A 56,659-nucleotide genomic window follows, 5' to 3' on the forward strand; every position below is an offset into this window, starting at 1 on the left:
GCGCCTTCCTTGCTGCTGTAGACGTTCGGGGTCTCCGGCAGGTACTTCTTGCCGAACTCGCCTTCGATATAGGTACGCGCCATCGCCACCGCATCGACCGAAAGGTTGGTGGAGTCGGTACGCATGTAGGTGATGTAGCCGGCTTCGTACAAACGCTGGGCCATCATCATGGTTTTCTTCACACCAAAGCCCAGGCGGTTGCTTGCGGCCTGTTGCAGGGTGGAAGTGATGAACGGTGCCGACGGTTTGCTGCTGGTCGGCTTGTCTTCACGCTTGACGATGCTGTAGCTGGAAGCTTTGAGCTTCTCCAGCGCGGCCATGGCCTGGGTTTCATTGAGCGGCTTGAAGGCTTCGCCTTTCTCGCGAGCCACGTCGAAGCGCACAGTCGCGCCCTTGGCGGTGCCGAGGTCAGCGTGGACTTCCCAGTATTCTTCCGGGTTGAACGCACGGATTTCGCGCTCGCGCTCAACCACCAGTTTTACCGCAACCGACTGCACGCGACCGGCGGAAAGGCCACGGGCGATCTTGGCCCACAGCAGCGGTGAAACCATGTAACCCACGACGCGGTCGAGGAAACGACGCGCCTGCTGGGCGTTGACGCGGTCGATATCCAGCTCGCCCGGCTTTGAGAAGGCTTCCTGAATCGCCTTCTTGGTGATTTCGTTGAACACCACGCGCTTGTAGCGGCTGTCGTCACCACCGATGGCTTCGCGCAGGTGCCAGGCAATGGCTTCCCCCTCGCGGTCCAAGTCGGTTGCGAGATAGATGGTGTCAGCATCTTTGGCGAGCCGGCGCAGCTCTTCGATGACTTTTTCCTTGCCCGGGAGGATCTCGTACTTGGCTTTCCAGCCATGATCCGGATCGACACCCATGCGCGCGACCAGCTGCTTGCGCGCTTTTTCCTTCGGCGACAGTGCCGGCACTTCACCCGCAGCAGCCTTGCCGCGCTTGGCGGCTGGCTCTTTGCTGGCGCTAGCCGAACCGCTGGTGGGCAGGTCTCGGATATGGCCGATACTCGACTTCACCACGTATTCGTTGCCCAAATACTTGTTGATGGTCTTGGCCTTAGCCGGGGATTCCACAATGACCAGCGATTTGCCCATGGATCAGAAAATTCCTGAATTCGAGAAGTGAAAGGCGATTGGCGCCTGACGCGGCACCGCTATATATAGTGGCTACAAGGTGAGGTCAAGCGCAGGGTTCTGCGCGCACTCCCCTTATGGCTGCGGAAAAATGCTCGGTTCGGCCTGCACCAAAGCAAAGCGTGGCACCTGTTCGCCGTCAACCTCGACGGACTCCAGGAACATGCTCAAGGGACGCACCCAAAAGCCGTAATCGCCATACAGGGCTTGATAGAAGACCACTTCTTCTTCGCTTTCCGAATGCCGCGCAACACTGAATACGCGGTACTGCGGACCTTTGTAATGTTGGTAGAGCCCAGGTTGTATCGGCATGCTTTGGCCCTCACTCAAATGTTTTCAAAATAAAAACAAAAATAAATCCGGAAAAACAAAAACCGGGGCACTTGGCCCCGGCTTCCATCAACGAGACGCTTAAACGCGTTCGAAGACGGTGGAGATGCCTTGGCCGAGACCAATGCACATGGTGGCCACCCCGAAGGTGCCGCCATTCTGCTTCATCACATTGAGCAAAGTGCCGGAGATACGCGCACCGGAGCAACCGAACGGGTGGCCCAGGGCGATCGCGCCGCCGTGCAGGTTAACCTTCTCGTTCATCTTGTCGAGCACTTTCAGATCTTTCAGCACTGGCAGGGCCTGTGCGGCGAAAGCTTCGTTGAGCTCGAAGAAGTCGATGTCGGAGATGCCCAGACCTGCGCGCTTCAATGCTTTTTGTGTGGCCGGTACTGGACCATAGCCCATGATTGCCGGATCCACACCTGCCACTGCCATCGAACGAATCACCGCCAGAGGCTGGATACCCAGGTCCTGTGCACGCTGCGCCGACATCACGATCATGCACGAGGCACCATCGGTGATCTGCGACGAGGTACCGGCTGTCACGGTGCCGCCCTTCGGATTGAACGCCGGCTTCAGGGCCGCCAGGCTTTCCAGGGTGGTTTCCGGACGAATGGTTTCGTCGTAGTCGAAGGTTTTCAGGAAACCGTTCTCGTCGTAGCCCTGCATCGGGATGATTTCGTCTTTGAACTTGCCTTCCACGGTCGCCTTGTGGGCGAGTTGGTGGGAGCGCACGCCGAAAGCGTCCTGTTGCTCGCGGGTGATGCCGTGCATTTTGCCCAGCATTTCCGCGGTCAGGCCCATCATGCCCGAGGCTTTCGCCGCGTACAGCGACATGTGCGGGTTCGGATCGACACCGTGCATCATGCTCACATGGCCCATATGCTCGACGCCACCAACCACGAAGACGTCACCATTACCGGTCATGATCGCTTGCGCAGCTGTGTGCAGAGCGCTCATGGACGAGCCACACAGGCGGCTGACGGTCTGGCCGGCCGAGGTGTGCGGGATCTGGGTCATCAGCGACGCCATGCGCGCAATGTTCCAGCCCTGCTCCAGGGTCTGGTTCACACAGCCCCAGATCACGTCTTCGACTTCGCTCGGGTCAACCTTGACGTTGCGTTCCAGCAGTTTGCTGATCAGGTGCGCCGACATGTCTTCGGCGCGGGTGTTGCGGTGCATGCCGCCCTTGGAGCGGCCCATCGGAGTACGACCGAAGTCGACAATCACGACGTCTCTAGGATTCAAGCTCATAAGTTCACTCTCACTCTAGTTGGGGGCGCTTAACCGAAGAAGCTCTGGCCGTTCTTGGCCATTTCGCGCAGCTTCGCGGTCGGGTGGTACAGCGCGCCCAAATCAGCGTACTGGTCAGCCAGGGCAGCGAACTCTGCCACACCGAGCGAGTCGATGTAGCGCAGCGCACCGCCACGGAATGGAGGGAAACCAATACCGTAGACCAGACCCATGTCGGCTTCGGCGGCGGTTTCGACGATGCCGTCTTCCAGGCAACGCACGGTTTCCAGGCACAGCGGGATCATCATCCAGTTGATGATGTCTTCGTCGGTGACTTCGCGTTGCTCGTAAACGATCGGCTTGAGCACTTCCAGTACCGACGGGTCGGCCACTTTCTTCTGCTTGCCTTTCTTGTCGGTCTCGTAGGCGTAGAAGCCCTTGCCGTTCTTCTGGCCCAGGCGCTTGGCTTCGTAGAGCACGTCGACGGCCGAGCGACGGTCGTCCTTCATGCGGTCCGGGAAGCCTTCAGCCATCACGTCACGACCGTGGTGACCGGTGTCGATGCCGACCACGTCCATCAGGTAGGCCGGGCCCATCGGCCAGCCGAACTTTTCCATGATCTTGTCGATACGGACGAAGTCCACACCGGCGCTGACCAGTTTGGCGAAACCGCCGAAGTACGGGAACAGGACGCGGTTGACCAGGAAGCCCGGGCAATCGTTGACGACGATCGGGTTCTTGCCCATTTTCTTGGCGTAGGCAACGGTAGTCGCTACGGCCAGTTCGCTGGACTTCTCGCCACGGATCACTTCCACAAGCGGCATCATGTGCACCGGGTTGAAGAAGTGCATGCCGACGAAGTTTTCCGGACGCTTGAGGGCTTTGGCCAGCAAGGTGATGGAAATGGTCGAGGTGTTGGACGCCAGGATGGTGTCCTCCTTGACCTGGTCTTCAACTTCAGCCAGTACCGCTTGTTTGACCTTCGGGTTCTCGACGACCGCTTCCACCACCAGGTCCACGTGACCGAAGTCGCCGTAAGACAGGGTTGGACGGATGCCGTTGAGCACTTCGGCCATTTTCGCGGCGGTCATACGGCCTTTATCAACGCGGCCAACCAGCAGCTTGGCGGCTTCGGCCAGACCCTGCTCGATACCGTGCTCGTTGATGTCTTTCATCAGGATCGGCGTGCCTTTGGAAGCCGACTGATAGGCGATACCGCCACCCATGATGCCGGCGCCGAGTACAGCGGCCTGCTTCACTTCCTTGGCGATTTCGTCGTAGGCCTTGGCCTTTTTCTTCAGTTCCTGATCGTTCAGGAACAAGCCGATCAAGCTCTGCGCGGCAGAGGTCTTGGCCAGTTTGACGAAACCGGCCGCTTCGATTTCCAGCGCCTTGTCGCGACCGAAGTTCGCGGCTTTCTGGATAGTCTTGATCGCTTCAACCGGCGCCGGGTAGTTCGGGCCAGCCTGGCCGGCCACGAAACCTTTGGCGGTTTCGAAAGCCATCATTTGTTCGATGGCGTTCAGCTTGAGCTTTTCCAGCTTCGGCTGGCGCTTGGCCTTGTAGTCGAACTCGCCGGAGATGGCACGCTTGATCAGTTCCAGCGCGGCATCCTGCAGCTGCTCAGGAGCAACCACTGCGTCGACAGCGCCGACTTTCAGCGCGTCTTCAGGACGGTTTTCCTTGCCGGCGGCAATCCACTCGATGGCGTTGTCGGCACCGATCAGGCGCGGCAGGCGCACGGTACCGCCGAAGCCCGGGTAGATACCCAGCTTGACTTCCGGCAGGCCGATCTTGGCATTGGTGGACATGACGCGGTAGTCCGCCGCCAGGCACATTTCCAGACCGCCACCCAGCGCGATGCCGTTGATTGCGGCGACGGTCGGGACGTTGAGGTCTTCGAAATCGCTGAAAATCCTGTTGGCTTCGAGGTTGCCAGCAACAAGTTCTGCATCCGGCAGCTTGAAGTTGTCGACAAATTCGGTGATGTCGGCGCCGACGATGAACACGTCCTTGCCACTGCTGACGATCACGCCCTTGATCGAAGCATCTGCCTTGATGGTGTCTACGGCCTGACGCAGTTCGTTCAGGGTTAGACGGTTGAACTTGTTGACGGACTCACCCTTGAGATCGAACTTCAGTTCGACGATGCCACTTTCAAGAGCCTTAACCGTGATGGCTTTACCTTCGTAAATCATCAACTGATCTCCACGATATGGAAGCTGAACAGTACACGTCGGACGCAGGCGAATGGCTTGGCAGGGACGTTGATCGTCAATGCTACGCCCATTCCCCCGGCACACCCGCCAACGCGATAGTCGGGATTCTGTAGGAGCGGTCTGAAATACAAACGCTCAATTCATACGCCCGTTTGATTTGGGTACGTCACCTTCACGGAATTTCCGACAATTGTCAATCGCCTGAAAAACGGGTTGAAACGCGACTTTCCGGTCATTTCCGTACTGCGAAGACCTTAAACACGTTTGAGCATGCAAGGTCATTCATAGAATCAATTGTTAGAAAATTCGCCCTAATTCGCTGCAGCCCGTGTTTAACACGCTACGCTGGCGAAACCAGGGGGAAAATTGTGAACGCTTTTGGCGAATGCCCAGCGTAAGATCAGCCAACACCGATTTACCGGCCTGCCTGGCCAACCCGCCCGATGATTTTGTCGGGCTTTTTATTGCCTGCAAAAAGCTTTTCGTAGGAGCTGGCTTGCCAGCGAAGACGGTAGTTCGCTCAACATTTTTGTTGAATGTGAAATAGTCTTCGCTGGCAAGCCAGCTCCTACAGGGGGAGTCGGCTTAAGCGAGGGCTTTGAGGATGGCGTCGATCTGTTGCAACACCTCGGCCTCGCCCTTCTCGCCCCAATACAAGGCGATTATTTGCTTGTCGGCCTCGACCTTGAAGACATTGCCTGGCAATTTTTCGAAATGATCGAGCAGCGCTCGATCTTCACAGACTTCCTGCCACTGATTCACCCAGACACCCGGTGATTTTTGCCAGTAACTCCAGCACGCCGGCTGACTGCCACGTCGCGGGCGATGGTACTGGGCGCAGGGGCTCGGCGGCTCCTGGCTCAGCCAGTGCGGCCATTGCTGGGGCGCCAGTTGCATGGCCAGGCCGATGCGCCGGGCCTCCATCCGCAGGGCGATACGCCCACTCTGGGCGCGCGAGGGGCGCAACCATGCCAGCGGGCTAAGTACCACCAGCAGGATTGACACCACTATCCAGACCGTCATATCTGTACTCCCGAATTTGAATGAGCCCATTGTGTCACTTTGGAACCAATGCGCTTGAAACCAGCCATACTTACCAATATTGCATCCCTCAGGAGGAGCACCTCATGCCCTACAACCATATTCTGGTCGCTGTAGATCTGACCGAAGAGTGCGACCCTGTGATCCACCGCGCTCGCGAACTGTCGGTGAGCAACGGCGCGAAGTTGTCACTGGTGCACATTGTCGAGCCGATGGCCATGGCCTTCGGCGGCGACGTGCCGATGGACCTGTCACAACTGCAACAGCAGCAGTTCGATCAGGCCAAGGAGCGACTGGAGCGCCTCAAGCACAAATACGCCGAACTCGAAGGCGCCAACTGCCACCTGACCTACGGCCAGCCACGCCAGGAAATTCACCAGATGGCCAAGGAGCAAACCTGCGACCTGATCGTGGTGGGCAGCCATGGCCGGCACGGCCTGGCACTGCTGCTGGGCTCCACCGCCAATGACGTGCTGCATGGCGCGCCTTGCGATGTGCTTGCTGTGCGCCTGCAAACCAAAAGCTGACAACACAAAACCCATGCAGGATTGCATTGCATATGAAAAGCCCGGCGTTCATCACTGAGCGCCGGGCTTTTTATTGCGGGATCAATCAGGCATCCAGCTCGGCCCAACGCTCGACCATGATGTCGAGCTCAGCCTGCAACTGCTCCAGCTGAGCAATCACCGCAGCCGTTTCGGCAGCAGGACGCTGATAGAAGCCCGCATCCGCCATCTGTGCTTCAACGGCGGCGATCTGTTGCTCCATGGCTTCGATCTGCCCCGGCAACGCTTCCAGTTCGCGCTGCAACTTGTAGCTGAGCTTTTTCTTCGCCACTGGCGCTTCGACGGCCGCCGCAACCGGCGCAGGCTCGGCCTTCACCACCGCGGAGTTCAGGTCGGCCTTGCCGGATTTGCTTTCGGTCACGCCCAGCAGGCGCGGCGAGCCGCCCTGGCGCAGCCAGTCCTGGTAGCCACCGACGTACTCGCGAACCTTGCCTTCACCTTCGAAGACCAGGGTGCTGGTGACCACGTTGTCGAGGAATGCCCGGTCGTGGCTGACCATCAGTACGGTGCCGTTGAAGGTCAGCAAGACCTCTTCGAGCAATTCGAGGGTTTCGACGTCGAGGTCGTTGGTCGGTTCGTCGAGTACCAGCAGGTTCGCCGGCTTGCTGAACAACTTGGCCAGCAACAGACGGGCACGCTCACCACCGGACAGCGCCTTGACCGGCGTGCGCGCACGCTGCGGGCTGAACAGGAAGTCGCCGAGGTAGCTCAGCACATGGCGGCTCTGACCATCGATATCGATGAAGTCGCGACCTTCGGCCACGTTGTCGATTACGGTTTTTTCCAGATCCAGTTGATGACGCAACTGGTCGAAGTAGGCGACATCGATCCTGGTGCCTTCTTCCACTTTGCCGCTGGTCGGTTGCAGGCCGCTGAGCATCAGCTTCAGCAGCGTGGTCTTGCCGGTACCGTTGGCGCCGAGCAGACCGATACGGTCGCCGCGCTGCAACACCATCGAGAAGTCCTTGATCAGGAACGGGCCGCCCGGGTGAGCGAAGCTGACGTTCTCGAGCACCATCACTTGCTTGCCGGACTTGTCGGCAGTGTCCAGCTGGATATTGGCCTTGCCGGTACGCTCACGACGCTCGCTGCGCTCGACACGCAGAGCCTTGAGGGCACGTACGCGGCCTTCGTTACGGGTGCGACGGGCCTTGATACCCTGACGAATCCACACTTCTTCCTGGGCCAGGCGCTTGTCGAACAACGCATTGGCGGTGGCTTCGGCAGCGAGTTCGGCTTCCTTGTGCACGAGGAAACTGGCGTAGTCGCCGTTCCAGTCGATCAGGCCGCCGCGATCCAGTTCGAGGATGCGGGTGGCCAGGTTCTGCAGGAAAGAACGGTCGTGCGTGATGAACAGCACGGCGCCCTGGAAATCCTTCAATGCTTCTTCAAGCCAGGCGATGGCACCGATGTCCAGGTGGTTGGTCGGTTCGTCGAGCAGCAGCAGGTCCGGCTCGGACACCAGGGCCTGGGCCAGCAGGACGCGACGACGCCAGCCGCCGGACAACTCGGCGAGGGTCTTGTCGGCCGGCAGTTGCAGGCGGCTCAGGGTACTGTCGACTAAAGTCTGCAAACGCCAGCCGTCACGGGCTTCGAGGTCGTGCTGGACGTGCATCAGCTTGTCCAGGTCGGCGTCGGTGACGCAGTTCTGGCTCAGGTGGTGATACTCGGCAAGCAACGCACCGACGCCGTCCAGGCCTTCGGCCACCACATCGAACACGGTCCGCTCGTCGGCCACCGGCAATTCTTGCGGCAATTCGCCGATTTTCAGACCGGGGGCACGCCACACCGAGCCGTCATCGGGCTTCTGGTCGCCCTTGACGAGCTTCATCATGCTGGACTTGCCAGTGCCGTTGCGGCCGATGATGCACACCCGCTCACCACGGGCGATCTGCCAGGACACCTTGTCCAACAACGGCATAGCGCCGAAAGCAAGGGACACATCGCTGAATTTGAGCAGGGTCATGAGCTTCTCCAAAAACCGGGCGCGCATTCTACCTGACTTGAGGCTTCAGAAGGCCGGCAATTTCGCTGTCGTAGCACTCTGCATGACAAATGTTGCGAACTGACGCGGGAAGACCCGCAAAGCTTTCACCGGCTGCTGGCAAAAGGCTAAGCTACAGACAATTCAGCGCGGGTCTGGCCCGCGCTTGTCATGATTTTTCTCTGCCCGGACGTCTCATGCGCAGTCGCCTTTTCAATCTTTTATCTGTTTTTTTACTGTCTGCCGCTGCCGTTCAATCCGTCCAGGCGGTGGACCTGTCCACCCAACGCCAGTATTACGATGAAGCCAAACGCGCCTTGGCCAAGGGCGACAGTGGCCCGTATTTCCGTTACAGCCAGGCCCTCGCCGATTATCCGCTGGAACCCTACCTGGCCTACGACGAGCTGACCGCGCGCCTGAAAACCGCGAGCAACGCCGAAATCGAGAAATTCCTCGCCGAACACGGCGACCTGCCCCAGGCCAACTGGATGAAACTGCGCTGGTTGCGCTGGCTGGCGGATCGGGGCGACTGGGCGACCTTCGTCAAGTACTACGACCCGAAAATGAACTTTACCGAACTGGACTGCCTGAACGCGCAGTACCAGCTCAGCCACGGTCTCAAGGCCGAAGGCAACGCCAACGCGGAAAAGCTCTGGCTGACCGGCAAGTCCCAACCCGACGCCTGTGACACGCTGTTCGGCATGTGGGCCGCCGAAGGCCAGTTGACCGAGCAAAAACGCTGGGAGCGCGCCAAACTCGCCGCCCAGACGCGCAACTACCCGCTGGCCAACAGCCTGGTCAACGGCATGACCGCCCTCGCCCCTCGCGGTCGCTTGCTGGTGGACGTCGCGCAGAAACCGGAACTGCTCAACCAGCCGTCACGCTTCACCCCGGCCGATGAAGCCATGTCCGATGTGGTCAGCCTCGGCCTGCGCCGCCTGGCCCGCCAGGACCCGGACAAGGCCATGGACCTGCTCGACGGTTACGCCAGTAGCATGCACTTCTCCCGGGATGAAAAAGTGGCGATCGCCCGGGAAATCGGCCTGACCCTCGCACGACGTTTCGACAGCCGTGCACTGGACGTCATGACCAAATACGACCCCGAGCTGCGCGACAACACGGTTTCCGAATGGCGCTTGCGCCTGCTCCTGCGCCTGGCGCGCTGGGACGACGCCTATCAGTTGACCCGCCGCCTGCCCCAGGACCTGGCCACCACCAACCGCTGGCGTTACTGGCAGGCCCGCAGCCTGGAACTGGCGCAACCGCAGAATCCGCAAGCGCAGACGCTCTATAAAAGCCTGGCCCGCGAACGCGACTTCTATGGTTTCCTCGCCGCCGATCGCTCCCAGTCGCCCTACTCTTTGCTCAACAAACCGCTGGTGCTCAGCCAAGCCACCATCAACAAGGTGCGTAACACGCCCGGCGTACGCCGCGCCCTGGAGCTGCACGCCCGCGGGCAGATCGTCGATGGCCGTCGCGAGTGGTATTACGTCAGCCGTCACTTCAGCCGCGACGAAATGGTCGCCCAGGCGAAACTGGCCTACGACCTGAAATGGTACTTCCCGGCGATCCGCACCATCAGTCAGGCGCAGTATTGGGATGACCTGGATATCCGCTTCCCGATGGCTCACCGCGAGACCCTGGTCCGTGAAGCGAAAAACCGCGGCCTGCATCCGAGCTGGGCGTTCGCCATTACCCGCCAGGAAAGTGCGTTCATGGACGACGCCCGCTCCGGGGTCGGCGCCTCGGGCCTGATGCAACTGATGCCGGCCACCGCCAAGGAAACCGCACGCAAGTTCAGCATTCCCTATAGCTCGCCACAGCAACTGTTCGATCCGGACAAGAACATCCAGCTCGGTGCCGCCTACCTGAGCCAGGTGCACAGCCAGTTCAACGGCAACCGCGTCCTCGCCTCCGCCGCCTACAACGCCGGCCCCGGCCGCGTACGCCAATGGCTGCGTGGTGCGGACCACCTGAGTTTCGACGTGTGGGTGGAAAGCATCCCGTTCGACGAAACCCGCCAGTACGTGCAAAACGTGTTGTCGTACTCGGTGATCTACGGTCAGAAGCTCAATGCGCCACAGCCGATAGTGGATTGGCATGAGCGGTTTTTCGACGATCAATGATTCAAATCGACCCGCAAAAGCCCGCATCGCAGATGCTAATGTTGTTCAGTTAAGGGAATAGTAGGAGCGAGCTTGCTCCGGGCGGCGTTCCGACGATGGACTCAAGAGCGCCGCGTTTAGCCAGTAAATACGCGTTATCGTTAACGACCATCGCGAGCAAGCTCGCTCCTACAGAGGTGCTCAGTGTTTCTTCGCCGACTTGAGCTGTGCGAAGACCTGTTTTCCGAGCTGGGTCAGGCGATACTTTTGTGCCGGACTACTTGGCGATTCGGGCTGGGTCATCTCTATCCATTCGATCGCTAATGCCGGCCTGAGATAGTTAGCCCGAAACGTCGCCTTGTGCACCAATCCGATGTCAGCCAACAATTCGCTGATCTTTCGTGGGCCGTTAACATTCAGCACAGAAAGCAACTTCTCTACTGGGTCGGTTACCAGGTCGGTTACTGGGTCGGTTACTGGGTCGGTTACTGGGTCGATTTCTGGCTCACCCCGTACCGCCTCCGATAGTGCAAGGCTCATGGCTTGCAACATGAACTCTACGAAAGGCGTTGATTCGGCCAAATGATCGGCCGCCGACAATGCCGCGTAGTACGCCTCCTGCTGATCCCGAATCACCGCCTCAACCGGCAAATAAGATAATACCAGGCGTCATTCATGCCGCTTCATGTCCATCACTGAACTGCAACGCCGCCAACCGCGCATACAACGCATTGCTGGCAATCAGCTCCTGATGCGTGCCCACCGCCACCAGTTTCCCCTGGTCCATCACCGCAATTCGGTCGGCGTTTTTCACCGTGGCCAGGCGATGGGCGATTACCAGGGTGGTACGGTTTTTCATCAGGCTCGGCAGCGCCTGCTGGATCAGGTGTTCACTCTGGGCATCGAGGGCGCTGGTAGCTTCGTCGAGGAGCAGGATCGGGGCGTCCACCAGCAACGCGCGGGCGATGGCCAGACGTTGGCGCTGACCACCGGACAAGCCGAGACCACCGTCCCCCAGATGAGTCTGGTAACCGTTGGCCATGGCTTCGATAAAGTCATGGGCATAAGCGATTTTTGCCGCTTCCTGTACCTCGGCCAAAGTCGCCTTCGGACTGCCGTAGCGAATGTTTTCTTCAATGCTGCCGAAAAACAGTGCCGGGGCTTGCGACACCAGGGCGAAACAGCGACGCAGGTCCAGCGGATCGAGTTGAGTCAACGGCACGCCATCGAGCAGGATCCGTCCCTCGGCCGGGTCGTAAAAACGCAGCAGCAAGTCATACACCGTCGATTTTCCGGCCCCCGATGGCCCGACCAGCGCCAGCGTCTCACCGGCATTTACAGTCAGGCTCAAGCCGTCGACGGCATAACTTTCCGGCCGCGACGGGTAGGAAAAACGCACATTTTGCAGTTGCAGTTGGCCGTCGACCCGGTCCGGCAGTGTCACCGCGCCTGCCACCGGCGGCAGGATGATGTTTTCCGAACGCAGCAACTCGGCAATCCGTTCGGCCGCGCCGGCTGCCCGTTGCAATTCGCCAATCACTTCGCTCAAGGTGCCGAACGCGCTGCCGACGATCAGGCTATAGAACACGAACGCCGCCAGCTCGCCGGCGGAAATTCGCCCGGCGATGACGTCCATGCCACCGACCCAGAGCATCACCCCGACCGCGCCCAATACCAAGACGATCACCAGGGTAATCAGCCAGGCCCGCTGGAAGATGCGCTTGCGTGCGGTGTTGAACGCCTCCTCCACGGTCACGGCAAACCGGCGCTCGTCCTCGGCCTGATGGTTGTAGGCCTGCACGGTCTTGATCTGGCCCAGGGTTTCGGAAACATAGCTGCCGATGTCGGCAATCCGGTCCTGACTCAGGCGCGAGAGGTTACGCACCCGCCGGCCGAAGATCAGGATCGGCGCGATCACCAAAGGCAAGGCCAGCACCACGATGCTGGTGAGCTTGGGGTTGGTGATGAACAGCAAGACGATTCCGCCGATCACCATCAACAGATTGCGCAGGAACAACGACAGCGAAGAACCGATGACCGATTGCAGCAGCGTGGTATCGGCGGTCAGGCGTGACTGGATTTCGGAGCTGCGATTGTCTTCGTAAAACCCCGGGTGCAGGTAAATCAGATGATTGAACACGTTGCGCCGGATATCGGCGACGCAGCGTTCACCGATCCACGACACCAGGTAAAACCGCGCAAACGTACCGATTGCCAGCCCCATGACCAGCAACATGAACAGCGTGATGGATTGATTGAGCAGATGCGGTGACTGGGTCATGAACCCCTGGTCCACCAGCAGGCGAATGCCCTGCCCCATGGACAAGGTGATGCCGGCGGTGGCGATCAGCGCCAGCAAGGCGCCAAAGGCCTGCCAGCGATACGGCGCGATGAAACGACGGGCCAGGCGAACAGCACGGCGGTGACGGGCAGAGAGCATCGCAATCATCCAGGACAAAGCAGTCATTAGGGTCAGCCTACACCGCTCAATGGGGTGGCTCGCTGCAAATCACAATGAGTCAGGTTAATTATGTCCACCAACACTAGAGGCTAGACGCTATTGGTCTAAAGTTCGGCTAGCCACGCGAAGGCATTTCTGGTGGACTGTTTCTGTCCGCCCGGAAAGATCGCAGGGAGTTGTCATAGCCCGGTCACCTGGCGGTTCTACAGTAAGCACACAACCTGATGAGGAGACAGGCCATGTCCTTGCAACACAGCAGCGATGACAAGATTCAAGTGATCCGCACGCAACCAGACCAGTCTCTGGGTTGCTCGATTATTGACGAGCAGGGTCGCGAAGTACCGATCACTGAAAAAATGATCCAGAAAGCTTGCAGCGAACTGGAAAAGCGATTGGTCAAACCTGCCGAACAAGAGTGATATAGCCACCGTCTTCTTGACCCGGCCCATGGTTGGCCGGGTTTTTTATGCCTGCTTAATCCAATCCGGGACTGTGTCGCGCCCTTCACGGGCAAGTCGGTCTTTAAACCAGTGTTGCCCCCAACGCTGCCACAATCCCCAGCAACTCAGGCGATTCACCTTCGATCCGCACCTGCAATCCGTCGATCTCCCGGCGCAACGGGTATTGCTTGCGCAGCATATCGAATGCCGCACGCTGCTCGCTGACACTGCCGACCAGGCTGCGACGGAAATCCGCATCGTCACGACGCGGGTCATATACGCCACGGCACAGCATCGCCAAGGCCCAGGCCGGGTCGCTTTGCGCATTCAGGGTCACGTGCGACAGCCACGGTGCCGGCAGCAAATCGCTCAGGCTGACGCGGGCCGGTTGCCCGAGAAAGTCGCAATACGCCTGATAAATCTGCGCGGTCCCCCGCTGCTTGCCGTCGAGGCTGTAACCGGCAATGTGCGGCGTTGCCAGCACGCACAGCTCGGCCAGCGCCACGTCGACTTCAGGCTCGTTTTCCCACACATCGAGCACCGCTTGCAGGTCTTCGCGCTCCAGCAGCACATCGCGCAGGGCCGTGTTGTTCACCACCGGTCCGCGACTGGCATTGATCAGCCAGGTGCCGGACTTGAGCTGGTTCAGGCGTGTCTCATCGAACAAATGCCAGGTCGATAGCTGTCCCTGCCTGGTCAGCGGCGTGTGCAGGCTGATGACGTCGCACGCTTCGATGATCTGCTCGAGGCTGACGTAGTCACCGCCTTCAGCGGCCTGCCGTGGCGGATCGCACACCAGCACCTTCCAGCCCAGACCCTGCAGGACTTTGACCAATCGCCCGCCCACTTCGCCGGCACCGACTACGCCGTAGGTACGCCGGGTCAGGTCGACGCCTTCGATTTCGGCCAGGGTCAGCAAGCTGCCGAGCACATAGTCGACCACGCCGCGGGCATTGCAGCCCGGTGCGCTGGACCAGGTGATACCGGCCTGCTGAAAGTAATCCAGGTCCAGATGATCGGTGCCGATGGTGCACGTACCGACAAAACGCACCTTGCTGCCTTCGAGCAGCGCGCGATTGACGTTGGTCACCGAACGCACCAACAGCACATCGGCCTGTTCGACCGTGGCACGGTCAATGGAACGACCCGGCACCCGGCGGATTTCACCGAAGCCTTCGAAGAAGGCATCGAGCAGGGGGATATTTTCGTCGGCAACAATCAGCATGGCAGGCTCCTTTGGCGGATCGGCAGTGTAGGCGTAGATGACGCATCGCGCCTAGACGCATCTCTCTGTAGGAGCAAGCTCGCTCCTACAGAGAGTTGATTACAAATCCACAACACGGGTCTTTTCCTGACTGCCGCGTCAACGCGTAGAATGCGCGCCTGTGCATCAACACCTTTTGGACGTTTCGCTATTGAATCCTGTAATCGAGAATACCGCCGCCATTGCGCCTGCGCGGACAACCCCCGTTCGCCTGGAACTCAAAGGCCTGCTCAACCTGGCCCTGCCCATCATGATCGCGCAACTGGCGACCACGGCCATGGGCTTCGTCGATGCGGTGATGGCCGGCCGCGTCAGCCCACGGGACCTGGCCTCGGTGGCCCTGGGCAACTCGATCTGGATTCCCGTCTACCTGTTGATGTCCGGCGTCCTGCTGGCTACCACACCCAAGGTCGCACAACGCTTTGGCGCCGGGCAGTTTGACGAGATCGGCCCGCTGGTTCGCCAGGCGCTGTGGCTCGCGCTGTGTGTCGGGTTGATCGGCAGTGGCCTGCTGCTCGGCGCCGAGCCGATCCTGCACTGGATGAAAGTCGATCCGCAGTTGATCGAGCCGAGCATGGGTTACCTGCACGGGATCGCCTTCGGCTTGCCGGGCATGGCTTTTTATTACGTACTGCGCTGCTACAGCGATGGCATGGGGCGCACCCGTCCGAGCATGGTCATTGGCTTGTGCGGCCTGCTGCTGAACATCCCGCTGAACTATGCGTTGATCTACGGCCACTTCGGCGCACCGGCCCTGGGCGGCGTCGGTTGCGGCTGGGCCAGCGGCATCGTGATGTGGTTCATGGCGTTGAGCATGGCCGGCTGGACGTTCTGGGCGCCCTTCTATTCCCGCACCCGTGTGCTGGTGCGCTTCGACCGTCCGCAATGGGTCGTGATCAAGCGCCTGGTCGGCATTGGCCTGCCGATTGGTATCGCCGTCTTCGCCGAGTCCAGCATCTTCGCGGTCATCGCGCTATTGATCGGTAGTCTCGGCTCTACCGTGGTGGCCGGGCATCAAATCGCCCTGAACATCAGCTCACTGTTGTTCATGATTCCTTACTCGCTGGGCATGGCGGTGACCGTGCGCGTCGGTCAGGCACTGGGGGCCGGCAATCCTTGGCAGGCGCGCTTCGCGGCAAAGGTCGGGCTCGGCGCGGCACTGGTGTTCGCGGCGTTCTCGGCGAGCCTGATCCTGCTGCTGCGCGAGCCCATCGCCTCGATCTACACGCCTGACAGGAACGTGATCCAGATTGCATCGATGCTGATTGTCTATGCTGCGCTGTACCAGTTTTCCGATGCCATCCAGGTGATTTGCGCTGGCGCGTTGCGTGGATACCAGGACACCCGGGTGACGATGATCCTGACCTTGTTCGCCTATTGGGGCATCGGCCTGCCGGTCGGCTACGTGCTGGGACTGACCGACTGGTTCGGTCCGGCCAGCGGCCCAAGCGGGTTGTGGGAAGGGCTGATTGCCGGCTTGAGCTGTGCGGCGCTGATGCTGTCGATCCGCCTGACGCTCAGTGCGCGCCGGCGGATTCGTAACAGTCAGGGCTGATCGCCGTACCCCTTGTAGGAGCGAGCTTGCTCGCGAAAAACGCCAGGACACCGCGGGGCATCAGGTATTACGCGTTATCGTTGACGTCCATCGCGAGCAAGCTCGCTCCTACAGGGGCTTGATGATCAGCCGGATTTCTTGCGAATCCAGTAGAGGTAGGTGCCCGCCTCTTCGTGCTGCGCCACCAGTTCATGGTCGAGAAACACACAGAACTTGGGAATGTCGCGACGGGTCGACGGGTCAGTGGCGATCACCTTGAGCAAGCCGCCAGGCACCAGGTCACGGATATGCTGGTGTAGCATCATCACCGGCTCCGGGCAGTTGAGGCCGGTGGCGTCGAGGGTGCCGTCTACCGGCGTATCAAGCATTTCACTCATGATTCACTCCTGAAACTGGCCGGCATTGTCGCGCATTGCCGGGTGTAACGTCATCTGCGACAGACATCCATCTTTGTAGGAGCTGGCTTGCCAGCGAAGGCGTCCGCAAATTCGGCGCATGACTCAAGGGACCCTTCGCTGGCAAGCCAGCTCCTACAGGGGGTGGTGTGGTTAGCGGGACTTGGGCTTCTTCACATCCAGCCGGCGCAAATGGCAGGTCACTTCCTCGCGGTCGTGGTACAGCTGCTTGCAGCCGATCTCGACCTTGATGCCCCGGGCCTTGAAGCCTTCGGCAATGCGCTCGAGCAAACGCTTCACTTCGGCGTAACGCTGCTTCATCGGCAGCTTGAGGTTAACCACCGCTTCACGACAATGCCCCTCGCCGATCCACTCTTCCAGCATCGCGGCGTTGCGCGCCGGCTTCTCGACGATGTCGCAGACCATCCAGTCCACCGGTTGCTTGGGCTTGAAGGTGAAACCGTCGGCCATCAAGTGCTGCACCAGACCGGTGTCCATCAGGCTTTCGGCCATCGGGCCGTTGTCGATCGCCGTCACCAACATGCCGCGGTTGACCAGTTGCCAGGTCCAGCCACCGGGGGCGGCCCCGAGGTCAACGCCGGTCATGTCGCTGTGCAGGCGCTCGTCCCACTGGTCGCGCGGGATGAAGTGGTGCCAGGCCTCTTCCAGCTTGAGGGTCGAGCGGCTCGGCGCTTCGCGTGGAAACTTCAGGCGCGGAATGCCCATTGGCCACATGGCCGAGTTGTTTGACTCGGCCAGGCCCATGAACACTTCACGCCCACTCTTGAAGGTCAGCAACAGGCGCGGCTTATGCGCGTCTTCCACCAGTTTGCCAGCGGCCATCAGCGCCTTGCGCAGGTGCACTTCGAATTTCTTGCAGAAGTTCGACAGTTCCTTGCCGTCATTGGTGTCGACCATTTCCAGCCACAGGCTGCCGCACAGCGGAAAGTCCGCCATATGCGCGAGGATCACGCTGATGCGGTCGGTTTCCGGCAGATCGATGAAAATCCCCCGAGCCCACTGGCGCGGGAAGATCAGCTCGGCGAAACGCTGCCCGCGCATCAGGCGCTCGGCGCCGTCTTCTTCGGTGCAGACGAATTCGGCGCAGGCAGTTGCAGCTTTGGCCTTGGCATAACCGGCCACATTCAAGCGCGCGGCGAGGTCGGAAATCTCGGAACAGACTTCGCCTTCGAAGCCCGGCCGGCAATGCATAAAGAGGGTGTTCATTCTTACTCCTGGGCAATGGCGAGGAATTTCGGCCACTGCACGATGCCCAGGCTTGCGTTGAAGCAAAGCCTGTCACGAAAACCCGCGCATGATAGCTGACTTCGGAACCTCGGACTTGCCCATAGAATCGAGTTATTAGCCAGCTACTTAAAACAGGGCTAGGTTTAATGTTCTGCCCGTCCCCTCAGTCCGTAGCCGTGCGGACTTTAAGGAGTGATCGCAATGCCGTCCCTCGATAGCCTGAAAACGCTCAAGACCCTGCAAGTCGGCAACAAGACCTACCACTATTTCAGCCTGCCCGATGCCGCCAAAAGCCTGGGCGACCTGGACAAGTTGCCGATGTCCTTGAAAGTCCTGCTGGAAAACCTGCTGCGCTGGGAAGACGAAAAAACCGTCACCGGCGCCGACCTCAAGGCCCTGGCCGCGTGGCTCAAGGAGCGTCGCTCCGACCGCGAAATCCAGTACCGCCCGGCGCGGGTCTTGATGCAAGACTTCACTGGCGTTCCCGCTGTGGTCGACCTGGCCGCGATGCGTGCGGCGATGGCCAAGGCCGGCGGCAATCCACAGCGGATCAACCCGCTGTCGCCGGTAGACCTGGTGATCGACCACTCGGTGATGGTCGACAAGTTCGCCAGCAGCAGCGCCTTCGAGCAAAACGTCGACATTGAAATGCAGCGCAATGGCGAGCGTTATGCGTTCCTGCGCTGGGGCCAGAGTGCCTTTGACAATTTCAGCGTGGTGCCGCCGGGCACCGGGATCTGCCACCAGGTGAATCTTGAATACCTCGGCCGCACGGTCTGGACCAAGGACGAGGACGACCGCACCTATGCCTTCCCCGACACTTTGGTTGGCACCGATTCCCACACCACCATGATCAACGGCCTCGGCGTGCTCGGCTGGGGCGTTGGCGGTATCGAGGCGGAAGCGGCGATGCTCGGGCAACCGGTGTCGATGCTGATTCCCGAAGTCATCGGTTTCAAACTCACCGGCAAGCTCAAGGAAGGCATCACCGCCACCGACCTGGTGCTGACTGTCACCCAGATGCTGCGCAAGAAAGGCGTGGTGGGCAAATTCGTCGAGTTCTACGGCGATGGCCTCGCCGACCTGCCGCTCGCCGACCGCGCGACCATCGCCAACATGGCCCCGGAATACGGCGCCACCTGCGGTTTCTTCCCGGTGGACGACGTCACGCTGGAGTACCTGCGCCTCTCAGGCCGCCCCCTCGAAACGGTGCAACTGGTCGAGGCCTACAGCAAGGCCCAGGGGCTGTGGCGCCTGCCCGGCCAGGAACCGCTGTTCACCGACACCCTGGCGCTGGACATGGGCCGCGTCGAAGCCTGCCTCGCGGGGCCGAAACGCCCGCAGGACCGGGTGTCGCTGCCGAATGTCGCCCAAGCCTTCAGCGACTTCGTCGACCTGCAATTCAAACCCACCAGCAAGGAAGAAGGCCGCCTGGAAAGCGAGGGTGGCGGCGGCGTCGCCGTCGGCAACGCCGATCTGGCCGGCGAAGCGGATTACGACTACGAAGGCCAGACCTATCGCCTGAAAAACGGCGCGGTGGTGATTGCCGCGATCACCTCCTGCACCAACACCTCCAACCCGAGCGTGATGATGGCGGCCGGGCTGGTGGCGAAGAAGGCTGTGGAAAAAGGCCTGAAACGCAAACCCTGGGTGAAGAGTTCGCTGGCCCCCGGCTCGAAAGTGGTCACCGACTACTACAAGGCGGCCGGCCTGACCCGTTACCTCGATGAATTGGGCTTCGCCCTGGTCGGCTATGGCTGCACCACCTGCATCGGCAACTCCGGGCCGCTGTCGGAGCCCATCGAAAAAGCCATCCAGCAAGCCGACCTCACCGTGGCATCGGTGCTCTCAGGCAATCGCAACTTCGAAGGCCGGGTGCATCCACTGGTGAAAACCAACTGGCTGGCCTCCCCGCCACTGGTGGTCGCCTACGCGCTGGCCGGCACGGTGCGCACTGACCTCAGCCGCGAACCGTTGGGCGATGACAAGGACGGCAAACCGGTTTACCTGCGGGATATCTGGCCAAGCAGCAAAGAAATTGCAGACGCGGTGAATCAGGTCAACACCGCGATGTTCCACAAGGAATACGCCGAAGTGTTTGCCGGTGACGCGCAATGGCAGGCGATCAAGGTTCCGCAAGCGGCGACCTATGTCTGGCAGGACGACTCGACCTACATCCAGCATCCGCCGTTTTTCGATGACATCGGCGGGCCGCCGCCGGTGGTCAAGGATATCTGCGCAGCGAACATTCTCGCGTTGCTCGGCGACTCGGTGACCACCGACCACATCTCCCCCGCCGGCAACATCAAGGCCGACAGCCCGGCAGGGCAATACCTGCGCGACAAAGGCGTGGAGCCACGGGACTTCAACTCCTACGGTTCGCGGCGTGGCAACCACCAAGTGATGATGCGCGGCACCTTCGCCAACATCCGCATACGCAACGAAATGCTCGGCGGCGAGGAAGGCGGCAACACCCGCTACATTCCCACCGGGGAAAAAATGCCGATCTACGACGCCGCCATGCGCTATCAGGCTTCGGGCACGCCGCTGGTGGTGATCGCCGGCCAGGAATACGGCACCGGATCGAGCCGCGACTGGGCGGCCAAGGGCACCAATCTGTTGGGGGTGAAAGCGGTCATCGCCGAAAGCTTCGAGCGGATTCACCGCTCCAATCTGGTGGGCATGGGCGTGTTGCCGCTGCAGTTCAAGCTGGACCAGAACCGCAAGAGCCTGAAACTGGGCGGCAGTGAAACCCTGGACATCCTCGGATTGACCGGCGTCGAGCTGACGCCACGGATGAACCTGTCGCTGGTCATCACCCGTGAAGACGGCAGCAAGGAAAAGGTCGAGGTGTTGTGCCGGATCGATACGCTCAATGAAGTGGAATACTTCAAGTCGGGAGGAATTTTGCATTACGTGTTGCGGCAGTTGATTGCCTCATAACGGCTCGCTCCCACAAGTGCAAATCAGGCAAACTCCTCGCGCAGCATCGCCACGAACGCCTCGCGCGCCGGGTGCACCCCGGCGTTTTCGTGCCAGTAAAACAGGTTGTCGACGGCGGTCAGTTCGGGGAATTCAAACCCCGCGCACCCCGCGCCTTTGGCGTATTGGTCGAACACGCCTTTGGGCACCAGTGCCACCCCAGCCCCGGCGCTGACGCAACCGACAATCGCGCCATAACTGGCCAGGCTGACAATCGGCAGTGCCTGCCCCTGTCGCAGCAACCAATGCTCCAGCGCCGCCCGGTACGGACAGCCCTGTGGCCACATGAATACGGTCTGGTCCCGCAAGTCGCTGATGTCCCGCAGCGGCCCCAGGGAGGTCGAGGCAATCAGCAATAAATCCTCGCGGTACATCGGCGTGCGCTTGAGGTGCGAACGCTCGACATCCACCGCCACGATGGCCCCGTCGAGCTTGTGATTGAGTGTGTCGTCAAGCAACTGCCCCCAGGAGCCGGTGGCCAGCTCCAGCGCCACCTGCGGGAAACGCTTGTGGAATTTCGCCAGCAGACGCGGCAAGCGCCCGGTGGCCGACGACTCGATGGCGCCGATGCGCAACGGTCCCGAGGGCTCGGCCGAAGGGTCGACCGCGCGCTTGGCCTCGGCGGTGAGAGCAAGGATTTTCGAAGCGTAGGCCAGGAAGGTTTGCCCCGACGGGCTGATGCGCAGCCCTCGGCCCTCACGCAAAAACAGCGCGACACCCAGTTCGGCCTCAAGGGCCTTGATGCGGGCCGTGATGTTCGACGGCACGCAATGCAACAGCTCGGCCGCGCGGGCGATGCTGCCGACATCGGTCACGGTCTTGAACATGCGAATCTGTGCCAGCTCCATACATCACCCATAGTGAACAGTTTGAGCATTATAAGTCAGTTGTGGCGAACGATACGCTTTCTGATACTCGGTGCATCCACCCACAGGTGCACGACCATGTCGCCGCTCACACCCTCCTCCGTTTCACCCTGGAAAATCATCCTGGCCATGGCGTTTGTCGTGGCGTGCTGGGGGTATTCCCCAACCGGCATCCATATCGGCCTGCAGGCCTACGACCCCGTGCACCTGGCACTCCTGCGCTTCCTGCTGGCCTCCGTGTTCATGGCAGTGATCGCGATACTCAAGGGCATTCGCTTGCCCAGGCTTCGAGACTTGCCGCTGATGTTCGGCCTGGGTTTCTTTGCGGTAAGCCTGCACCACGTGGCGATCAACTTCGGGCAGCAGGGTATCAGCGCCGGGGCTTCGAGCGTCCTGGCCCAGACCACACCGCTGTTCAGCACATTGATTGCGCGCTTCGTGTTCAAGGATCAGGTGAGCCTGTGGCGCTGGGGTTGTGTGCTGCTCGGCTTGTTTGGCGTGCTGATTGTGGTGGCCGGCGATCATGGCCTGGGCAGCCTCGACGCCCACGGCTTGCTGATCCTGTTGGCGGCGGTGTCCTGGAGCCTCTACTTTGCCCTGCAAAAGCATCACACCGGGCGTTACGACGGGCTGACGCTGGTGTGTTACACGGTGTGGTCCGGGACGGTGTTGTTGTTGATTTATCTGCCCGGCCTGATGGATCAAATCGCGATTGCGCCGCTGCATGTGCAGTTCGCCGTGTTAGCACTGGGGATTTTCCCCAGTGCCCTGGCGTACCTGGCCTGGGCCTATGTGCTGGCGCATGTCGATTTGAGCCGGGCGACGATGACGCTGTATTTGACGCCGCCGACGGCGATGGTCATTGCGTCCTATGCGCTTGGCGAGCGGCCGACGTTGATGATCGTGGTCGGCGGGCTGGTGGTGTTGGCGAGTGTGCTGGCGTTGAATCTGGAGCGGCGGGTTGTGGTTGTTCAGGTTGCCAGGGTCTGATCCATGCTTTTTGTTGCCTGGACTGACGCCTTCGCGGGCAAGCCCGCTCCTACAGGGGTACGCATTCCAATGTGGGAGCGAGCCTGCTCGCGATGAACGATGACTCGGTGCAACTGAAAAACAGACAACCTCAGCTAGCCGAAAACCGGTCGCGACTGTTGGTCAGGTGCAGCCACATCGCCGCCCGCGCCGTGTCCGGGTCCTGGCGCTTGATGGCGTTGAGAATCGCCTCGTGCTCAAGGTTGGCCAACTGGCCGAGCTTGCTCAAGTCCACCGCGCCACGCTCGGCGGCATTGACCCGGGTGCGCGGGATCATCGCACTGCCCAGGTGCTGCATGATCTCGGTGAAGCACAGGTTGCCAGTGGCTTCGGCGATCAGCAGATGAAAACGCCGGTCCGCTTCGACACAGCTGTCGTTGTTGGCCAGCAGGCTTTGATAGTCATCCAGTGCTTCACGCATCTGCGCCAGTTGCAGATCGGTGCGGCGAGTTGCCGCCAGCGCCGCCGCCTGGGTTTCCAGGCCCATGCGCAACTCCAGAATGCTGCGCACCCCCAACGCCGTATCGACATTCAGCCGCAGCCCCTGCTCCGGTGCGCGCTCGATCACGAACGTGCCAATGCCATGCCGGGTTTCCACCAGCCCCGAGGCCTGCAGCTTCGAGATCGCCTCGCGCACCACCGTGCGACTGACCCCGTGTTCCTGAACGATGGTGTTTTCCGACGGCAACTTGTCGCCGGGCAACATCTGGCCGAGCAGGATGCGCTGGGTCAATTTTTCGACCAGGTCATGGGCCAGGTTGTGGCTGCGCTTGCGGGCGGGTACTTCGAGGTCTTCTTGCATGGGGGTGTCCGGAAATCGGGGCTATCGAATCGTAGCACCGCGCCGGGTGGGAATCCTGAAAAATCTCGCTCAACTTGTATGACAACACTCAACAACCACTCCATATTGAGTCGTTTCAAAGGCTACCTGCCACCACAAAAAGAATAAAAAATCTCTGTAATCGCTCTATTTCATTGGACAAACGTGGTTGCAAGATCAAAAAACCTAGTTGTATGATGTCTAGCAACAACGCAGCACCCAGCTTCACCCCGCATAAAAATAACGAGTGGGAGAAAACGCAGTGAATACATCCATCTCCGCGATGCACGACGACGCCAATTCAGCGCTGAAGTCCGCCATCGCCAAAGTCAAACGTCACGTCTTGCCGCTGTTCGTCATCATGTTCATCGTCAATTACATTGATCGCGTGAACATCGGTTTCGTCCGCGCCCACATGGAACACGACCTGGGTATTGGCGCGGCCGCCTATGGCCTGGGTGCCGGTCTGTTCTTCATCGGTTATGCGTTGTTCGAAGCGCCCTCCAACATCCTTCTGCAAAAAGTCGGCGCACGTATCTGGCTGACGCGGATCATGCTGACCTGGGGCCTGGTCGCCGCGGGCATGGCGTTCATCCAGAACGAAACCCACTTCTACATCCTGCGTTTTCTGCTGGGCGTGGCCGAAGCCGGGTTCTTTCCCGGGGTGATCTACTACTTCACCCGCTGGTTGCCCGGCGTGGAGCGCGGCAAGGCGATTGCGATTTTCCTCAGCGGCTCGGCGATTGCCTCGCTGATCTCCGGCCCGCTGTCCGGGCTACTTCTGCAAATCAGTGGCCTGGGCCTGCACGGCTGGCAGTGGATGTACTTCATCGAGGGCATGTTTTCGGTGGGGTTGTGCGTGTTCGTCTGGTTCTGGCTGGACTCCAGACCCCATGACGCCAAATGGCTGAGCCGCGAGGAGCAGGACGCGCTGGTCAAGGCCATCGACGACGAACAGCTGGCCCGGGAAGCGGCGACGCCGATCAAGCCGTCACTGGGCAAGTTGCTCAAGGATCGCCAGATCATCCTGTTCTGCCTGATCTACTTCTTTATCCAGCTGACCATCTACGCCGCGACTTTCTGGCTGCCAAGCATCATCAAGAAGATGGGCGACCTGAGCGATGTCCAGGTCGGGCTGTTCAACTCGATTCCGTGGTTGCTGTCGATTGTCGGCATGTACGCCTTCGCCTCCTTGTCGGGCAAGTGGAAACACCAGCAAGCCTGGGTCGCTGCCGCCCTGCTGATCGCCGCGGCCGGGATGTTCATGTCCACCACCGGCGGACCGATCTTCGCCTTTGTCGCCATCTGCTTTGCAGCACTGGGCTTCAAATCCGCCTCGTCGCTGTTCTGGCCGATTCCCCAGGCCTACCTGGATGCGCGCATTGCCGCCGGCGTCATCGCGTTGATCAACTCGGTGGGCAACCTCGGTGGCTTCGTTGCGCCGACCACCTTCGGCCTGCTGGAAGAACGCACCGGTTCCATTCAGGGCGGGCTGTACGGCCTGGCCGCGACCTCGATCATCGCCGCGATCATCGTGTTTGCCGCCCGCAACACACCGAAATCCGCACCCGCCGTGGCGCAGAGCAAAGCTGCACCCAACCACGCCTGAATTCAGCTTTTTAAGGATTGGAAAATGAACCCACAAGACACCGCAAAAGCCCCGGTCATCACCAGCATGCAAGTGGTTCCGGTCGCCGGCCACGATGGCATGCTGCTCAACCTGAGCGGCGCCCATGGGCCGTTCTTCACTCGCAACATCGTGATCCTCAAGGACAACGCCGGCCACACCGGCGTTGGCGAGGTGCCGGGGGGCGAACGTATCCGCCAGACCCTCGAAGACGCACGCAGCCTGGTGGTCGGCAGCCCGATTGGCACTTATCAGAAGATTCTCAATCAGGTGCGCCAGACCTTCGCCGACCGCGATGCCGGTGGGCGCGGTTTGCAGACCTTCGACCTGCGCATCACCATTCACGCCGTCACCGGCCTGGAAGCCGCATTGCTCGACTTGCTCGGCCAGCACCTGGACGTGCCGGTGGCCGCCCTGCTCGGCGAAGGCCAGCAGCGCGATGAAGTGAAGATGCTTGGCTATCTGTTTTATGTCGGTGATCGCAACGAAACCGACCTCGCCTACCGCAGCGAACCGGACGCCGACAACGACTGGTTCCGTGTGCGGCATGAGAAAGCCATGACCGCCGACGCGGTGGTCCGTCTGGCCGAGGCGGCCCATGCCCGTTACGGCTTCAAGGACTTCAAGCTCAAGGGCGGCGTGCTCAGCGGCGACGCCGAAATCGAAGCGGTCACGGCCCTCGCCGAACGCTTCCCCGATGCGCGCATCACCCTCGACCCGAATGGCGCCTGGTCGCTGAAGGAAGCCATCCGCCTGTGCCGCGATCAGCACCACGTGCTGGCCTATGCCGAAGACCCGTGCGGGGCGGAAAACGGGTACTCGGGACGCGAAGTCATGGCTGAGTTCCGCCGGGCCACGGGCCTGAAGACCGCGACCAACATGATCGCCACCGACTGGCGGGAGATGGGCCACGCGATCCAGCTGCAGTCGGTCGACATTCCCCTGGCCGACCCGCACTTCTGGACCCTGCAGGGCTCGGTGCGCGTGGCGCAGATGTGCCACGAATGGGGCCTGACCTGGGGTTCGCACTCCAACAACCACTTCGACATCTCCCTGGCGATGTTCACCCATGTCGCGGCGGCCGCGCCGGGCGAGATCACCGCCATCGACACCCACTGGATCTGGCAGGACGGCCAACGCCTGACCAAGGCCCCGCTGCACATCGTCGACGGCTGCGTGCAGGTGCCGCAGAAACCGGGGCTGGGGGTGGAGCTGGACATGGATCAACTGGCCAAGGCCCATGAACTGTACAAAGGCATGGGCCTGGGGGCGCGGGATGACAGCGTGGCGATGCAGTTTTTGATTCCGGACTGGAAGTTCGATAACAAGCGGCCGTGCCTGGTACGTTGAATCGACGGTGCGCACCTTGTAACAATAAACCCGACCCGCCTGTGGGCGGTCGGATTTAAAAACAGGGTTTTCCCCATAGAATGGCGCGCACCTGAATCAACGACGGATGAAACCAATATGGACAGGCTGAAAACCATCGCCGCTTGCATGGCGATATTCGCCGCGGGCCAGTGCGTGGCACAGGATCAAATCGAGACAGTGGTGAACGCCGCTGTACAACCGGTGATGCAAGCCGAGGGTATTCACGGCATGGCCGTGGCAGTCACCGTCAACGGCCAGGCGCATTACTTCAACTATGGCGTCGCCTCGAAAGAAACCGGCAACCCCGTCACGCAAGACACCCTGTTCGAAATCGGCTCCGTCAGTAAAACGTTCACCGCCACCCTCGCCGCCTACGCCCAGGCCACGAGCAAGCTGTCGCTGTCGGACAAAGCCAGCCAGGTCCTGCCGGCCTTGCGCGGCAGCGCGTTCGACCACATCAGCGTGCTGCAACTGGGCACCTACAGCGCTGGCGGCTTGCCACTGCAATTCCCTGCTGAATCTGATTCGGCCGACAAAATGCTCGGCTACTACCAACAATGGAAACCGCTCTACGCTCCCGGCAGCCACCGACTGTATTCGAACCCCAGCCTTGGCCTGTTCGGCTACCTCGCCGCCCAAAGCATGGGCCAGCCGTTCGATGAGCTGATGGAGAAAACCCTGCTGCCGAAACTGGGCCTCAAGCACACCTATGTGCATGTGCCGCAGGATCAGATGGCGCTGTACGCCCAGGGCTACAACAAGGACGGCAAACCGGTACGGGTCACTCCGGGGGCGCTGGATTCCGAGGCGTACGGGGTGAAAACCAGCGCCGCGGACTTGCTGGGCTATGTCGGCGCGAACATGAAGCCGGCGTCTCTGGAAAAGCCATTGCAGCAAGCCATCGCCTTGACCCATAGCGGTTACTACACCGTAGGCGATATGACCCAGGGCCTGGGCTGGGAGATGTATCGCTACCCGATCACGCTGGATCGCTTGCTGGACGGCAACTCCACGCCGATGGCCATGGAGGCGCACAAGGTCCAATGGCTGAACCCGCCGCAAGCGCAGCCGCAGAGCGTGCTGGTCAACAAGACCGGTTCAACCGGGGGCTTTGGTGCTTACGTGGCATACGTGCCATCGAAGGACATCGGCATTGTGATTCTGGCCAACAAGAATTATCCCAATGAGCAGCGGGTCAGGATTGCCCATCAGATTCTGAGTGCCCTGACTCAATAAACCTTGTCGCCTTCTCCATAGATAAGGGCGACCTCTAGAGGTCGCCTTTTTTACTTTATCGGCACACCTTCGGGCGGGTCGATATTGTCCAGCGCGCGGTTCACCAACAATTCGCCCACGACTGCCAGTTGCTGAATCGAAAGCGCCACGTTGCGGTTGGAGCTTTCCAGCTTGCAGGCCAGGTCCGTGATCAGCACATTCAGGGACGCGAGGGTTTCGCAGGCGTGGCACAGCAGCGTTGGGGTGTCGACGTTTGGGAGGATGGTGAAGATGTGGCTGACCGGGTCGGCGTGTTTGGGGTTGCGCAAGCGAGCGCTGACGGCGGGTTCGGTGATGTCGGAGAGTGGGACATCTGCCTCGGATGGGGATTCCGGGGGATTCGGACTTAGCTTTTTCATGAAGAAGTACCATTGGGGATTGTCGAGAAAACTACCCATCTCACTTCCACATGAGGGTGGCAGCTGTACGCAGGTGTGGAAGTCCAGGTCAATCCACCAAAACCCGGTGCACTCGAAAGTGCTCCCGCGCACAGCCGCCAAAACGCGGCGATGTTGACATAAAAAATGTCGACTGCGCTCTAGGGGCATTGGTAGATGGCTTGAACCAACGGACTTCCACATCCGACCGCTGATTTTGCAGCGGCTGAAGAAGGTTATCGATACGGCCCAATGGGCACCAGTTCACGGGGTGCGCCACGTCATGCAGGAAATTTCCGACGCAACTGAAGTCCTTTGCCTACGCTCGATTTTCTGAGCATCCAGTTACAAATACCTTTTTGCTCATGACCGTTGTGGTGCAGGTGAAACCGTTGTATCTAATGGACCTCTCAAGCCTGCGAACGGCATCGGATCAATCCGTGGCCAGGAATGACATAATGCGCGCTCAACTATTCAAACCGACTGACCCTAAAAGGGCGTTGTAATGGAAATTTTCAGCTTTCAGCTCAAGGATGTCGGTCGCTTCACCGATATGACCATTTACCTGGCCCCCACCCCCAAACACCGCTCAAATGTGACGGTGCTTGTGGGAAACAACGGTGCCGGGAAAACCACCCTTTTAAAATCATTGGCCACCTCATTGAGTTGGCTAGTTGCCAGGATTCGTACTGAGAAAGGTGTTGGCAGTTACCTTACAAATGAAGACATTCGAAACGGCGCTACAGTCGCAGTCGTTTTGACTTCCGTATCAGACAGTTCGCCGGCGCAACCACGTTCCCCCGACGATTATTCAAAACATGATCTCTTTAACTGGGCCATTGCTCGTGGCAGACAAGGGCGAAAGAGTGATGTCCATAGTGAATTAGCGGAAGCCAGCCTCCTTGCAGACCACTATCGCACTCAACTAACCATCGATGAAAAAGCTTCACTCCCTCTGATCGCCTACTACCCGGTTGAGCGCTCGGTTTTGGAAATCCCGCTAAAAATTCGCACCAAACATACCTTCGATCAGCTCGACGGTTACGACAACGCGTTGAATCGTGGAGTGGACTTCCGTCGTTTCTTCGAATGGTTCCGCGAACGCGAAGACAGCGAAAACGAAACCGGTGTATCCGATACTGCGTTATCCGAGATTTCCGCAAAGTTCGGCAATGACAGTGACATCTGGAAAACCCTTTCCCAATTGAAAGCTTCTTCCCGGGATCGTCAGTTGACCGCCGTTCGTTCCGCCATCGCCGCGTTCATGCCCGGCTTCAGCAACCTGCGAGTGCAACGCAAACCGCGCCTGCACATGGCCATCGACAAAAACGGCGTGACGCTTAACGTCTCCCAGCTTTCACAGGGCGAAAAGTCGATGATGGCGCTGGTCGGCGACATCGCACGCCGATTGGCGATGATGAACCAGTCTCTGGACAACCCATTGGAAGGTGACGGCATTGTCCTGATCGACGAGGTCGATTTGCACCTGCACCCCAAATGGCAGCGCAGTTTGATTCGACAGTTGAGCGAAACCTTCCCCAATTGCCAGTTTGTCCTGACCACTCACTCGCCATTGGTCATCAGCGACGCGAAAGACGTGCTGTGCTACGTGCTCAATGACGGGGAACTGCAAGAACAATCAGGCCTGTATGGATTGGATGCCAATCAGGTGCTTCTGGAAGAACGCAACCTGGCACAAAACCTGTGGGAGCGAGCTTGCTCGCGATGACGGCCTGACATTCAACATCGATATCGACTTTTACGACGCCATCGTCGGAACGCCGCCCGGAGCAAGCTCGCTCCCACAGGTTAATTGCTCACCACAAGAATTCAGTGTCGGTTCAATCATCCGGCATTTCAGGCGGTTTGGCGGCCTTCGCCGGTTTGCTGCTTTTCCCGGGCTTGGTGCCTTTGGCCGCCGGCTCGGCCTCAGTGACCGGAGCCGCCACTGTCGCCGTGAATTCTTTCTCGGCCGCCGGCAACTGATCGACAGCGCTGAAAATCTCGTCCAGCTTGATGGCGTCCGATTGTTCGAGTTTCTTTTCGCCGTCCTTGCCGACCAGGATGACCTTGGTCTTGGCGCCGGCGCCCAGCTTGAGCGAGCGGATCAGCGCCGCCGTGTCTTGTGGCCCGAGGTCTTTGCCGTCGCGCTGGCCCATCAGGTTGAGTACGGTGTAGAGCACCATGTTGCGGTCGGTGAACCCCTTGCGATTGGCCGGCTCATCCAGCGACTTTTTCAGGCCGACCCAGGTCGGATCAACCGTGCTCGGAGCGATGACAATCAGTGGCCGGGCCCTGCCCTTGTCCATGTCCAGCGGTGAGTCGCCATCAGCGGCGAACGAAGTGCCGGCAATCGCCAGCAAAGTAGCCAGGGTCAGTGACCTGATGAGCATGCGCATCTCCTTTTGATATCCACGCTCTAATGATTGCGCATTGCGGCGATCGTTCCGGGTGACGTACCGCAAATATGTCTCGCCTTGCCCCAAGCTTAGGTCAGGGCGGTCATTGCGCAACAGGCTGGGCTAATCTGAAGACTCATGACAACCCGCCTGATCCGTCGTGAGGACTTGTGCATGAGCACTCAGTTGAACCACACCATCGTCTGGTGCCGGGACAAGCAGGTTTCGGCGAATTTCCTGGCCAGCCTCCTTGGCCTGCCCGCCCCGCAGCCCTTCGGGCCCATGCTGATCGTCAAACTGGATAACGGCGTGTCACTGGATTTCTACGATAACGACCCGCCGATAGCATCCCAGCACTACGCATTCTTGATGGGCGACGAGGATTTCGATGCAGCCTTCGCACGCCTGCAAGCCAACGGTCAGCCTTGGTGGGCCGACCCGTGCAAGCAGCGACTGAGGGAGATCAATGATTACGCGGGAGGACGGCGGGTGTATTTCGATGACCCGGACGGGCATCTGCTGGAAATATTCACCCGCGAATGAAGCTGGCGTGGCGGTTTGAATCAGAACGCCAATTTGTAGCCGATCAACAACAGCATGGTCGCCAGGCAAGGGCGCAGCAGTTCGTCGGAGATGCGCCCGGTCAGGTGGCTGCCCAGGTAAATCCCCGGCAACGAGCCCACCAGCAAGTAACCCAGGACGTGCCAATCCATGTTGCCCATGCTGGCATGGCCAAGGCCCGCGACCAGGGTCAGCGGCACGGCGTGGGCGATTTCAGTCCCCACCAGGCGGCGGGTCGGCAGCATCGGATAGAGGATGAACAGTGCCACGGTGCCCAGCGCACCGGCGCCGATGGACGTCAGCGCGACCATGGTGCCAAGGACCAGCCCGGTGATGACCGTCATCACATTCAGGCGCAGTCCGCTGGGGTTGTAATGGCCGCCCGCCCGTTTGTGGGCAAAGTCGAGCAGGCGCTTCTTGAACAGGATCGCCAGTGCGGTGGCAAACAACACAAAACCGAGGGCCTGCTTGATGATCGCGTTCATCGCCTCGGGGGCGCTGTGCAGGGTGCTGAGGAACCACAGCGTCAACGCCACAGCGGGCACGCTGCCCAAGGTCAGCCAGCCGGTAATCGCCCAGTCGATGTTGTTGTTCTTGCGGTGAACCAGTACACCGCTGGACTTGGTGATGGCGGCGTACAGCAGGTCGGTACCGACCGCCGTCGCCGGGTTGATGCCGAACCCTAGCAGGATCGGCGTCATGAGCGACCCGCCACCCACGCCAGTCATGCCGACGATGAAGCCGACGACCAGCCCGGCAACGACCAACCCGATGTTCACTAAATCCATGAATACGTCCACAAAGATCGCAAGGGAAATCTGGCCCGCAGCATAGCGATATTTCTTATAACCAGTTATATCGATGCGATCTATCTTTATACCCTGAACTCAATTCCCACAAGGAATATGTGTCGTGCTCACTGCACCGGCAGGAAATTCAGGAACAGCAAGCTCTGGGCATAATTCAGGCCAATGCGCCGGTAGCGTTCGTCGAGCATCTGGGTCAGCAGGTCCAGCCGGGCGACGATCTTGCCGAACTCGACGGCAAAACTCAGGTTGCTGCCCTCCTCCGAGATTTCGTTGGAGAACAGCAAGGGCTCGCCCTCTTTGTTCTGTCGCTGGCTGAGGATCCAGGTGGCGATCTCGATGTTGCGCGCGGCATTGCTGACGAATACCGGGTTGATCGTATCGGTCATGTAGAACTCGAGGCGACTCCCATGGGCGGTCACCAGCATGCTGCCAATGGCATAGATGAACGCCCCGACCCGGTCGCCGAGAAACTCCGGGCTCATGGCAAAGCGCAGGGCCGCCAGATCCTTTTTGCCACCCAGGGTCGGTAACGGCTGCTGCTGTTCGATGGCCATGCGCACTTGCTTGCCGGCGGTGCGGGCATCGAGGAAACCGGACTTTTTCAGCTCATCGGGATTACGCAGGTAGAGCTTGCTCATCAGCAGGTAAAGGCTGTTGAGGTTGTCGCGCATGGTCAGGGTGGCCATGCGGTCGACGCTGGTCTGCAGGAACTCCTGGGGTTTGCCTTCGCGCATCTGGTTGATGATGTCGCCGCCCTGCTGCTGGCTGCAACCGCTGACGAAGAACATCGACAGACCTGCCAGCAGCAGGCAATGACGGCGGATTTTTGAAGTGATTGCGGGTGAAACTCGAGCCATGGGTTCTTGAACTTGGGCATGGGCCGACGGTGGGGATCGCCGCAGGCTGCCATGGATAGAGCCGGACATTGCGAAAAAGTGCAGTTTCGGGCGGTACCAATCGATCACTGGCAGGGGAATGTTCAAAGAAAAAACGGATCAGAAAATCATTAGGTCGGTACACACTCCCTGTAGGAGCTGCCGCAGGCTGCGATCTTTCGATCTTGAACAATCAAAGTCAAAAGATCGCAGCCTGCGGCAGCTCCTACACTTTTCACCGAATACACACAGGAGGTTTGCATGCGCACGCTTGAATTGGCTGGCGCCAGGGTCCCGGTTATCGGCCAGGGGACCTGGCAGATGGGCGAAGACCGTTCACGGCACACGGAAGAAGTCGCGGCCCTGCGCCTGGGTATCGAACTGGGCATGAGCCTGATCGACAGCGCTGAAATGTACGCCGAAGGTGGCGCCGAGGAAGTGGTCCGCGATGCCATCGCCGGCCAGCGCGACAGCGTCTTTCTGGTCAGCAAGGTGTACCCGCACAACGCCAGTCGCCAGGGCATTCCCCTGGCGTGCGAGCGAAGCCTGCGCAGGCTTGGCACCGATTACATCGATCTGTATCTGTTGCATTGGCGTGGCCAGTATCCGCTGGAGGAAACCGTCGAAGCCTTCGAACGCCTGCGCGAAGCCGGCAAGATCGGTCGTTGGGGCGTGTCCAATTTCGACCTCGACGACTTGCTGGAACTGGACGCCCCGGCCTGTGCCACCAATCAGGTGCTCTACAACCTCGAACAACGGGGCATAGAATTTGATTTGCTGCCCTGGAGCCAACAACGGCGGTTGCCGGTCATGGCTTACTGCCCGATTGGCCAAGGCGGTAAAATGCTCGCCAATGCTACGCTCAGGCAAGTGTCCGCCCGTCACGGGGTCACACCGGCACAGGTGGCGCTGGCATGGATACTGCGTCAGGAAGGAGTGATCGCCATCCCCAAAGCGGTCCAACCCGAGCATGTGCGGCTCAATGCCCAGGCCGCAACATTGCAGCTTGAACCCGGGGATCTGGAGGCGCTGGACCAAGCGTTTCACGCGCCACAACGCAAACAGCGGCTGGCCATGGTCTGAACCACCGCAGTCTGTCAGAGAGCTTCGCCATGAGAAGCACCGACCACCTGGACCCGTTCAATCTGCAACGCTTTCTCCAGGCTCAGGACCCGGTATTCGACCGGGTTCAAAACGAGCTGAGCAACGGGCAAAAGCGCAGCCACTGGATGTGGTTCATTTTTCCGCAGTTTGCCGGGCTCGGCGGCAGCGAGATGTCGCGCCGCTTTGCCATCCGCTCGCGGGAGGAAGCCCTGGCCTACCTTGAGCACCCGTTGCTGGGCGCCCGGCTACGCACCTGCACCCAGGAAGTGCTGAATATCCGGGAGCGCTCGGTGGCCGGGATTTTCGGCCCTCCCGACGACCTGAAGTTTCATTCCTCGATGACCCTGTTTGCCCAGGTCGCCGCCGCCGACAGCCTTTTCCAGCAAGCCTTGAACCAGTACTTCCACGGCATCCTGGATGACTGGACCTTGTCGCTGATGGACTCAAAACAGGCCCAGTTGCCCCCCAATCAGGGTTGAGAAGTCGTCGTCGACAAACGGCAGTATCGCGTCCGCCACCGGTTGCAGTTGCCGGGTGATGTAGTGGTCGTAATCGATGGGCGCGCTGCGCACTTCCAGCGGCTCGGGGCCGGCGACGGTGATCACATAGCTGATCCAGCCACCGTTCTGGTATTGCCGAGGACGACCCTGGCGGTCGTTGTATTCGTCGGCCAGGCGCGCCGCGCGCACATGGGGTGGCACGTTACGCTGATAGTCATCGAGGCTGCGGCGCAGGCGCTTGCGGTAGACCAGCCGGTCATCGTATTCACCGGCCAGGGTCTTGCGCACGTAGTCACGCACATAGTCCTGATAGGGCTTGCGCAGGAAGATCCGCGAATACAGCTCCTGCTGGAATTGCCGGGCCAGCAGCGACCAGTCGGTGCGTACGGTTTCCAGGCCTTTGTAGACCATTTCGTCGCTGCCATCGGCACGGGTCACCAGCCCCGCGTAGCGCTTTTTACTGCCTTCTTCGGCGCCGCGAATGGTCGGCATCAAAAAGCGCTTGTAGTGGGTTTCGAACTGCAATTCGAGAACGCTTTGCAAGCCGTATTCCTGCTGCACGTGCTCGCGCCACCACTGATTGACGTGCGCCACCAGCGCGTGGCCGATCTGCGCCGCCTCCTGCTGACCATGGGCGCGACGCAGCCAGACGAAGGTCGAATCGGTGTCGCCATAAATCACTGCATGCCCCTGGGCCTCGATCAACTGGCGGGTACGCAGCATGATCTCGTGCCCGCGCAAGGTGATGGACGAAGCCAGGCGCGTGTCGAAGAAGCGACAACCGCTGGAGCCGAGCACACCGTAGAACGCGTTCATGATGATTTTCAGTGCCTGGGACAGCGGTGCGTTGTGTTCGCGCTTGGCGGTTTCCCGGCCTTCGGCCACCCGGGCGACGATGGATGGCAGGCAATGCCGGGTGCGAGAAAAGCGCGCGCCACGAAAACCCGGTACCGACTCGCTGTCGTCCGGGTGCTCGAGCCCTTCAATCAGCCCCACGGGGTCAATCAGGAAGGTGCGGATGATCGACGGATAGAGGCTTTTGTAGTCGAGCACCAACACCGATTCGTACAGTCCTGGTTGCGAATCCATGACAAAACCGCCGGGGCTGGCTTCGGGTGGCTTGCCACCAAGATTCGGCGCAACGAAACCCTGACGGTGCATCAGCGGCATGTACAGGTGAGTGAACGCCGCCACCGAACCGCCCATGCGATCGGCCGGCAAACCGGTGACGCTGGCCCGCTCCAGCAAGAAGGTGAGCAATTCGGTCCTGGAGAAAATCCGCGTGACCAGTTCGCAGTCTTTGAGGTTGTATGTGGCCAGCGCCGGTTTGTCCTCGGCGAACATGCGATTGATTTCGTCCATGCGCTGGTACGGGTTGTCGATGGACTTGCCCTCGCCGAGCAAGGTTTGCGCGACGTTTTCCAGGCTGAACGAAGGGAAACTCCAGGTCGCCGAACGCAGGGCCTCGATACCATCGATGATCAGGCGGCCAGCGGCTGAAGCGAAGAAATGGTTGCCGCTGCCGTGTTCGCGCCACTGCATTTCCTCACCGCCACGCCCCAGTTTCAACGGCACCGCCAGGCGCCGGGCGTGTTCGTGAAGCACCCGCAAGTCGAACTGCACGACGTTCCAGCCGATGATCGCGTCGGGGTCGAAGCGGGCAAACCAGTCGTTGAGTTTTTTCAGCAGCAAGGTCCGCGAATCGCAGTATTCGAGCTGGAAATCCACCTGGCTGGCGTCGCCATTCGGCGGACCGAGCATGTACACCTGACGTTCGCCGCAACCTTCCAGGGCAATGGAATACAACTCGCCCCGGGCCGTGGTCTCGATGTCCAGGGACACCAGTCTGAGGCTCGGCCGGTAGTCGGGTTCGGGTTTCATCTGCGCGTCGAGCAGCAGGCCCTCGGCATTCGGCGTGCCACTGAAGCGCACCGGCGCGGTGATGAAGCGTTCCATCATGTAGCGTTCCGGCGGGCGCACGTCGGCTTCGAACACCTCGACACCGGCCCGGCGCAGCGCGGTTTCCAGGCGCATCAACTGGCCATGTTGCTGGCAGTAAAGTCCGAGGACCGGGCGATGTTCGAAATCCTGCAGGGCCAGGGGCCTGAGCTCGACGTTCTTCTCGTCATGCAAAACGCCTTCGGCCGCCTGACGCTGCGCAGCAGGGATGAACGCCACCGACGGTTGATGAGGCAGGCGGATGCGCCGGGGACCGCTGTCGGTCGCCAGCCAGAATTCGACTTCCGTGCCAGCCGGGGTGTCGCGCCAATGCCGGGTCAGGACGAAGCCCTGCTGTAGATCCACCACTGCAAACCTCAACGTTGATTCAGAGGGGGATTCTACCCGTCATCGGCCGGGATAGCGCGATTGCCCCCGGTATCAGCGGTAAACATCAACCCTGTAGGAGCAGGCTTGCCTGCGAAGGGGTCAGTACATTCAACATCTTTGTTGGCTGACAGTCCGTCTTCGCTGGCAAGCCAGCTCCTACAAGTAAGGTGCTGGCCGGAAATGAGGGGTTTACCGAAGAAAAACCGTCGAATGACGTTTTTTGCGTGTTATCTGCCGCTTTCGCCCTTGCCCTGAACGCTCGCGTCTACGATTCTTCAAGAACAACGACAACACCCGAGTAACCACCATGAAAACCGTCGCCCAACTGCTCAAGCTCAAAGATCAGAAGAATCAGGAAGTGCACCAGATCAAACCCGATCACATGGTGCTCGAAGCGCTGATGAAGATGGCCGAGAAAAACGTCGGCGCCTTGCTGGTGGTGGAGAATGATGAAGTGCTGGGCATCATCAGCGAACGGGACTATGCACGCAAACTGGTGCTGCACGGCCGCTCTTCGGTGGGCACGCCGGTGCGCGACATCATGGTGTCGCCGGTGATTACCGTCGACACCCATCAAACCGTGGAGACCTGCCTGGGCATCATGTCCGATAGGCGCCTGCGGCACTTGCCGGTGGTGGAAGGCGGCAAATTGATTGGCTTGCTGTCGATCGGCGACCTGGTCAAGGAAGCGATTGCCGAACAGGCGGAGCTGATCAAACAGCTGGAACAGTACATCCGCGGGGAGTAAATCCGCACACGCCGCCCCCCCCTGTAGGAGCGCGCAGGGCTCGCTCCTACAGGGGGTTTACGGTGTTCAGGCCGGCCAATGCCGGGCGAATACCGGCGTTAGCGCCGGGTAGCGGTCGATGCGTTCCAGCCAGGCGAAAAAACCCGGCCGGGCATTACGCAAATGCTCCCGACTGCCCGCCCATCGCGAGATCACCGCCGCCAGCACATCCAGCGCCCCTGGCTTCTCGCTGCCCAGGTACAACTCGCCCGAGAATTGATCGGCGAACACCTCCCAACTCCAGTGCAGGCGCCGGCGGGCGCCCTCCATGAGGTTGTGCCTGGACGACTCATCCGCCTTGGCCAGCCAGCGTTCGGGGTAATCAATGATGCCGATGGCCGCATAGCAATTGCTGACGATGTACGCCATGCCGCGAATGGCCTGCGCCCGCTCGGCCGGGTCTGACGGCAACAACCCCGATGCGGGAAAGGTCAGCCCGAGGTGAATCAGGATCGCCGCGCTCTCGGTCAGGACGCTGCCATCAGGTAGCTGCAAGGTCGGAATCTGTTTGAGCGGGTTGAGTTTCTCCAGCGCCTGGGCCGCCTCCGCGGAGGTCTCGACATCGATGAAGCGATAAGGAACATCACAGAGTTCAAGAGCGGCTTCGACGGCCGCCGCCCCGGAGTTCTGATAACCGTAGAGCTGGTACATAAACGTCTCCTTTCACACCGCGATCTCTGCAGTGCCTCATCATCCGTCCCGGCAGAGGAACGCGCCAGCTATCCAGTGTAGAAGCCGCCAACCGTCACACAGCGGCCATCCGACGATCGCACCATCACGCTCACAAGGGGTATGGCACGGGCCCTATCATTGCCGTCGATGTTCACCATCACCTCAATGAAGTTCTCTTAAAAAATCCCCGGCGTAACATCTGCTCCATACCAACCCATAAGCACCCCGGAGCACACCATCATGAAACGCCAAGTCCTTCTCAGCATCGCTTTCTCGGTTTTCGCAGTTAACGCTTTTGCCGCAACTTCTGCTCAACCTGTGGTCGCTGAAGGCGGCTCGGATCGTCTGATTGAAAGCCGTGTGGCCGAGGGTGGTTCCGATCGCCTGCTGGAAAAACGTGTTGCCGAAGGCGGTTCCGACAAACTGCTGGAAAACCGCGTCGCTGAAGGCGGTTCCGACAAGCTGCTGGAAAACCGCGTCGCTGAAGGCGGTTCCGACAAGCTGCTGGAAAACCGCGTCGCTGAAGGCGGTTCCGACAAGCTGTTGGAAAACCGCGTCGCTGAAGGCGGTTCGGATCGTCTGATCGAAAGCCGCGCTGTCTGAATGCAGTGCTTTACCGCAGGACTCAACGAAAACCCGGCCTCACCCGCCGGGTTTTTTATGCTTTTTTTGCACCGCAATTACTTCCCTGCCCGCGCCATGCAGCGCTGGTAACGTTCATCGACCCGTTTGGCGAACCACGCGGTGGTGAGTTTGCGGGTGATTTTCGGGCTTTGCAGCACGATCCCCGGCAACACCTCACGGGGTAACGGCCGGCCCTCGGCCCGTTCGGCCAGTTCGAAAACCCGCCGATAGAGTTTGCTGTCTTCGAACGCCAGGGTTTTCCCCTCCTCCAGTTGCTCGCGGATCGTCGGATTGCGCATGTCCAGTTGCTTGCCGAGGGTGCGCACGGCCAGTTCCGTGGTGCCGGGCATGATCGAACCGTAGTTCACCAGATCGCCATCCAGCGCCAACGGAATACCGGACGCCCGGCTCACTGCGTTCTGAAACGCGGCGTTGCGGCTGGCGTACCAACCCGCGTTGAAGTCCGCAAAACGGTACAGCGGCTGCGGGTAGCTCACCGGGTACCCAAGCAGATGCGCGATGCCGAAATACATGCCACCGCGCCGGGTGAACACTTCATGGCGAATCGAGCCCTGCACCGGGTACGGATAGCCCTTGGCCTGCTGTTCGGCAAAATCAATGCCGACCTGCATCGGCCCGCCGGTATGCACCGGGTTGAAGCCGCCGAACAGTTTTTTGCCCATCGGTACCATGTCGATGAAGTCGTCGAAAATCGCGCTCAGTTCCTTTTCACTGCGCGCGGCATTCAGGCGGCTGCTGTAGCTTTTGCCATTCGGCGAATCGAGCATTAATGCACCGCTCACCAACAGGCCGGGAATGTGCGCCTTGGCGGCACGGCGGTCGATCTCGTCGCGGGCGATCTTGCCCAGCCCCGGTACGCCCGGATCGACTTGAAAGGTCGATTCCTGTTCGGTCACGGCCAGCACCGAGCACAGGTTTTGCGTGGTCGGCGAGATGTCTTGCGCGGTAAACGCCACCTGGATATCCGTGGCCCAACCCTGGGGATCGGCAGCTTTCGCCGGCAGCAAACGCACAATCTCGGCCTTCACTTCGGCCGGGGTGCGCGTCGTCGGCTCCTGGGTCCGCTGGCTGCCGCAACCGGTCAATACCAGCAACACGCCGACGCTTGTGATCAATCTGATTTGCATGTCGTTCCATCTGATCCATTGGTCCGGGCTAACCATACGACCAATGGCAGGTCAGCGGCTACGGTCGTGGTAGTCCGACGGTTGCCGCCCTCCCCGACTGGACCATACTTGATTCACACAGCGAGGAGGACAGGTTCATGCACCGCAGCGACGTGTTGATCGTCGGCGCCGGCCCGACCGGGCTGGTCCTGGCGTTGTGGCTGAGCAAACTGGGGGTGCGCGTGCGGATCGTCGACAAAACCTCGGCCCCCGGCACCACATCCCGGGCGCTGGCCGTCCAGGCACGGACGCTGGAGTTGTATCGCCAGCTGGGCCTTGCCGATGCCGTGGTGCAACACGGCCATCAAGTAAAGGCCGGCAACTTCTGGGTCAAGGGTGAGCCCGTTGCGCGCCTGCCCCTGTCCCAGATCGGTGAAGGCCTGACGCCCTATTCGTTTCTCGAGATCTTCCCGCAGGACGAACACGAACGGCTGCTGATCGAGCGCCTGGAAGCCTTCGGCATCACGGTGGAACGCAACACTGAACTGGCAGGCTTCGAGCAAACCGCAGATGGCATCACGGCCACACTGCACCTGCCCGACGGCCAGCAGGAAACCTGCCAGGCCTGTTACCTGGCCGGGTGCGACGGTGCCCGGTCGATTGTGCGCAAGACCCTGGATACCGGGTTTCCCGGCGGCACTTACCAGCAGATTTTCTACGTCGCCGACGTGCAGGCCAGCGGCCCGACATTCAACGGCGAACTGCATGTGGATCTCGACGAGGCGGACTTCCTCGCCGTGTTCCCGCTGGGAGACAGTGGTCGTGCCCGTCTGATCGGCACGGTGCGCGACGAGCGCGCCGAACACGCCGAGACCCTGCGTTTCGAAGACGTCAGCAGCCGGGCCATCGAGCATATGAAGGTGAAGATCGAGCAACTGAACTGGTTCTCGACCTACCGCGTACATCACCGGGTGGCGGATCACTTCCGCAACGGCCGGGCGTTTTTGCTGGGCGATGCCGCCCACGTCCACAGCCCGGCGGGCGGCCAGGGCATGAACACCGGGATCGGCGATGCCATCAACCTGGCCTGGAAACTCGCGGCAGTGTTGAGCGGCGGCGCCGAGGCCAGACTGCTCGACACCTATGAAACCGAGCGCATCGCCTTCGCCCGCAAACTGGTGGCCACCACCGACCGGGTCTTCAACTTCGTCACCGCCGACGGGCCAATTGCCGATTTGCTGCGTACGCGCCTGGCTCCGTTCTTGTTACCGAAAATGACCTCGTTCGAAACCTCCCGTCAGTTCCTGTTTCGCACAGTGTCGCAGATCACCCTGAATTATCGTGGAATGCCGCTGAGCACGGGCGTTGCCGGGCGTGTGCATGGCGGTGATCGCCTGCCCTGGGCCCATGACGGTGAGGGGGATAATTTCGAGTCGCTCAAGTGCCTGACCTGGCAGGTGCATGTCTATGGCGACACCAGCGACGAGATGATCGCCTGGTGCCACGAGCACCATTTGCCGCTGCATGTGTTCGACTGGCGACCGGCGTTCGAAGCGGCGGGCCTGGGGCGCAATGGCTTTTATCTGTTGCGGCCCGATACCTATGTGGCGATTGCCGAGACGTGTGCGGACCCGAAAGTGATCGAACGGTACTTCCGTGATCACGGGATCCGGCCGTTTTTTGGCGCTCCCTGATGCAACACAACCCCCTTGTAGGAGCTGGCTTGCCAGCGAAGGCGTAGTGTCAGGCAGCATTGATACTGTCTGACCCACCGCCTTCGCCGGCAAGCCGGCTCCTACAGGGGGTATGCGGTGGTCCTTAGATCCCGGCCAAGGCCAGATCCATCGCAAAGTACGTAAAGATCAGGTCTGCCCCGGCGCGCTTGATCGCTCCAAGGCTCTCGCGCACCACACGGTCCTCATCGATGGCCCCGGCCTGGGCGGCAAACTTGATCATCGCGTACTCACCGCTCACCTGATACGCCGACAGCGGCAGGCGCGAGGCTTCGCGGATGTCGCGGATGATGTCCAGGTACGCACCGGCCGGCTTGACCATCAGCGCATCGGCACCTTCCTGCTCGTCGAGCAACGATTCGCGTATCGCTTCGCGGCGGTTCATCGGGTTCATCTGGTAGCTCTTACGGTCGCCCTTGAGCGCACTGCCGCCCGCCTCGCGGAACGGGCCATAGAGCGCCGAGGCGAATTTGGTCGAATACGCCATGATCGCCGTCTGGGTAAACCCGGCGTCATCGAGGGCCCGGCGAATCGCCTGGACTTGCCCGTCCATCGCCGCCGACGGGGCGATCACGTCGGCACCGGCACGGGCCGCCGCCACCGCTTGCCTGCCGAGATTGATCAGGGTCTGGTCGTTGTCGACTTCATGGTTGTGCAGCACGCCGCAATGGCCGTGGTCGGTGTACTCGCAAAAACAGGTGTCGGACATCACGATCATTTCAGGCACCGCGTCCTTGGCGATACGCGACATGCGCGAGACCAGACCGTCCTCGCGCCAGGTGTCGCTGCCGCTGCTATCCAGGTGATGGGACACGCCGAAGGTCATCACCGACTTGATCCCGGCACGGGCGTAGCGCTCGATCTCGCCGGCCAGTTTCGACTCGGGAATGCGCATCACGCCCGGCATGCTTTTGATCGGCACGAAGTCGTCGATTTCTTCTTCGACGAAAATCGGCAGCACCAGGTCGTTCAGGCTGAACTCGGTCTCCTGGAACAGGCTGCGCAGGCTCGCATTGCGGCGCAGACGGCGTGGGCGTGCTTCGGGGAACTGACTGGACATGGGTATTCCTGGATTTCAGAGGATGAGATGTAGGAGCTGGCTTGCCAGCGAAGGCGTAGTGTCAGGCAGCGATTATATGACTGACCCACCGCTTTCGCTGGCAAGCCAGCTCCTACAGGGGAATGATTTCAACCAGCGACCGGGCTCGGAATCTGCAACCCGCGCACCACCGCCGGCCGCGCCAGGAAACGTTCCAGCACCCGCGTGACGTTAGGGAAGTTCTGGATGCCCACCAGATCGCCGGCCTCATAGAAGCCGATCAGGTTGCGCACCCACGGGAAGGTAGCGATGTCGGCGATGGTGTAGCGCTCGCCCATGATCCAGTCGCGCCCTTGCAGACGGCCGTCCAGCACCTTGAGCAGGCGTCTGCTTTCCTCGACGTAGCGGTCACGGGGACGCTTGTCTTCGTAGTCCTTGCCGGCGAACTTGTTGAAAAATCCGAGCTGGCCGAACATCGGACCGATCCCGCCCATCTGGAACATCAGCCACTGGATCGTTTCGTAGCGCGCTGCCGATTCCTGGGCCAGCAGTTGCCCGCTCTTGTCCGCCAGGTAGATCAGAATCGCCCCCGACTCGAACAGCGCCAACGGCAGGTCGTCCGGACCGTGGGGGTCGAGGATCGCCGGGATCTTGTTGTTGGGGTTGAGGGAAAGAAATTCCGGGGACATCTGGTCGTTGGTGTCGAAGCCTACCCGGTGAGGTTCATACGGCAGGCCGATCTCTTCGAGCATGATCGAGACCTTGACGCCGTTGGGGGTCGGCAAGGAGTACAGCTGAATCCACTCGGGATACTGGGCAGGCCATTTGCGGGTGATGGGGAATGCGGACAAATCGGTCATGGGCGGGATCCACGAATACATTGAGAGTGACGATAATAATGTAGATATCCGCTCAGCGATCCGTTGAAGCCATGAATCTCGCTGATAGGCGAGATCAAAAGAGATCACCACTTTTTCAACACCATCCGGTGTATTGTGTCCACATTTGTGCAACATCCTGTCGATAGCCTTCGCTGAAAACCCTTGAAGGTTAGCGGCACTCGACCGAAATCGAACCAAACGGGTTCAGGGGACTCTGAGCACCACTCCTTTGAAACGGACCGGCTTCAATGACATGGAAACACCCGACGCAGCACAATCGTGGTGTAAATGTTTGTCAGCCTTAACCGAATTGCGCTGAAGATCCTTTTATTCATGAACCTGTTCAATTTTGCCAAACGCTTTAAACATCGCGCTTACCTTTTGTTGCCCGCCCTCTTGGTGGTCAGCGCGTTGTTCCTGTCGCTGGAGCCCGGCGCAAGTCGCGCCCAACCGATGGATGGCACCCAGACGCTGGTCTTCCTGCGCCACGGGGAAAAACCCGCCGCAGGCCTGGGCCAGCTCAATTGCCAGGGACTCAACCGCGCCATCGACCTGGCCACGCTGCTGCCGGAAAAGTTCGGCAAGGCCAACTATGTGTTTGCGGCGAACCCGACCCGTAACGTCGAGGAAGGCGAGTTCGACAATTCCTACAGTTACATCCGCCCCCTGATGACCATCAGCCCCAGCGCCATCAAGCTGGGCCTGCCGGTGAACATCAATTTTTCCGCCAATGACACCGATGACCTGGCCGAAGAACTGCTCCAGGGCAAGTATCACAACTCGGTCATCTACACGGCCTGGTCACACGGCTACCTGCCGGAGCTGATCAACACGGTGGCCGAAGAAGCCACCGGCGAGGATGCGAAGATCATCGACGACTGGGAGTCCAGCGACTACGACTCGCTGTATGTACTGACCCTGACCTGGCACAACGGCAAGGCCAGCTTGCAGAGCCATGTGTACAAGCAAGGTCTGGATAACGGTGCTGAAACCTGCCCGACCTGAGTTGTGCATTGCCTGCTCGCGATGAGGCCGGCACAGGCTACATCACCCTCGCTGGCTGCCCCGCTCGCGCAGATACTCAAGAACCGCCCCACGCTCCCCGGCAAACTCGATCCGTGCGTCTTTCTTCTCCCGCTGGAACGCGTACATCGGATCGTAATACTCGCACAGCAACCCTTCGATCCAGCCCCGGTGCAGATCCACCGCGCCACTGCGGGCCTGCTCAACCAACGCATCCTCCATCAAAACCAGCATGCGCCGATGACGTTCGCCACCCAGGCGCTTCTGCACATTGTTCAGGCTCGCCAGCAGGCGTTCGGAAAACAACGCAAAGCCGTCATCGCCATGCACGCCGATGAATTCGGCGCACAGATCCACCACGTAATCGCGCAGGATCCGCTCGACCCGACCTTCCAGGCTGTCTTCCAGCCACACCATCGGAAACTGCTGCATGCCCTGGTACAGCGGCAACGGCAGCGCACAACTGCCCACCGCGCGGCTTTCGTCTTCCAATACGAACTGCTCGATGCCCCGGGCGCGTTTTTTCAGCACGTCTACCGCCAAGCGGTTTTCGAAGTCGATATTCGAGGGTTGGCCCGTGGCGCGTTTACCGAAACTGGAGCCGCGATGGTTGGCATGACCTTCAAGGTCCACGGCGTTGCCCAGTTGCGTGAGCACCTCGGTTTTGCCGGTGCCGGTCATCCCGCCCAACAGGACGAAATCGCACTGGGTCACGGCTTGATCGAGGGTGTCCAGCAGGAAGGTACGCATGGCCTTGTAGCCGCCGCCCACCCGTGGATAGTCGATGCCGGCCTCGTCCCTGAGCCATTGCTGGACGATCTGCGAGCGCAGGCCGCCGCGAAAGCAATACAGCAGGCCTTCCGGATGCGCCCGGGCAAAATCGGCCCAGGCCTGGATGCGTTCGGCCTTGACCGCGCCCGACACCAGTTGATGCCCCAGCACGATGGCCGCTTGCTGGCCGTGCTGCTTGTAGCAGGTGCCGACCCGCTGGCGTTCATGGTCATTCATCAACGGCAGGTTGATCACGCCGGGAAACGCGCCTTTGCTGAATTCGACGGGCGCGCGGGCGTCCATCATTGGCCGGTCGTTGAGGAAGATGTCGCGGTAATCAGTGCAGTCGACGAACATCAAAACACCTCGACCGCGTTGCTCTGTCGCTCGACCAGTTCACCGATCGGTTCCAGGCTCAAGCCCAGCTCAGCGGCCACAGAAAGGAATTGCTCGTTGCCTTCGGGCGTCACGGCAATCAGCAGGCCGCCGCTGGTCTGCGGGTCGCAGAGCACGCGTTTGTGCAGTTCCTGAAGGCGTCCGAGTTTGCTGGCGTAGCTGTCGAAATTACGCAGAGTCCCGCCCGGTACGCAGCCCTGTTCCAGGTAATACTCGACGCCCGGCAGGCGCGGTATGCGGTCGTATTCAATGCGCGCCGTGAGCTGGCTGCCGTCGGCCATTTCCACCAGGTGCCCGAGCAGGCCGAAACCGGTGACGTCGGTCATCGCGGTCACGCCATCGAGCTTGCCGAAGCGGCTGCCGGGTTTGTTCAGGGTGCACATCCAGTCCCGGGCCAGGCCGATGTCGGCATGACGCAACTTGCCCTTTTTCTCGGCAGTCGTAAGGATGCCGATGCCGAGGGGTTTAGTCAGATAAAGCAGGCAACCGGCCGTGGCGGTGTCGTTGCGCTTCATGTGGCGCTTTTCCACCAGACCGGTGACGGCCAGGCCAAAGATTGGCTCAGGTGCGTCGATGGAGTGCCCGCCGGCCAGCGGGATGCCCGCCTCGTCACATACCGAACGGCCGCCGCGTATCACTTCCCGGGCAATTTCCGGGGCCAGCACGTTCACCGGCCAGCCCAGAATCGCAATTGCCATCAACGGATCGCCGCCCATGGCGTAGATGTCGCTGATGGCATTGGTGGCGGCAATTCGGCCGAAATCGAAGGGATCGTCGACGATCGGCATGAAAAAGTCGGTGGTCGAGACCACGCCGCGTTCTTCGTCGATGGCATACACCGCCGCGTCGTCGCGCGAGGCGTTGCCGACCCAGAGCTTCGGATCGAGGTTCTGCGCCCCGCTGCCGGCCAGGATCACTTCCAGCACCTGGGGGGAGATCTTGCAGCCGCAACCGGCGCCGTGGCTGTATTGGGTCAGGCGAATCGGTTCGCTCATGGGGGCACCTCATTGGGTCAATGGGGCCGATTCTAACAGAGCGAGGCCTGCGCAAGGCATTGCGCGGCCACGGACCCTGTAGGAGCTGGCTTGCCAGCGAAAGCGGTCCGTCAGTTACGTTGATTTTGGATGTACCGCCATCTTCGCTGGCAAGCCAGCTCCTACAGGGGGTTGGGTCATGGCAGCAGAATCACCTTGTCGCCACTGCCCTGATTCACTTCGGCATAACGCTCCAGTCCTTCAGCCAATGGTGATTCGAACAGTCCCTGGGGCAATGGCAACAAGCCTTGATCGAAGAACCGGCCGAACTGCTCGAGCATCGCCGCACACGCCTGTACCCCGTACAGCAACGAGTTGATCCCCACCACTGAGCCACCCTTGCGATACAACGCCAGGGCCGGTAACTGCACGTGACCGTCCACCGGCGCCGCGATGATTGCGATGCGGCCAAACGCGGCCAGGGCAGCCACCGAGGCCGGCAGCCAGAAACCGGTGGTGTCGAAAATCACATCGGCGCCGCCGGCATACACCGCGTTGACCTGTGCGCCCAAATCTTCGGGTTTATCCAGTTGCAGGGTCTGATAGCCCTGGTCTTGCAAGTCCTTGACCTGTTCCGGACGCCGCGCGGCCGCCAGCACCCGGGCGCCACGCACCTTGGCCAGGGCCAGCGCGGCACTGCCGACCGCCCCGCCACCGATGACCAGCAATCGGGTTTCGGCCGTCACCAGGCTGCGTTCCAGTGCATCCCACGCCGTGGTGTATGGCACGCCGAGGCTGGCGGCCTGGGCGAAGCTCAGGTGCGTGGGTTTGAGCGCCACGCCATTGGCCGGCAGCTTGACGAACTGCGCGTGGGATCCGTCGGCGAAAAACCCCAGTTCCCGGCCCGTGCCCCAGACTTCCCGGCCGATCAGCGCCTGTGGGCCGGCCACGACCACCCCGGCAAAATCCCGACCGGGAATTCGCGGCAAGGTGGTGTAGGGAAAACGTCCCAGCACGTTTTTCACATCGCTGGGGTTGAGGCCAGCGGCCTTGATCTCGACCAGCACTTCATCGGCACCGGGCACGGGGGTCGGCACCTCGACGTAGCGCAGGGCCGAGAGATCACCGGTTTTGTCGAATTGCAGAGCTTTCATGGGCGTGTCCATTGAATAAAGGAAGGGGTCAGGAGATCCAGCCAGCCACCAGCTCCCTTCCCATCGGCCAGAGCTTTTCGCCGGCGAGCATGCCGAGCAGGCCTACCAACGCGATGGCCGGGGGTGCGGGGGAACGAAAATCCAGGGCGCCGTACAGCAGACCGACGCCCAGACCGATGGCCAGTGACATGAGGAAGTTCATGACAGACTCCGGGGGCAATTGAGGTATGCGCTGAGTCTAGAGGGCGTAACCTGCGAGCATCGGCCAAGTGCTTCTGAATTTCGGCCAAAGCCTGGCCTCGGCGAACTCAGTCCTGGCGTTGCGCCGCAGGAAACTGCGAGGGGGCGACACCCAGCTCACGACGAAACATGTCACTGAAGCTGCTCGGCGAATAGCCCAGCTCCCGGGCAATCGCACTGACCGGTGCGCCCTGGATCAACCCGGCCACCGCCGTCGCCAGTTGCACCTGACGCCGCCACTCGGCGAAACCCATGCCCAGGCCGTCCTTGAACAGCCGCGCCAGGGTGCGCACGCTGGCTCCGGCGTTATCCGCATGTTGTTCGAAAGGAATGTCCAGTGAAGGCGCGGCCATGACCGCCTGACACAGGTTCATCAGCCGTCGGTCGGAATCGTCCGGCAGCGGGATTTTCAGCAGCGAACGCCTGGCCCGCTTGAGCTCCAGCAGTGCCAGCCCCACCAGCGCGTCGTAATACTCGGGCGGCCCGTCGTTGCCCTGCTCCACCAGACCGACGATCAGCTCGCGCAGCAAACCGCCGACCTCAATGACTTGCACGCTGTCATCCAGGGTCGCCGCCAGGGACGGGCGCAAGTAGATATTGCGCATTTGCAGGTCGGACACCACGCGAATCCCGTGGGGCACGCCGGGCGGCAACCACACCGCCCGCTGCGGCGGCACCACCAGCGCCTCGTGCGGCGTCTCGACCCACATCACACCGCTCATCGCATACAGCAACTGGCCCCAGACGTGCTCATGGGGCTCGATGTACAACCCGCGCGGATAGGTGCGAGCCAGCGGTTGCACGGGCACATCGGTGTCACTCAGGTCAGGCGGTGCGGCGAGGGCCATGGTCTATGTTCATTTGGGGGGGCCGGAAGACCCCATGGTAACGAGGCACCGAACTTGTCGCCAGCAACCGCCGCCGTCCGACAAACCGAGTGAATTTTCCAGATGGCGCGCGATCCTTTTATGTAAGACAGGGAGGAACCGGAGCTTTATGAACAGTGCAAAATTATTCGTCATCGAGTACACCCTCCATGGCGCTCCGAAATCATTCATTATCCGCCTGGAAAAAATGGATAACGCAGAAGCCTGGCATTGGGCGAGCTGCGACGCAGGGGTGGGGCGAATCCCCCGTTTCGGACGCGAGAAGGTGCAAAAGACCAGCAAGCCGATGGCTGAAAAATTCGGCGTGGAAAACGTCAAGTGGCGGCCGGCGAACTAATATCCGGTAACCATCAGGTTCGGGGGAAGGGATATGAGCACAACACCCGTCAACAGCCCTGCGCAGCTGGACTACGGTCTGGACACGCCGACCGGCCGCATCACCAAGAGCGCCGAGTGCCTGATCGGCCTGGAACAGGTCGAAAATGACCCATTCTGCTTCGCCATACGCGTCCCGGCGCCACTGCCGGAAGATCTGGAGCAAGCCAAGACCCTGGTGCTGCGGGTCGAAGGGCGGCGCTTGCAAGGCACCGTGCGCCACAGCGAACGCCTGGAGGATGACAGCCTCAGGCTGGAAGTGGAGCCAGATTAGGCTCCACTTTTCATTCGCGGTTGTCAGCCATGAGCGCACTTGCAACCTTTATGGGTGCATTCCTCGCCGTGTTCATGGTGCTTGGCGCAGGCTTCACAGCAGTAATGCTTGCCGTGACGGGCAATCGGATGTTCACCGAGTTTGCAGGAACATTTCGGACAATCGCAGATACTTTCACGGTCAATCATGGGTCTGACTCCTCTTGTGTGGTCGCCAGTGCTCAGATGCACACCGTAAGTGTAGGAGCTGCCGCAGGCTGCGATCTTTTGACTTTTCAGTGCCTGCGCAGTCACTCGATAAACAACGCAAACAACTCCGACTGCGAACCCACCTCCAGTTTCAAATACAAATTCCTGCGGTTCATACGCACGGTTTCCGGCGAGATGTTCATCTGGCTGGCGGTAGAAATCACCCGTAAGAACTACGTTCAAGACTCCAATTTCAAAAGTGCTGATGCTGGCATCAACACCGTGCCCCAGAGACCAGCCGCAGCCGCTCCGCCACTGAAGATGAATTGTGGCCCGGCACCGCGCCGAATAGCCTGCGCCCCGGCAGCGACGGCTAGCCAAGGCGAAGCGCAGCCTGGATGACCCAGCATTGCATCGAGGTTGCACAATCCCGGCCTATTGACTGACATGGGGACTTCAGACAACACGCCTGCAATGGCGGCAGCCCGTCGCCCATCAATACCCACTTGCCAAACCTGCTCGATTGATGTCGATTCAAGCGGCACCCAATCCAGAGCCTGGCGCGTAGCGTAAAGCAGATCATCGGCGGTGGGCTTGCGCTCCTGCTCCGGACGGTGAAGGTAGGCTATCGGCGGCAATGTGGTTTGCGTCAGACGATTGCCAAACAACAGCCCGACGGCGGCTTCCGCCGTGCCTTCAGGCTGCTGCGGCGCAAACTGCACGGCCAAAACCAACAACAACGCCCGATCACCAATACGCTGGTCAAGCCACTGGTCCAGTGCAGCCAGACCGGTGCCATCCACAGGGGTAACGGGCTGGCGAATACCGGATTCGCGCCATGCCTGTCGCCAAACTCGGCGCCATTGCTTCTCCGGCAAACCGGTATCGACATCCAGCAACAGGGCCAGCGGTTGATCGGCAGGCAACTGCGCCAAAGTGGGCACCATGTCGGCGAGCGTCTGCGCCCATATACTCAGCAATATTGCTTCCGGATTTTCATCTGCATCGTTAGATAAACAACTATGGCGAAGTATTGATCCATCCACCCTGGACGCTTGTGACTTCAGCGCCGTCGTCCCACTCAGCAGAGCGTCAAGCTGTATTTCCGGAACATCCGCAGGTTCTTCAAGAGCAGTCTGCAAGCTCACTCCCAACACCTGTTGCGAGCGACGCCCCTGACGAATCTTGCGGATCAGGTCTTCTTCACGAGCCTCATCCCAACCATCGGCGGCACCTTGTTCGCCGGCGTGCAACAGCACTCGCCCGAAACCCAGCACGCACCAAACCAGGATTGGAATGCTTACGGCCCAGCTCCAGAAATCCGAAGACCGTTGAGGTAATGTTTCGTCGCCGAACAACAGCGTCGCTGCAACACCTAACAAACAAAACAGCAACAACATGGCGAGCCAAAGCAAAAATCGAGGTCGTTGAGGGCGCAGTGCGAGAGGAGGAATTTTATCCAGCCTGATTGGCATGTCTTCACCTAACTCGCCGAAAAGTTTATCGACTTACACTGAGCCCATTTCGTAATCATCTTTATCTTTGCTTGGTAGGAAACCTTGCACCATCCGGCAGTCGAATCCGTCACCAAAACTCTGTCGCCCTCGATTAAATACATCTTAGTTTTACTCTGCTGTTCCGGTTCAGAGCCACCATCAAAAAGAAATGCTTTCTCTAAAATGGTACCTGTGATTTCTTTGTCAGCAATGATGGAGTAAAACAAGGGCGAACCAACTACCGCTTCAACACTTTTTTTGTCTTTGTACGGATATATATACGTTGATCGTCCTTGTTCATCGACAGAATCCCCACCCAGATCAAAAAAACGTGTACGCTTTCGATCAAGAAGTAAAGTTTCGCCCTCCAGCCTAATAACACTTACGTCGTAAATATCACTTACCGGATCCCACGCTCTTGGCGTTTCCATGCGATGGATAACGAACAGCATTTCTTCGCCCATCCCACCAACTGGAAGAAAAAAAGCGTCGGTGATTGCTCCTTCCGTACCCGCGTATGGAAATTCATAAACAAACTTTGGGCTTTCAGATGGAATAACCGAGTAAAGGGATATTTCATCAGGATCACGGGACAACTGCCCCTCGGTTTGCACCTCTGCTTTTGTGTAGACGAAACATGCTTTCACCCCATGTACATCCATATAGCCATAAGCTTCCCGAAGGCCAATAGCGCTGCACCCTTGATCACTCGCTATTGCCGTCGACCCAAGCAGATAACCAAAAATTATAATTAACTTAATCACTTCATTTACACCTACTATCAAAGTGAGCATTGAATTCTTTAGTAATCTCCCGCTTGTATTTTTGGCGATCAGGCAAACCTGCCAATCCGATATTTATGGGGCGAGTCACCGCGGTAACGCCGACGCCCCCATTTAGGGACGGATCTTCCGCAATCGCTGCTATATGCCTTACCTTCCAGAACCACAGTGCTGTTTCTATAGCAACGGCGAAATCTTTCTCCAAGAGCTCTGGGTTAGAGTCAATCGGCAGCCCTGTATCTCTGGCGCATTTCTTATAGGTTTCATAATGAGTGAGATGGATCAACCCTCGTCCTCTAAAATCTTTTCCTGGCTGCTCAGCATTGCCATAACAATGCAAGCCGTAAGCTGCATCGTTACCTATAAGATGTTCATCTATCCAATTCAGTTTTTCTTCATCACTTGCGAAGGAAAGCCCTTTCCTAGAAAACCCCGCATTGATTACAGTCGGAGATAATCTATAAAGTTTGGCGGCAGTGTATATTCGCCTAGAGTAGTTCAACGACTCTCGAAACTGTAAAAACCCGCCAGTCTCCTTCTTTGCTTGCGCTAGCAGATGCGTGATTTGCTCACAGCTATCTAGTCCGTATTTCTTGAACAGGTTTTTAGATGCTTCAACCATTGCACTGATGAAAAGCGGGTTCACTTCGCTGCCGCATATTTCGCTCAAAAAACCTTTCGTTAATTTGAGCGTAGTGCCACATATTTTGCAATTCAGCACTCCGTTTACAGTGTTCGCAAAGTAACCAAACATCCCAATCGGATGAAAGTGATACACACTCCCCCACGAAGGCAACCCCACCTTCTCCGCAACTTCCCTCCACCACCCCATCTGTGCAATCCGCTGCTTCTCCGCCAGCCAATTCAAGTGCGGTGTCGAGCCGCTATGGCCGAGCAACTCATCCAGTGCGTCCCATACCTTCGGCTGCTGAAACCACTCGCTTTCCTTGTACAGGATCATCTGCGAAATCGCCTGCGCATGAGCCGGTCGCTCAAGGGCCGCTTGCAGTTCAGTGGCCGTCATCTTGCCGTCGCGGTTGCGATCGATGATCTCGTACAACCGGCGTTTCATCGGGCCCTTGTCGTCTTTTTCGGCAATGGAACGATAGCGCTCGCGTTCAGCGTCGCTGAAGCGGCCGATGGCGCTGAGAAAAGAGGCCAGCAAGTGTTTGGGTCTGCTGAAGTCGATGATGACGTCATAGCCTTCCCAAGCCCACGGACTGACCCAAGGCGTTACGCCTGGCTCTTCACACACCCAGCCATCAAGAAGATTGTTGTCGGCGTCGTGAAGCAAATGTTTCAGGTGATACCAGGTGCGAGCTTTGCGCGTCGGGCTCGCGGGCACCTGGATTTTTCGGTCCGCCGGCAGATCATCGAGCATCTTTTTGGGGACCAGCAAATCGGCAGCACTGCGCGGGCTGGGATCACTCGACGCCTGCAATTGCGCAGCGGTGACATTTCCTTCAGGCGCCACCACCGGTGTGCCCATGGGGAGTTTCAGCCAAGTTCTGTCTTTCTCCGGCAGGCGTTGGGCCCACAATCGACTGGCTTCGATGAATTCCTCGACGTCATCACCACTGAAGGTTTCCAGGTGCAGCTTCTTATCCGGCTGATTCGCGCCGCCGTCCTGATACAGGCCGAGGTGGCCGATGAGGTCACCTGCCTTGATTGCGACAGGCTGGTCAAGCACCACTACCTGATCTGTCGCTACCGGCTCAATGGCACCTTCCAGCGAGTCAAAATGCACATACTGGTTGATGCGCTCGAGCTTGCGAAACTCGCCTTCGCCACTGACCGTGACTTCCGATTCAACCGGTAAATCGAACATTACGTTATCGGCAATCACCGGTTCGGCCCGGACGTTGACTGTCGTCTTCGACGAACTGATGCGGGTTTCTTTGCGGTCTGGGTGTTTGAGCACCTGAGTAGAGAGATAGCCCTTGATCGAGCCATCGGGGTTGAGCAGTTTGGCCGGTCCCAGACTGCTCTCCAACTTGCGAAATTGTCCGGTGCCACTAATAGTCACCTCGGCGCCTCGCGGCAGAACATCGATTACCTGGCCATTCAACTTATTGCGCACGTTCAGGCCACGCTGTTCAGGCCGGCCGGGAAAGACGTCATACGCCGTCTGCTTGACGCGAAAGGTCGGACGCTCGGGCCAGAATCTTGGGCGAGCGAGGGTGGAATCCTTCTGATACATCGCCCAATCCTGCAGATGCATGTAGAGGCTATAAAAAATCAGGCTTGGTGGAGTGTCCTGGCTACCTTCGATCTTCGGCGGTTGAAGGTGATGGCGAACCAACACGAAGTTGCGCGAAAAGGGTTTCTCGACCGTTCGATCATTGGCGAAGTAAGCGGTTTTCGGCGACTGCGTGTCGACGCGATAGGCCACCACTTCGCCGTCGGCCAGGCAATGCACGCTGGACTGATCCAGGATGCCGACGGTGCCGCTGTCGAAATGCACGCCGCCATGAAAGAGCCCGCTGCGGCCTAGCGGGTAGTAACCGGCAGCGGCATTGGCCATGTGAGTCAACTGCGCCAGCGGATCGCGTTTGTCCTTGAACGGATGGCACCAGTTTTTCAGAGGGAGCAGTGTGGAGTTATCCGCTTCCGGGGTCGCCGGGACTGGCCGGGTATCGGGTGGTGGCGAGCTCGGAGAACTCGGCCCATCCCATCGCGAGTCCCCGCGGTTGCCGTGAAATCCAAAAAATCGGGCAAGCAAACTGGCCATGTTGAGTGTCGCTCCTTGTTCTGGAAAAGATCAGGCAGAGAAATCCGTAAATTCCGTGGACTTGGCTTAGGTTGTCTGTCAGTTGCGAGGGCGCTGGCACTTGCAGCAATTGATGGGCCGCACCGCTGCACGCGAAAGGACGTCGAAGGCGGCGTCGAAGGCGGCGTCGAAGCCGCGGACGTGGAATTTGTGGCGGCTGTGGTCGAAGAAGGTGCTAGGTATGTTGAGCAAGGTTCAGACCTCCCTGGCCTGTTTGAGGTGTACGGGGAGGTTGTAAATCCACCCTCGTTCAAGCGCTCGACAGCTTTCACGAAGGTGATCAGGGCTGGAATAGGACATTTCTGCGGGTGACGTAGGACGCGTCCGTATACCGATGCGCCTGAACTGTAAGAGTTTTCCAGGCCTTGTCGAACAACCCATCAAGCTTACTTCTCGAAAGCCACAACGCCTTGCGTCGTTGCCTACGGTTACGCCAGAATCCGCCGGCTTGTGCGCCCTGGGGCCGCTCGGTAACTTGATTCGCGTCACTGATCGTCAGTGATCGGGTTTAGTAGCCCGGCCAAGGTTAAAGCGGTTGCATGAGCATTATCAGTCAGGTATTCGCCTGCACTTGATGGTAGCTGTGCGCATGGCGTCCTCGGGCGCGCCGGTTTTTGCTTTCCTTGCCGGTCTACTAACTTGCGCACAGCTGCCACCCTTTCGTGTAGTAGCGAGATGGTGCGGCCCAACCACTAAAGGGAAGCACTTATGAACAAACCAACACCGAATCCCCCGGACGCAGATCCGGCAAAACTTTCAGAAGCCCTCGACTCAAACAATTCCCACGAGCGGTCCGAACGCATCCCCTCTGCCGCCGACATACAGGCCACCCCGCGCAAACTCTGCACCATGTTCATCGTCAATCCGGAACTCGATAGTGAAACCCTGCTGGCTCATGCGTGTGAGTCACTGGCCTCGGCCAATGTCATGACCCTGGATCTGGCGGATCGTACGGAGGGGACGAGTCGCAATACGCTGCTGGGTATCGCACAAGTCATCATGCTAGGCGAGTTGGCGGTGAACCGGGCGCTGGATCGAATCTATCCGCCTGAGTAGAAGATTAAAAGATCGCAGCCTGCGGCGGCTCCTCCATGGGTCCGGTACAACCGTCATTTTGCGGGTGTACGCAAAACCTGAGCCGCCACAGGCTGCGATTTTTTGTGGCAAGGGAGCTTGCTCCCGCTTGAGTGCGTAGCGCTCACAGATTTTTGGGGCCGCTGCGCAGCCCGGCGCGAGAAAGCCCCCTCGCCACAAAAAGTTGCTCTGTCAGATCCGGAACTGCCCCACCAGACCGCCCAGGCGCTGACCGAGGTCGGCCAAACTGCGCGAAGTCTGCGCGCCGAGCTGGGTTTCGTCGGCGACGCTGTCCACCGCCACGGCAATCTGATGCACGCTGCGATTGATCTCTTCGGCCACGGCGGTTTGCTCTTCGGCGGCACTGGCGATCTGCGCGTTCATCGAATTGATGGTCGCGATCAGTTGGGCCATGGTGTCCAGCGAAGCCCCCGCCTCGTTGGCCTGGGCCGAGGTGCCGTCGCCGGCCTCGCTGGAGCGGCG

52 protein-coding genes and 1 pseudogene (2 of these 53 only partly in view) are annotated in these 56,659 nt (G+C 59.8%); 20 read left to right on the forward strand and 33 right to left on the reverse strand.

Annotation, left to right across the window (positions count from 1 at the left end; genetic code table 11):
- From topA to AC1DWG_RS08125, 5 genes are all read right to left on the reverse strand, one after another.
- Nucleotides 1–1,103 carry the start of a type I DNA topoisomerase gene (topA, locus tag AC1DWG_RS08105; RefSeq protein ID WP_477754641.1) on the reverse strand. It extends 1,525 nt beyond the left edge of the window, so only the first 1,103 of its 2,628 coding nucleotides appear in the window; the start codon lies at nt 1,101–1,103; its stop codon lies off the left edge, out of view.
- 114 nt (nt 1,104–1,217) lie between these two features.
- The gene (locus AC1DWG_RS08110) at nt 1,218–1,454 is read right to left on the reverse strand and encodes a DUF1653 domain-containing protein (RefSeq protein WP_477754640.1); all 237 of its coding nucleotides are present in this window, start codon (nt 1,452–1,454) and stop codon (nt 1,218–1,220) included.
- A 99-nt stretch (nt 1,455–1,553) separates the two neighbouring features.
- A complete protein-coding gene (fadA, locus tag AC1DWG_RS08115; RefSeq protein WP_053160736.1) occupies nt 1,554–2,729 on the reverse strand; it encodes an acetyl-CoA C-acyltransferase FadA in 1,176 nt (391 codons plus the stop codon).
- A gap of 29 nt (nt 2,730–2,758) precedes the next feature.
- On the reverse strand, nt 2,759–4,906 hold the full coding sequence (gene fadB, locus AC1DWG_RS08120; protein ID WP_477787608.1) for a fatty acid oxidation complex subunit alpha FadB: 2,148 nt from the start codon (nt 4,904–4,906) through the stop codon (nt 2,759–2,761).
- A 606-nt stretch (nt 4,907–5,512) separates the two neighbouring features.
- Complete coding sequence (locus AC1DWG_RS08125) at nt 5,513–5,950, reverse strand: hypothetical protein (protein WP_477787609.1); 438 nt, start codon at nt 5,948–5,950, stop codon at nt 5,513–5,515.
- A 104-nt stretch (nt 5,951–6,054) separates the two neighbouring features.
- On the opposite strand from AC1DWG_RS08125, the gene AC1DWG_RS08130 reads away from it, so the two are divergent.
- Nucleotides 6,055–6,495, forward strand: coding sequence for a universal stress protein (locus AC1DWG_RS08130; RefSeq protein ID WP_477763434.1), 441 nt, complete (start codon nt 6,055–6,057; stop codon nt 6,493–6,495).
- 85 nt (nt 6,496–6,580) lie between these two features.
- Here AC1DWG_RS08130 and AC1DWG_RS08135 read toward each other — a convergent pair whose 3' ends face one another.
- Nucleotides 6,581–8,500: an ATP-binding cassette domain-containing protein gene (locus AC1DWG_RS08135; RefSeq protein WP_477754636.1), complete on the reverse strand. Its 1,920-nt coding sequence runs from the start codon at nt 8,498–8,500 to the stop codon at nt 6,581–6,583.
- Between the two features lie 215 nt (nt 8,501–8,715).
- Here AC1DWG_RS08135 and AC1DWG_RS08140 point away from each other — a divergent pair, with 215 nt between their 5' ends.
- Nucleotides 8,716–10,644 (forward strand): transglycosylase SLT domain-containing protein, encoded by a 1,929-nt coding sequence (locus AC1DWG_RS08140; protein WP_477754635.1) that lies wholly within the window; start codon nt 8,716–8,718, stop codon nt 10,642–10,644.
- A gap of 180 nt (nt 10,645–10,824) precedes the next feature.
- On the opposite strand, the gene AC1DWG_RS08145 is transcribed toward AC1DWG_RS08140, so the two are convergent.
- Nucleotides 10,825–11,274, reverse strand: coding sequence for a Fic family protein (locus AC1DWG_RS08145; RefSeq protein ID WP_477787610.1), 450 nt, complete (start codon nt 11,272–11,274; stop codon nt 10,825–10,827).
- Nucleotides 11,275–11,296: 22 nt separating this feature from the next.
- Complete coding sequence (locus AC1DWG_RS08150; protein ID WP_477763580.1) at nt 11,297–13,072, reverse strand: ABC transporter transmembrane domain-containing protein; 1,776 nt, start codon at nt 13,070–13,072, stop codon at nt 11,297–11,299.
- A gap of 251 nt (nt 13,073–13,323) precedes the next feature.
- Here AC1DWG_RS08150 and AC1DWG_RS08155 point away from each other — a divergent pair, with 251 nt between their 5' ends.
- Nucleotides 13,324–13,503, forward strand: a complete 180-nt coding sequence (locus tag AC1DWG_RS08155; protein WP_126046427.1) for a PA1571 family protein — start codon at nt 13,324–13,326, stop codon at nt 13,501–13,503.
- Between the two features lie 103 nt (nt 13,504–13,606).
- Here AC1DWG_RS08155 and pdxB read toward each other — a convergent pair whose 3' ends face one another.
- Entirely contained in the window at nt 13,607–14,749 is a 1,143-nt protein-coding gene (gene pdxB / locus AC1DWG_RS08160) for a 4-phosphoerythronate dehydrogenase PdxB (protein ID WP_477787611.1), read from the reverse strand.
- Between the two features lie 190 nt (nt 14,750–14,939).
- Between pdxB and AC1DWG_RS08165 the strand changes: the two genes are divergently transcribed.
- Nucleotides 14,940–16,343 (forward strand): MATE family efflux transporter, encoded by a 1,404-nt coding sequence (locus AC1DWG_RS08165; protein ID WP_477763432.1) that lies wholly within the window; start codon nt 14,940–14,942, stop codon nt 16,341–16,343.
- Nucleotides 16,344–16,468: 125 nt separating this feature from the next.
- Here the strand turns inward: AC1DWG_RS08165 and tusA are convergent, their stop codons facing one another.
- Nucleotides 16,469–16,720 carry a sulfurtransferase TusA gene (gene tusA, locus AC1DWG_RS08170; protein WP_007987255.1) on the reverse strand — a complete coding sequence of 84 codons (252 nt, stop codon included), beginning with the start codon at nt 16,718–16,720 and terminating at the stop codon, nt 16,469–16,471.
- 171 nt (nt 16,721–16,891) lie between these two features.
- Complete coding sequence (rlmM, locus tag AC1DWG_RS08175; protein ID WP_477787612.1) at nt 16,892–17,965, reverse strand: 23S rRNA (cytidine(2498)-2'-O)-methyltransferase RlmM; 1,074 nt, start codon at nt 17,963–17,965, stop codon at nt 16,892–16,894.
- A 222-nt stretch (nt 17,966–18,187) separates the two neighbouring features.
- Here rlmM and acnA point away from each other — a divergent pair, with 222 nt between their 5' ends.
- Nucleotides 18,188–20,929, forward strand: a complete 2,742-nt coding sequence (gene acnA / locus AC1DWG_RS08180) for an aconitate hydratase AcnA (protein ID WP_477787613.1) — start codon at nt 18,188–18,190, stop codon at nt 20,927–20,929.
- A 23-nt stretch (nt 20,930–20,952) separates the two neighbouring features.
- Here acnA and AC1DWG_RS08185 read toward each other — a convergent pair whose 3' ends face one another.
- A complete protein-coding gene (locus tag AC1DWG_RS08185) occupies nt 20,953–21,816 on the reverse strand; it encodes a LysR substrate-binding domain-containing protein (protein ID WP_477763430.1) in 864 nt (287 codons plus the stop codon).
- Between the two features lie 96 nt (nt 21,817–21,912).
- On the opposite strand from AC1DWG_RS08185, the gene AC1DWG_RS08190 reads away from it, so the two are divergent.
- Nucleotides 21,913–22,824 (forward strand): DMT family transporter, encoded by a 912-nt coding sequence (locus AC1DWG_RS08190; RefSeq protein WP_477755753.1) that lies wholly within the window; start codon nt 21,913–21,915, stop codon nt 22,822–22,824.
- Nucleotides 22,825–22,954: 130 nt separating this feature from the next.
- On the opposite strand, the gene AC1DWG_RS08195 is transcribed toward AC1DWG_RS08190, so the two are convergent.
- Nucleotides 22,955–23,665 carry a FadR/GntR family transcriptional regulator gene (locus AC1DWG_RS08195; protein ID WP_477755754.1) on the reverse strand — a complete coding sequence of 237 codons (711 nt, stop codon included), beginning with the start codon at nt 23,663–23,665 and terminating at the stop codon, nt 22,955–22,957.
- A gap of 280 nt (nt 23,666–23,945) precedes the next feature.
- Between AC1DWG_RS08195 and AC1DWG_RS08200 the strand changes: the two genes are divergently transcribed.
- The 3 genes from AC1DWG_RS08200 (at nt 23,946) to ampC (ending at nt 27,917) form a co-directional block, all read left to right on the forward strand.
- A complete protein-coding gene (locus AC1DWG_RS08200) occupies nt 23,946–25,292 on the forward strand; it encodes an MFS transporter (RefSeq protein ID WP_477787614.1) in 1,347 nt (448 codons plus the stop codon).
- Nucleotides 25,293–25,316: 24 nt separating this feature from the next.
- The gene (gene gudD / locus AC1DWG_RS08205; protein ID WP_477763429.1) at nt 25,317–26,660 is read left to right on the forward strand and encodes a glucarate dehydratase; all 1,344 of its coding nucleotides are present in this window, start codon (nt 25,317–25,319) and stop codon (nt 26,658–26,660) included.
- A gap of 147 nt (nt 26,661–26,807) precedes the next feature.
- A complete protein-coding gene (gene ampC / locus AC1DWG_RS08210; protein ID WP_477787663.1) occupies nt 26,808–27,917 on the forward strand; it encodes a class C beta-lactamase in 1,110 nt (369 codons plus the stop codon).
- 50 nt (nt 27,918–27,967) lie between these two features.
- Here the strand turns inward: ampC and AC1DWG_RS08215 are convergent, their stop codons facing one another.
- On the reverse strand, nt 27,968–28,315 hold the full coding sequence (locus AC1DWG_RS08215) for a DUF6124 family protein (protein ID WP_477755757.1): 348 nt from the start codon (nt 28,313–28,315) through the stop codon (nt 27,968–27,970).
- Between the two features lie 523 nt (nt 28,316–28,838).
- On the opposite strand from AC1DWG_RS08215, the gene AC1DWG_RS08220 reads away from it, so the two are divergent.
- A complete protein-coding gene (locus tag AC1DWG_RS08220; RefSeq protein ID WP_477787615.1) occupies nt 28,839–30,062 on the forward strand; it encodes an AAA family ATPase in 1,224 nt (407 codons plus the stop codon).
- A 112-nt stretch (nt 30,063–30,174) separates the two neighbouring features.
- Here the strand turns inward: AC1DWG_RS08220 and AC1DWG_RS08225 are convergent, their stop codons facing one another.
- Nucleotides 30,175–30,726: a DUF4174 domain-containing protein gene (locus tag AC1DWG_RS08225; protein WP_477763427.1), complete on the reverse strand. Its 552-nt coding sequence runs from the start codon at nt 30,724–30,726 to the stop codon at nt 30,175–30,177.
- A gap of 180 nt (nt 30,727–30,906) precedes the next feature.
- On the opposite strand from AC1DWG_RS08225, the gene AC1DWG_RS08230 reads away from it, so the two are divergent.
- Nucleotides 30,907–31,275: a VOC family protein gene (locus AC1DWG_RS08230; RefSeq protein WP_108219214.1), complete on the forward strand. Its 369-nt coding sequence runs from the start codon at nt 30,907–30,909 to the stop codon at nt 31,273–31,275.
- Between the two features lie 20 nt (nt 31,276–31,295).
- Here the strand turns inward: AC1DWG_RS08230 and AC1DWG_RS08235 are convergent, their stop codons facing one another.
- Nucleotides 31,296–32,081, reverse strand: a complete 786-nt coding sequence (locus AC1DWG_RS08235; protein WP_477756576.1) for a sulfite exporter TauE/SafE family protein — start codon at nt 32,079–32,081, stop codon at nt 31,296–31,298.
- 128 nt (nt 32,082–32,209) lie between these two features.
- The gene (locus tag AC1DWG_RS08240; protein ID WP_477787616.1) at nt 32,210–32,959 is read right to left on the reverse strand and encodes a hypothetical protein; all 750 of its coding nucleotides are present in this window, start codon (nt 32,957–32,959) and stop codon (nt 32,210–32,212) included.
- A 279-nt stretch (nt 32,960–33,238) separates the two neighbouring features.
- Between AC1DWG_RS08240 and AC1DWG_RS08245 the strand changes: the two genes are divergently transcribed.
- Both AC1DWG_RS08245 and AC1DWG_RS08250 read left to right on the forward strand, forming a co-directional pair.
- A complete protein-coding gene (locus AC1DWG_RS08245) occupies nt 33,239–34,060 on the forward strand; it encodes an aldo/keto reductase (protein WP_477757007.1) in 822 nt (273 codons plus the stop codon).
- A 29-nt stretch (nt 34,061–34,089) separates the two neighbouring features.
- Nucleotides 34,090–34,560, forward strand: a complete 471-nt coding sequence (locus AC1DWG_RS08250) for a DUF1810 domain-containing protein (protein ID WP_477763426.1) — start codon at nt 34,090–34,092, stop codon at nt 34,558–34,560.
- Here AC1DWG_RS08250 and AC1DWG_RS08255 read toward each other — a convergent pair.
- Nucleotides 34,525–36,885: a DNA polymerase II gene (locus tag AC1DWG_RS08255; RefSeq protein ID WP_477787617.1), complete on the reverse strand. Its 2,361-nt coding sequence runs from the start codon at nt 36,883–36,885 to the stop codon at nt 34,525–34,527. The genes AC1DWG_RS08250 and AC1DWG_RS08255 overlap by 36 nt on opposite strands.
- A gap of 331 nt (nt 36,886–37,216) precedes the next feature.
- On the opposite strand from AC1DWG_RS08255, the gene AC1DWG_RS08260 reads away from it, so the two are divergent.
- The gene (locus tag AC1DWG_RS08260) at nt 37,217–37,657 is read left to right on the forward strand and encodes a CBS domain-containing protein (protein WP_007987990.1); all 441 of its coding nucleotides are present in this window, start codon (nt 37,217–37,219) and stop codon (nt 37,655–37,657) included.
- A 66-nt stretch (nt 37,658–37,723) separates the two neighbouring features.
- Here the strand turns inward: AC1DWG_RS08260 and AC1DWG_RS08265 are convergent, their stop codons facing one another.
- Entirely contained in the window at nt 37,724–38,347 is a 624-nt protein-coding gene (locus AC1DWG_RS08265) for a glutathione S-transferase family protein (protein WP_477759911.1), read from the reverse strand.
- Between the two features lie 261 nt (nt 38,348–38,608).
- On the opposite strand from AC1DWG_RS08265, the gene AC1DWG_RS08270 reads away from it, so the two are divergent.
- Complete coding sequence (locus tag AC1DWG_RS08270) at nt 38,609–38,971, forward strand: hypothetical protein (RefSeq protein WP_477787618.1); 363 nt, start codon at nt 38,609–38,611, stop codon at nt 38,969–38,971.
- Between the two features lie 77 nt (nt 38,972–39,048).
- On the opposite strand, the gene AC1DWG_RS08275 is transcribed toward AC1DWG_RS08270, so the two are convergent.
- Nucleotides 39,049–40,140 carry a DUF1615 domain-containing protein gene (locus AC1DWG_RS08275; protein WP_477787619.1) on the reverse strand — a complete coding sequence of 364 codons (1,092 nt, stop codon included), beginning with the start codon at nt 40,138–40,140 and terminating at the stop codon, nt 39,049–39,051.
- 137 nt (nt 40,141–40,277) lie between these two features.
- Here AC1DWG_RS08275 and AC1DWG_RS08280 point away from each other — a divergent pair, with 137 nt between their 5' ends.
- A complete protein-coding gene (locus tag AC1DWG_RS08280) occupies nt 40,278–41,813 on the forward strand; it encodes an FAD-dependent oxidoreductase (RefSeq protein WP_477787620.1) in 1,536 nt (511 codons plus the stop codon).
- Nucleotides 41,814–41,937: 124 nt separating this feature from the next.
- Here the strand turns inward: AC1DWG_RS08280 and hemB are convergent, their stop codons facing one another.
- Both hemB and AC1DWG_RS08290 read right to left on the reverse strand, forming a co-directional pair.
- Complete coding sequence (gene hemB, locus AC1DWG_RS08285; RefSeq protein WP_057714015.1) at nt 41,938–42,912, reverse strand: porphobilinogen synthase; 975 nt, start codon at nt 42,910–42,912, stop codon at nt 41,938–41,940.
- A gap of 128 nt (nt 42,913–43,040) precedes the next feature.
- A complete protein-coding gene (locus AC1DWG_RS08290; protein WP_477763421.1) occupies nt 43,041–43,751 on the reverse strand; it encodes a glutathione S-transferase family protein in 711 nt (236 codons plus the stop codon).
- 354 nt (nt 43,752–44,105) lie between these two features.
- On the opposite strand from AC1DWG_RS08290, the gene AC1DWG_RS08295 reads away from it, so the two are divergent.
- Nucleotides 44,106–44,777 (forward strand): histidine phosphatase family protein, encoded by a 672-nt coding sequence (locus tag AC1DWG_RS08295; RefSeq protein ID WP_477763420.1) that lies wholly within the window; start codon nt 44,106–44,108, stop codon nt 44,775–44,777.
- 42 nt (nt 44,778–44,819) lie between these two features.
- Here the strand turns inward: AC1DWG_RS08295 and mnmH are convergent, their stop codons facing one another.
- The 5 genes from mnmH to AC1DWG_RS08320 all read right to left on the reverse strand — a co-directional run bounded on the left by mnmH (nt 44,820) and on the right by AC1DWG_RS08320 (nt 49,178).
- Entirely contained in the window at nt 44,820–45,923 is a 1,104-nt protein-coding gene (gene mnmH / locus AC1DWG_RS08300) for a tRNA 2-selenouridine(34) synthase MnmH (protein ID WP_477763419.1), read from the reverse strand.
- The gene (gene selD / locus AC1DWG_RS08305; protein ID WP_477755719.1) at nt 45,923–46,957 is read right to left on the reverse strand and encodes a selenide, water dikinase SelD; all 1,035 of its coding nucleotides are present in this window, start codon (nt 46,955–46,957) and stop codon (nt 45,923–45,925) included. Before selD ends, mnmH begins: the two co-directional genes overlap by 1 nt.
- A gap of 176 nt (nt 46,958–47,133) precedes the next feature.
- Nucleotides 47,134–48,090 carry a quinone oxidoreductase family protein gene (locus AC1DWG_RS08310; protein ID WP_477763418.1) on the reverse strand — a complete coding sequence of 319 codons (957 nt, stop codon included), beginning with the start codon at nt 48,088–48,090 and terminating at the stop codon, nt 47,134–47,136.
- Between the two features lie 28 nt (nt 48,091–48,118).
- The gene (locus AC1DWG_RS08315) at nt 48,119–48,292 is read right to left on the reverse strand and encodes a DUF1427 family protein (protein WP_477755721.1); all 174 of its coding nucleotides are present in this window, start codon (nt 48,290–48,292) and stop codon (nt 48,119–48,121) included.
- A 106-nt stretch (nt 48,293–48,398) separates the two neighbouring features.
- Nucleotides 48,399–49,178 (reverse strand): AraC family transcriptional regulator, encoded by a 780-nt coding sequence (locus AC1DWG_RS08320; protein ID WP_477763417.1) that lies wholly within the window; start codon nt 49,176–49,178, stop codon nt 48,399–48,401.
- Between the two features lie 148 nt (nt 49,179–49,326).
- Here AC1DWG_RS08320 and AC1DWG_RS08325 point away from each other — a divergent pair, with 148 nt between their 5' ends.
- Nucleotides 49,327–49,554: a DUF6555 family protein gene (locus tag AC1DWG_RS08325; protein WP_057714008.1), complete on the forward strand. Its 228-nt coding sequence runs from the start codon at nt 49,327–49,329 to the stop codon at nt 49,552–49,554.
- A gap of 33 nt (nt 49,555–49,587) precedes the next feature.
- Nucleotides 49,588–49,866 carry a hypothetical protein gene (locus AC1DWG_RS08330; protein ID WP_223460812.1) on the forward strand — a complete coding sequence of 93 codons (279 nt, stop codon included), beginning with the start codon at nt 49,588–49,590 and terminating at the stop codon, nt 49,864–49,866.
- A 23-nt stretch (nt 49,867–49,889) separates the two neighbouring features.
- On the opposite strand, the gene AC1DWG_RS08335 is transcribed toward AC1DWG_RS08330, so the two are convergent.
- From AC1DWG_RS08335 to AC1DWG_RS08355, 5 genes and pseudogenes are all read right to left on the reverse strand, one after another.
- Nucleotides 49,890–50,054, reverse strand: a complete 165-nt coding sequence (locus AC1DWG_RS08335) for a metallothionein (RefSeq protein ID WP_103395323.1) — start codon at nt 50,052–50,054, stop codon at nt 49,890–49,892.
- A 101-nt stretch (nt 50,055–50,155) separates the two neighbouring features.
- Nucleotides 50,156–50,272 (reverse strand): annotated as a pseudogene (locus tag AC1DWG_RS08340) (helix-turn-helix transcriptional regulator); the annotation flags it as partial.
- 21 nt (nt 50,273–50,293) lie between these two features.
- Complete coding sequence (locus AC1DWG_RS08345; protein ID WP_223460810.1) at nt 50,294–51,529, reverse strand: hypothetical protein; 1,236 nt, start codon at nt 51,527–51,529, stop codon at nt 50,294–50,296.
- 8 nt (nt 51,530–51,537) lie between these two features.
- The gene (locus AC1DWG_RS08350) at nt 51,538–52,344 is read right to left on the reverse strand and encodes a hypothetical protein (RefSeq protein ID WP_223460808.1); all 807 of its coding nucleotides are present in this window, start codon (nt 52,342–52,344) and stop codon (nt 51,538–51,540) included.
- Entirely contained in the window at nt 52,316–55,063 is a 2,748-nt protein-coding gene (locus AC1DWG_RS08355; RefSeq protein WP_477787621.1) for a glycoside hydrolase family 19 protein, read from the reverse strand. The genes AC1DWG_RS08350 and AC1DWG_RS08355 overlap by 29 nt, the downstream gene beginning before the upstream one ends.
- Nucleotides 55,064–55,810: 747 nt before the next feature.
- Between AC1DWG_RS08355 and AC1DWG_RS08360 the strand changes: the two genes are divergently transcribed.
- Nucleotides 55,811–56,158: a DUF6124 family protein gene (locus AC1DWG_RS08360; protein ID WP_223460804.1), complete on the forward strand. Its 348-nt coding sequence runs from the start codon at nt 55,811–55,813 to the stop codon at nt 56,156–56,158.
- A gap of 210 nt (nt 56,159–56,368) precedes the next feature.
- On the opposite strand, the gene AC1DWG_RS08365 is transcribed toward AC1DWG_RS08360, so the two are convergent.
- Nucleotides 56,369–56,659 carry the final stretch of a methyl-accepting chemotaxis protein gene (locus AC1DWG_RS08365; protein ID WP_477787664.1) on the reverse strand. Its footprint extends 531 nt past the window's final position, so the window shows 291 of its 822 coding nt (coding positions 532–822); its start codon lies beyond the right edge, outside the window; the stop codon is at nt 56,369–56,371.

The organism is Pseudomonas sp. P4_B3 (assembly GCF_056402295.1).

Bases quoted from the DNA above. Each gene is read 5' to 3' on its own strand.
- AC1DWG_RS08110 (WP_477754640.1), bottom strand. From the start codon at position 1,454: ATGCCGATACAACCTGGGCTCTACCAACATTACAAAGGTCCGCAGTAC.
- fadA (WP_053160736.1), bottom strand. From the start codon at position 2,729: ATGAGCTTGAATCCTAGAGACGTCGTGATTGTCGACTTCGGTCGTACT.
- fadB (WP_477787608.1), bottom strand. From the start codon at position 4,906: ATGATTTACGAAGGTAAAGCCATCACGGTTAAGGCTCTTGAAAGTGGC.
- AC1DWG_RS08125 (WP_477787609.1), bottom strand. From the start codon at position 5,950: ATGACGGTCTGGATAGTGGTGTCAATCCTGCTGGTGGTACTTAGCCCG.
- AC1DWG_RS08130 (WP_477763434.1), top strand. From the start codon at position 6,055: ATGCCCTACAACCATATTCTGGTCGCTGTAGATCTGACCGAAGAGTGC.
- AC1DWG_RS08135 (WP_477754636.1), bottom strand. From the start codon at position 8,500: ATGACCCTGCTCAAATTCAGCGATGTGTCCCTTGCTTTCGGCGCTATG.
- AC1DWG_RS08140 (WP_477754635.1), top strand. From the start codon at position 8,716: ATGCGCAGTCGCCTTTTCAATCTTTTATCTGTTTTTTTACTGTCTGCC.
- AC1DWG_RS08150 (WP_477763580.1), bottom strand. From the start codon at position 13,072: ATGATTGCGATGCTCTCTGCCCGTCACCGCCGTGCTGTTCGCCTGGCC.
- AC1DWG_RS08155 (WP_126046427.1), top strand. From the start codon at position 13,324: ATGTCCTTGCAACACAGCAGCGATGACAAGATTCAAGTGATCCGCACG.
- pdxB (WP_477787611.1), bottom strand. From the start codon at position 14,749: ATGCTGATTGTTGCCGACGAAAATATCCCCCTGCTCGATGCCTTCTTC.
- tusA (WP_007987255.1), bottom strand. From the start codon at position 16,720: ATGAGTGAAATGCTTGATACGCCGGTAGACGGCACCCTCGACGCCACC.
- rlmM (WP_477787612.1), bottom strand. From the start codon at position 17,965: ATGAACACCCTCTTTATGCATTGCCGGCCGGGCTTCGAAGGCGAAGTC.
- acnA (WP_477787613.1), top strand. From the start codon at position 18,188: ATGCCGTCCCTCGATAGCCTGAAAACGCTCAAGACCCTGCAAGTCGGC.
- AC1DWG_RS08185 (WP_477763430.1), bottom strand. From the start codon at position 21,816: ATGGAGCTGGCACAGATTCGCATGTTCAAGACCGTGACCGATGTCGGC.
- AC1DWG_RS08190 (WP_477755753.1), top strand. From the start codon at position 21,913: ATGTCGCCGCTCACACCCTCCTCCGTTTCACCCTGGAAAATCATCCTG.
- AC1DWG_RS08195 (WP_477755754.1), bottom strand. From the start codon at position 23,665: ATGCAAGAAGACCTCGAAGTACCCGCCCGCAAGCGCAGCCACAACCTG.
- gudD (WP_477763429.1), top strand. From the start codon at position 25,317: ATGAACCCACAAGACACCGCAAAAGCCCCGGTCATCACCAGCATGCAA.
- ampC (WP_477787663.1), top strand. From the start codon at position 26,808: ATGGCGATATTCGCCGCGGGCCAGTGCGTGGCACAGGATCAAATCGAG.
- AC1DWG_RS08215 (WP_477755757.1), bottom strand. From the start codon at position 28,315: ATGAAAAAGCTAAGTCCGAATCCCCCGGAATCCCCATCCGAGGCAGAT.
- AC1DWG_RS08220 (WP_477787615.1), top strand. From the start codon at position 28,839: ATGGAAATTTTCAGCTTTCAGCTCAAGGATGTCGGTCGCTTCACCGAT.
- AC1DWG_RS08225 (WP_477763427.1), bottom strand. From the start codon at position 30,726: ATGCTCATCAGGTCACTGACCCTGGCTACTTTGCTGGCGATTGCCGGC.
- AC1DWG_RS08230 (WP_108219214.1), top strand. From the start codon at position 30,907: ATGAGCACTCAGTTGAACCACACCATCGTCTGGTGCCGGGACAAGCAG.
- AC1DWG_RS08235 (WP_477756576.1), bottom strand. From the start codon at position 32,081: ATGGATTTAGTGAACATCGGGTTGGTCGTTGCCGGGCTGGTCGTCGGC.
- AC1DWG_RS08240 (WP_477787616.1), bottom strand. From the start codon at position 32,959: ATGGCTCGAGTTTCACCCGCAATCACTTCAAAAATCCGCCGTCATTGC.
- AC1DWG_RS08245 (WP_477757007.1), top strand. From the start codon at position 33,239: ATGCGCACGCTTGAATTGGCTGGCGCCAGGGTCCCGGTTATCGGCCAG.
- AC1DWG_RS08250 (WP_477763426.1), top strand. From the start codon at position 34,090: ATGAGAAGCACCGACCACCTGGACCCGTTCAATCTGCAACGCTTTCTC.
- AC1DWG_RS08260 (WP_007987990.1), top strand. From the start codon at position 37,217: ATGAAAACCGTCGCCCAACTGCTCAAGCTCAAAGATCAGAAGAATCAG.
- AC1DWG_RS08265 (WP_477759911.1), bottom strand. From the start codon at position 38,347: ATGTACCAGCTCTACGGTTATCAGAACTCCGGGGCGGCGGCCGTCGAA.
- AC1DWG_RS08270 (WP_477787618.1), top strand. From the start codon at position 38,609: ATGAAACGCCAAGTCCTTCTCAGCATCGCTTTCTCGGTTTTCGCAGTT.
- AC1DWG_RS08275 (WP_477787619.1), bottom strand. From the start codon at position 40,140: ATGCAAATCAGATTGATCACAAGCGTCGGCGTGTTGCTGGTATTGACC.
- AC1DWG_RS08280 (WP_477787620.1), top strand. From the start codon at position 40,278: ATGCACCGCAGCGACGTGTTGATCGTCGGCGCCGGCCCGACCGGGCTG.
- hemB (WP_057714015.1), bottom strand. From the start codon at position 42,912: ATGTCCAGTCAGTTCCCCGAAGCACGCCCACGCCGTCTGCGCCGCAAT.
- AC1DWG_RS08290 (WP_477763421.1), bottom strand. From the start codon at position 43,751: ATGACCGATTTGTCCGCATTCCCCATCACCCGCAAATGGCCTGCCCAG.
- AC1DWG_RS08295 (WP_477763420.1), top strand. From the start codon at position 44,106: ATGAACCTGTTCAATTTTGCCAAACGCTTTAAACATCGCGCTTACCTT.
- mnmH (WP_477763419.1), bottom strand. From the start codon at position 45,923: ATGTTCGTCGACTGCACTGATTACCGCGACATCTTCCTCAACGACCGG.
- selD (WP_477755719.1), bottom strand. From the start codon at position 46,957: ATGAGCGAACCGATTCGCCTGACCCAATACAGCCACGGCGCCGGTTGC.
- AC1DWG_RS08310 (WP_477763418.1), bottom strand. From the start codon at position 48,090: ATGAAAGCTCTGCAATTCGACAAAACCGGTGATCTCTCGGCCCTGCGC.
- AC1DWG_RS08315 (WP_477755721.1), bottom strand. From the start codon at position 48,292: ATGAACTTCCTCATGTCACTGGCCATCGGTCTGGGCGTCGGTCTGCTG.
- AC1DWG_RS08320 (WP_477763417.1), bottom strand. From the start codon at position 49,178: ATGGCCCTCGCCGCACCGCCTGACCTGAGTGACACCGATGTGCCCGTG.
- AC1DWG_RS08325 (WP_057714008.1), top strand. From the start codon at position 49,327: ATGAACAGTGCAAAATTATTCGTCATCGAGTACACCCTCCATGGCGCT.
- AC1DWG_RS08330 (WP_223460812.1), top strand. From the start codon at position 49,588: ATGAGCACAACACCCGTCAACAGCCCTGCGCAGCTGGACTACGGTCTG.
- AC1DWG_RS08335 (WP_103395323.1), bottom strand. From the start codon at position 50,054: ATGATTGACCGTGAAAGTATCTGCGATTGTCCGAAATGTTCCTGCAAA.
- AC1DWG_RS08345 (WP_223460810.1), bottom strand. From the start codon at position 51,529: ATGCCAATCAGGCTGGATAAAATTCCTCCTCTCGCACTGCGCCCTCAA.
- AC1DWG_RS08350 (WP_223460808.1), bottom strand. From the start codon at position 52,344: ATGCTCACTTTGATAGTAGGTGTAAATGAAGTGATTAAGTTAATTATA.
- AC1DWG_RS08355 (WP_477787621.1), bottom strand. From the start codon at position 55,063: ATGGCCAGTTTGCTTGCCCGATTTTTTGGATTTCACGGCAACCGCGGG.
- AC1DWG_RS08360 (WP_223460804.1), top strand. From the start codon at position 55,811: ATGAACAAACCAACACCGAATCCCCCGGACGCAGATCCGGCAAAACTT.